Below are 57,671 nucleotides of genomic sequence, written 5' to 3'. Positions count from 1 at the left end.
CGCAGGCCCGCGCCCTCATCGACCCGATCCTCAGGAACGCGGTGGCGACGCTGCCACCGCCGCTCGACGTCATGACCGGCTATCACTTCGGCTGGTTCGACTCCCAGGGCCGCGTGGCATCGAATCCGCCCGGTAAGGCGCTGCGCCCGGCCCTGACGGTGGCCGCCGCGCACGCCTGCGGCGGCGCACCCGCCGATGTCGCGCATGCCGCGTCCGCGGTCGAACTGCTGCACAACTTCTCGCTGGTGCACGACGATATCGTCGACGCCGATCCCATCCGGCACGGCCGGCCCACGGTGTGGACGGTCTGGGGTGCGCCCAATGCGATTCTGGTCGGCGACACCCTGCACGCGCTCGCGGCCAAGGTATTGGTCGCCGGGGCCCCGGCGGGTGCCATCACCGAATCCGCGCTCCGCCTGGCCGATGCCATCATCGAACTGTGCCGGGGCCAGCATCTGGACTGCGCCTTCGAGACCCGCAGCGAAGTGACCGTGGGCGACTACCTCTCGATGTCGATGGGCAAGACGGGCGCGCTGATGGGCTGCGCGTGTGCCCTGGGCGCGCTCACCGCGGGCGCGGATGCGGCGACCGTGCAGGCCATGGATGCCTTCGGGCGGGCCGTCGGGATCGGGTTCCAGCTGGTGGACGATGTCATCGGCATCTGGGGCGATCCGGCACTGACCGGTAAGCCGGCGGGCAGCGATCTCGCGCGCCGCAAGTGGACCTTTCCGGTTGTGCGCGTGCTGAGTTCGGGTTCCGTGGAGGCCGGGCACCTGGCCCGGCTGTACCGGGCGCGGGAACCGATGTCGCCAGCCGATGTCGCGGCGGCCACCCGGCTGCTGGATGCCGCCGGCGGCGCCGAGCCCACACTGCACTATGCGGCGCAACGGGTGGCGGCGGCCTTCGAATCGCTCCCGGCCTACTCCGGGTCCGCGGAACTGCAAGCGCTGGCACACCGTGTCGCTCACCGGGACCGGTAGTCATGACGACAGCCAACTCTGAAGCGACCGCGGCACAACGGATTACCGCAATGGACGACTCCCGGGGAATGCGCCTGCGCGGCACCGGTCACGCGCATGCGAAGGTGATCCTGATCGGCGAGCACACCGTCGTGCACGGCACCCCGGCCATCGCGGTTCCGGTGCCCCGCTTGCAGATCGACGCCATCGCCTATCTCGGCGGCACCAACACGACCACGGCCCCGATCATCTCGGACACGACACGGTCCGGCACCGATCAGGCCGTCCAGGAATTGTTGCGGCGGTGGGGAATCACGGACGCCACCGTGGATCTGCGCCTGCACATCGGCATTCCGCCCGCCCGCGGCCTGGGTGGCAGCGCCGCCTGCACGGCCGCGGCCGTGCGGGCCGTGGCCCAGCTCTGCGGCCGGGACCTCGATGCGGCGGAACTCTACGACTCGGTGCAGTTCGGCGAGCGGATCGCGCACGGGCGCGCCAGCGGGATCGACACCGCCGCGGTCATCGCCACGGACCCGATCCGATTCGAGCGGGGTGAGAGCCGCCCGGCCGCCTGTGGGGTGCGCGCCGGACTGATCATCGCCGACTCCGGCATCCGGGGCGAGACGCGACCGGCGGTGGCCGCCGTCGCGGCCCGGCTCGCCGCCGATCCACGCCGGGGCAGTGAGATATTGACGCACGCAAGGGAATTGGTCGAGGAGTCGGCCGAGTTCCTGAGTGCGGGCCGGATCGCCGAACTCGGTCGCGCCCTGAGCGAATTCCATCGCGTGCTCGGCGGACTGGGCGTGAGCCTGCCCCGGCTGGATCATCTCGCCGAGGCCGCGCTGCGGGCCGGCGCCCACGGCGCCAAGCTCACCGGCGGCGGTCTGGGCGGTTGCGTGATCGCGCTGGCCGACCCGGATACCGAGAGCCAGCAGCGAATTCGCGCCGCGCTGACCGAGGCGGGCGCCATCCGCACCTGGGTCACGACGCTCGGCGGTGCGTCGTGAGCATCCTCTACACCGGCCGCGAATCCGGCGCCGGTCACGAATCACGCACCGCTGCCGTGGAATCGGCCCCGGATCACGCGACCGCCATCGCGCATCCCAATATCGCGCTGGTCAAGTACTGGGGCAAGCGCGACGAGTCCCTCATTCTGCCGGTGACGGACAGCCTTTCGATGACGGTGGACATCTTCCCCACCGTCACCACTGTCTCGATCGACCCGCACGCGCGCACCGATACCGTCACCTTCGGCGAAGAGCCTGCCCCCGAACACATTCGGGCCAGGATCGCCCGCTTCCTCGACCTGATCCGCGAACTCGCCGGCACCTCCGGTCATGCCGTGGTGCACACCCGCAACTCGGTGCCGACCGGGGCCGGATTGGCCTCCTCCGCAAGCGGTTTCGCCGCCCTGGCGCTGGCCGCGGCGACGGTCTACGGGCTGCGCCCGGATCGCGCGACCCTGTCGCGGCTGGCCCGGCGCGGCTCGGGGTCGGCGTGCCGCTCGGTGCACGGCGGGTTCGTGCTGTGGCATGCCGGGGCCGGGTGGGGCGCGGACGGTGATCGTTCCTCCTACGCCGAGGAGCTGTACACCTCGGAATTCGATCCCGCCATGGTGATCACGGTCGTCGACGACCGGGCCAAGCGGATCTCGAGCCGAGATGCCATGCACCGCACGCTGAGCACCTCACCGCTGTATCTGGTCTGGGCCAGTACCTGCGCCGCCGACATAGCCGGCATCCGGGCCGCCTTGGGGTGCGCGGACCTGGACGCGATCGGCCGGATCGCCGAGCACAACGCACTGGGCATGCATGCCACCATGCTGGCCGCGCGCCCGCCGATCCGGTACCTCTCGCCCAAGTCGGTTGCCGTGCTCGATCGCATTCTGCACCTGCGTGAGCAGGGCCTGTGCGTCTACGCGACCGTCGACGCCGGCCCGAATGTGGTGGCGCTGTGCCATGAATCCGATGCGGTGGCCGTGGCCGCCGCGCTGGGCGCGGCGGGCGAGCACATCCGCACCTTCATCGCGCGGCCCGGGCCGGGGGCCGCGCTGGTCTCGGGCGGTGGCGCATGATCGTGTGCCGTGCCCCCGGGAAACTGTTCATCGCCGGGGAATACGCCGTGCTGGAGCCCGGGCACTGCGCGGTGCTGGTGGCCGTCGACCGCTTCGTCACGGTCTCGCTGTCCGAGCACGGCGAATTCGATACGGTGCTGCTCGAATCCGATCTGGACGGCGGAGTCGAGCTGGCGTGCAGGCGATCCGGGCAGTCGCTCATCCCGATCGGGGCGCGCGCCCCGATCGCCGCCTTCGCGTTCGTGCTCGCGGCCATCGACGCCATCGAGGAGTTGCTCGGCGAACGGGAACTGTCCCCCAGGTCCTTCCGCCTCGTCGTGCACAGCGAACTGGCCGAGCCGGACGGCCGCAAGTACGGGCTCGGCTCGAGCGCCGCGGTCACCGTGGCGACCGTCGCCGCGCTCGACCGGTTCTACCGCCTGAACCTGACCCGCGAGGATCGCTACCGGGTGGCGCTGCTGGCCACGCTGGCCGTGCATCCCGAGGCCTCGGGCGCCGACGTGGCCGCCGCCACCTGGACCGGCTGGCTGGCCTACAGCTCACCGGACCGCTGGCTGATCAACTCGCAGCGCGCCGCCTACGGCATGCTCTCCGCACTGCATGCCCCCTGGCCGGGCCTGGCGATCCGGCATCTGCCCGAACCGGTCAGCGTGCGATTGCTGGTCGGCTGGACCGGCCGGCCCGCCGTCACCCATCGCCTGGCCGGCCGGCTGGATCCGGAGAGCGGCGGGGAGCCCTACGAGCGTTTCCTCGCCAGCACCGCGACCACGGTCCGGCTGCTCATCGAGGATCTCATCGCCGACAATCCGTTCCTCATCAAACGCGATATCCGCTGGGCCCGAACCGGGCTCATCACCTTCGACGATGCCATGGGGATCGGCATCATGACGCCCCGGCTGCACGCGCTGTGCTGGGCGGCCGAGGCCGCCCGGGCAGCGGGGAAACCCTCGGGAGCCGGTGGCGGGGACTGCGGCATCGCGATCGCGGACGCCCTCGATCAGGACCAGATCGAGGAGGTGGAAAAGCGCTGGGACGTGGCCCGGATACAACCCCTGCGGCTGAGCGTGTATTCGGAAGGACGGGTATGGCAATGACAACAGGCGAACACGCCGCGACGACAGGCGAACACGCCGCGATCCCACTGGAATGGGTAGGCCCCCTGCGTATCTCGGGCGCGTTCGAGGAGGATGTCGAAGTCCCGCTGGCCACCTACGAATCGCCGCTGTGGCCCTCGGTCCGGCGCGGCGCACGCCTGAGCACGGCGCTCGACCGCGGCATCGTCGCCACCGTGATCGACGACCGCATGACCCGCTCCATCCTGCTGGAGGCCGACGACGCCGCCGCGGCGCTCACCGCGACACGCGAGCTGGAACGTCAACTACCGCAACTGCAGACGATCGTGGCCGGCACCAGCCGCTACGCGCAGCTGATCGGACTGCATCATCAGATCACCGGCAACCTGCTGTTCCTGCGCTTCGAGTTCACCACCGGTGACGCCTCCGGCCACAATATGGCGACCCTGGCCGCCGACCGGCTCATCACCCACATCCTGGACACCATTCCCGGGCTGCGCTACGAATCGATCTCCGGGAACTATTGCGTCGACAAGAAGGCCGCCGCGGTCAACGGCATCCTCGGCCGCGGCAAGAATGTCGTCACCGAGATCCTCATTCCGGGCGCGCTGGTGCGCGACCGCCTGCACACCACGCCGGCGCGGATGGCGCAGCTCAATGTCCGCAAGAACCTGATCGGCACCATCCTGGCCGGCGGCATCCGTTCCGCCAACGCGCATTACGCGAATATGCTGCTCGGCTTCTACCTGGCCACCGGTCAGGACGCCGCCAATATCGTGGAGGGCTCGCAGGGCATCACCCATGCCGAGGAGCGCGGCGCGGATCTCTACTTCTCCTGCACGCTGCCGAATCTCATTGTCGGCACCCACGGCAACGGCAAGGCCCTGCCCGCCGTCGAGTCGGCCCTGCGCCGGCTCGGCTGCCTTGCCCCGCGCCCGCCCGGCGACAATGCCCGCCGGCTGGCCGTGCTCGCCGCCGCAACAGTCCTGTGCGGTGAGTTGTCCCTGCTGGCAGCCCAGACCAATCCGGGCGAGCTGATGCGCGCCCATACCAGGCTCGAACGTCCCGACACACGAAATTTGGTGAGCAACCCATGAATCCGATCGCCGTCGGAATCCACGACCTCTCGCTGGCCGCCACCCACTACTTCCTCGACCTCGCCGTCTTAGCCGAACGCAGCGGCGTGGACGTGGACAAGTACTACCTCGGGCTGGGGCAAGAACTCATGAGCGTGCCCGCCGCCGACGAGGACATCGTCACCATGGCCGCCGCGGCGGCCCAGCCGATCCTGGAACGGCACGGCACCGAGGGCCTGCGCACGGTGCTGTTCGCCACGGAAAGCGGTGTGGACCAATCCAAGGCGGCGGGCCTGTTCCTGCATCCGCTGCTCGGCCTGCCGCACGACTGCCGCGTCGTCGAGTTGAAGCAGGCCTGCTACGGCGGCACCGCCGCCCTGCAGTTCGCGGCCGCCCTGGTGGCCCGCGACCCGCAGCAGCGAGTACTGGTGATCGCCTCCGATATCGCGAAATACCAGCCCGATTCGCCCGGCGAACCGACCCAGGGTGCGGCCGCGGTGGCCATGCTGGTGACCGCCGATCCGGCCATTCTGGCGCTGGATGCCGTCTCCGGCATCTATTCCGAGGACATCATGGACTTCTGGCGGCCCAATCACCGCACCACCGCGCTGGTCGACGGCAAGCTGTCCATCGAGGCCTACCTGCGGGCCAGTCTCGGGGCCTGGGAGGACTATCGGCGCCGCGGCGGCCTGGCCCTCACCGAGTTCGCCGCGTTCTGCTATCACCAGCCGTTCACCAAGATGGCCTACAAGGCTCACCGTAATCTGTTGCAGGCCAACGGCTTCAACCCGAGCTCCGCCGATCTCGACGCGGCGCTGCTGGCCACCACCACCTACAACCGCCTGCTCGGCAACAGCTACACCGCCTCGGTGTACGTCGCGCTGGCGGCCCTGCTCGACAGCACTACCGATCTCACCGCCCGGCCCATCGCGTTCCTGAGCTACGGCTCGGGCAATGTGGCCGAGTTCTTCAGCGGGCGAGTCGTTTCCGGCTATCGCGACCAGCTGCGCACCGTCGCCAATGCCGAGATGCTCGCCCACCGCAAACCGATCACCTTCGACCGCTACCGCGAACTGCCCGATGCCCTGCGCGCGGCCGTCGGAAACCTCGTCTCCCCCAGGGAATCCGAAGGGGCCTTCCGCATCGCGGCCATCCGGGACGACAAGCGTATCTACGAGGTCGTCCTGCACTAGTCGCGTCACGACGTCACCGTCCGGCCGTCGACGAGTTCGGTCCGGGCGGTGACGACGACGTTCGCGATCCCCTCGGCCGTGAACCCGGCCTCGTCCAGCAGTTCGCTGCGGCCGCACTGCGACAGGAACCGATGCGGAAGTCCCATGCCGCGCACCGGAATCGGCGCACCGGCCGCGGTCAGCGCCCGCGCCAGCGCACAGGCGACGGCGCCCGCGACGGTGTTCTCCTCCACCACCACGACCAGCCGGTAGCGCAGGCACACCCCGATCAGCACATCGGTGATCGGCAGCACCCAACGCGGGTCGACGACCGTCACATGGACGCCGACCTCGGCCAATTGCCGTGCCGCGGAGACGCATTCGGCCGCCACCGGACCCACACCCATCAGCAGCACATCGCGTCGTGCGGATCGGTAGAGCACCTCGAGCGGTCCCCATTTCTCGACCGCCGGGATATCCGGTCCCACCGCGTCCCGGGGAAATCGCAGTGCGGTCGGCCCGGTGTCGCAGCCGATCGCCTCGCCCACCAGTTCGCGTAGTGTGGTCCCGTCGCGCGGGGCGGCGACCCGGATTCCGGGTACGGCCGCGAGCAGGGTGAGGTCCCAAAGACCGTGATGGCTGGCCCCGTCCGGGCCGGTGATGCCCGCGCCGCCCAGCACCAGGGTCACCGGGAGCCGGTGCAGGGCGACATCGAAGAGCAGTTGATCGAAGGCGCGATTGAGGAACGTCGAGTAGATCGCCACCACCGGGTGCAGGCCCGCCGTGGCCGCGCCCGCCGCACTGGCCAGGGCATGCTGTTCGGCGGCTCCGACGTCGTAGCAGCGATGCGGGAAGCGCGCGGCGAACGCGGTCAGCCCGGTCGGGCCCGGCGCACCCGCCGTAATGGCGACGACATCGGCGCGCCGGTGCGCGATCGACACCAGTTCCTCACCGAAAACCTCACTCCACACCGGCCTTTCGGGGTCGACCACCCCACCGGTGCCCGAGCCGATGGTGTGCATCCGCTCGGCATCCGCGTCGGCCGGTGGATAGCCCTGCCCCTTGACGGTGGTCACGTGCACGACCACCGGCCGGCGCAACGCTCGCGCCTGCCGCAGCACGTTCTCCAGGGCCGGGATGTCGTGACCGTCCACCGGTCCCAGATAGCTCAGGCCGAGCTGTTCGAACACGGTCGTGCGATCGAATACGCTGGGCCCCAGGGCATTCGCCGGTTCCCCGGCGCGCAGACGGCTCAGGTGCCGTGCGATCGCGCCCGCCGTGGGCGCACAGCTGAACCCGTTGTCGTTCAGCACGACGATCACCGGCCGCTGCGGCGCGGCGCCGATATTGTTCAACGCCTCGTAGGCCATCCCGCCGGTGAGCGCACCGTCACCCACGACCGCCACCACCGCGCGATCGGTGACACCCTGCAACGCACGGGCTTTCGCGATCCCGTCCGCATACCCGAGCGCGGTGGAGGCGTGACTGTTCTCGATCACATCGTGCTCGGACTCCCCGCGATCGGGATAGCCCGACAGCCCGCCCTCCTTGCGCAATCCGTAGGCGAAGGCCAGCCGCCGCCCGGTGAGGATCTTGTGCACGTACGCTTGATGACCGCCGTCGAACAGCAGGGTGTCCCGGGGCGAATCGAAGACGCGGTGCAACGCGATGGACAGCTCGACCACGCCGAGATTGGAACCGAGGTGACCGCCGCTCGACAGCACCGTGTCGAGCAACAGCCGTCGAATCTGCGCGGCAAGGAGCGGTAGCTGCTCGGGCGGTAGTCGCCGCAGGTCGTCCGGGGAGGCGATATCCGTCAATGGCTTGCCCACGCCGTCAACGATATTCCCGCGAACCCCCGGCACACCCACCTTCCGTTGGAGCCAACCGTATTGGTCAGGCCCGCCAGGCCGGGCGCAGCGTGCTGTCGTGGTTCACCAGGCGCCCGCCGGTCTGGGTCGCGTTCACCGCATCGGGGTCGTGCCGCACGTAGACGTTGTAGTAACCGAAGGCGACCAGTCCGAACCATGCCACGAGCAGGTTGGCGACCCCGGAGTGAAAGATCGCAAAGGCAAAGAAGGTAACCACGACCGCCGCGACGACCGCGCAATCGAGCAACTTCCCGTTCACCGAATTCTCCTCATCCTCGATACTGCGAGCGGTTGTTTCCAGATGGAAGAGTAGTGCTGATCTCGCGCGAAAAACGAAGGAAAACCGTTAATTCGGGTCGGCCGGAAGTTTGCTAGTGGCCGATCACGATGAAGCGCACGTAATGCAGGGATGACAGCGCCCGGCGCCGGCGGCGCGCGGCGGCCATGGTGGCGTCGACGGCCGCGAGTTCGGCGGGCGCGTTCTGGATCTTGGCCATGCGCCGCGCCAGCTCGTCGCGCTGCTTCGCCACCGCCGCGGCCGCCGTCGCGGCTTCCTCGGAGAGGCCGCGCTGGCTGATTTCCAGCCGCTGCCTGGCATTTTCGCTGCGAGTGCGGGCATCCGAACCGATCACCCGGCGCTGCTCCTCGAGCTGGCGGCGATCGGCGGCGAACCGGTCGGTTATCGCGGGCGCCAGGGCCGGCGACTGAATCGTGCACCGCGCCCGCATCATTGCGGCCAGCCGGTCCCGCCACTCCATCAGCGCATTCGCCGTGGCCTCCCCGATGCCCCTGATATGCACCGAGCGCCCGTTCGGCAGGAAGAACGTCGTGGTCACCGCGGTATCGCCGCCCACACCGTGGCGCAGCCGAATCCTGGTGAAGTCGGCCGCCGTCCGGATCCCGTGCTCGGCCAGTTCCGCCGCGATCCCCCGCCCGATGCCCGCGATCGCCGCACCGGACAGGCTGAACGTGGCGAGTTCGCGCTGCACGAATTCACGCTGCTCCTCCAAGAGGGCGGCCGCGAGCGCATCCTGCAGCGCCTGGCCCAGTGCGTCGATGCGGCGATCCAGACCGGCCGAGGCCATGACCCGATGCCGCTCGATCTCGGCCCGTTCCTTGTCGTACTGACGCCGCAACTGATCTCGCAGACCGTTGAGATGCGCCAGCTGCTGCTGCTCCGAGGCATCGAGCAGCGCGCGGTCACGCTGCACGGCCCCCGCCGCGTCGGCGGTGTCCACGATCCCGCGGCGGTGCACTTCCAGATCCCGCACGTAGTGCCGGAGCGCGACCAGCTCCACCCGCGACCGCCGGGCGGCCGACATCGCCAGGGCCGCCGCGAGGATCGGACCGGCGGCGATCGCGACCGGAGCGCCGAAGTTCAGGCACGCCACCGGGATCAGCAGCGTGAGCAGCAACAGCAGCAGGACCAGAACATCGGCGGTCCGGCGCCCGGAGAATCCCGGCTTCCCGTCGAGTGCGGCCGGCACCTCGATGCGCGGCAGCAGCGCGACCGGGGCCACGTGTCCCGCCATCCACCGCGGCAGGCCGTTGCCGCCCGCTCCCCCGTCCGGCGGCGCGGGCAACGGCGTCTCGGCCATGGCTGTGGCCAAGGCGGGCAAGGTCATCAGCGGCCGCCCGACCAGTAGCCGGACCTCCTCGGCCAGTCGCCGGATCCGCCCGTCGGAATGCGAGAGCAGGGCCGGAAAGCGCTGCGAGATCGACGGATCCTCGAAGTCGGCCTCCCGCAGCAGCAGATATTCCCCCTGCGGTTCGTGCAGTCGCTCCCACAGGTCCGGATCGATGGCGACGGCCTTCAGCGCGAGATAGATGACCCACGAGGAGAATCGGTCCAGCGTCGCATCGAAGTCGAAATCCCCGCGCTGCGGCGACTGATAGTTCCGGTGCCCGCGTTCGGTGCCGCCCAGCCCGGCCAGCGCGGGGACGAACATGCCGTCGTAGTCCAGCAGCCGCAGCGTATCGTCGTCGGCCACCAGCAGATTGCCGTGCTGCAGATCGCCGTGCGCGATGCCGTACACCGCGAGATCGGAGATCAGCTCGGCGAACCGTTCCGCCACCCGGTCGACCGCGCGGCTGTCCCGGTGGTGCACATCGAGCCAGGCCGCCAGCGTGGTGCCCTGCGCCCATTCCATTTTCAGGACCGGATAGCGGCTCGCCCCGACGAGCACGGCATCCGGCAGGTATTCGAATCCGATCTTCCAGGGCTGCGACAACTCCGCCGCGGACAGGGCGGCCAGCTTCTCGCTGATGGCGCGATATCTGGCCTGCTGGTCGGGCACATGGCGGGTGCGCGGAGATGACGGCCGCCTGGTCGGCGCGCGGGAAAGGCCGGCTACCCGTGAGGGTTTCGAAGAGGGTGCAGCCGAGCGAATAGATATCCGCCCGGTGATCGGCCGGTGTATCGCCGAACCGTTCCGGCGCGGCATAGGCGACGGTCGCGCTCGTCCCGGTGAGCGTCAAGGTGTCGTCGAAGGCGCGCGCGATCCCGAAATCCGTGAGCACGGCATGACCGGCCTCGCGATCGGTCAGGTCCACCAGGATGTTCGCCGGTTTCACATCGCGATGCAGCACACCGCGGCGATGCGCGTAATCCAGCGCATGCCCCGCATCGGCGATCAATTGCACCGCGTCCGGCGCGCGCAATCGCCCGCCCGCCTCGGCCATCTGCCCGGCGATATCGCCCCCGTTGATGTATCTCATGCTGATCCAGGGGATTTCGTCGTCGGGTGCGCTGCGATCGTAGATCGGCACGATATCGGGATGTTCCAGCCGCGCCGCCACCGCGGCCTCCCGATCGAATCGAGCCCGCCCCCGCGAATCCAGCAGCGCGGCGCCACCGACGGGCATGCCGAACACCTTCAACGCCACATGCCGATCGAGCCGCGTATGCCGGGCGAGATAGACAACCCCCATACCCCCGGCCCCGAGAACCCGCTCGATCCTGTAACCAGCGAATTCCGCTCCCGGATCCAGCCGCATCAACGCCGCGCCTCGTAACTTCCTGTCTCACCGGCAATCCCTATTGCCTTGCCGCATAGGAGCTTACAGCCGATCGCCCTGGCCCGAGCGGTGGCCGCACCGGCAGGGCGGCATATTGCACTATCGGACTCAAATAAGCAACCGATACAAAACACTAACGGGTAGTGTTACGTTGATTTCATGAAGAGAGTGAGCTTTGCCCAGTTCGGCGGCCCCGACGTGCTGCAACTCGTAGACGCCGAGGAACCCCACGCGGGCCCTGGCCAGGTGCGGATCGCCGTGCGAGCAGCGGGCGTGAACCCCGTCGACTGGCGCATCCGCGAGGGCCAAATCCTGCACGCCCATCCGATCGCTCTGCCCTCCGGAATCGGCCTGGACGCCGCCGGTGTGGTCGATGAGGCCGGTGACGGCGTCGAAGGAATCACGGTCGGCGACAAGGTGTTCGGCGAAGGCTCGAACACCTATGCCGAGTTCGCCGTGCTGTCGGCCTGGGCCCGCATGCCCGAGGGGCTGAGCTTCGAAGAAGCAGCCGGCTACCCCTCGGTGGTGGAAACCGCACTGCGCATCATCGACCAGGTCGGGGTACGGCCCGGCCAGACCCTGCTGGTCAGCGGCGCATCCGGAGGAGTCGGATCCGCGGTGCTGCAGATCGCCCGCGACCGCGGTATCGCCGTGATCGGCACGGCCGGCGCCGGGAATCAGGACTACCTGCGCGGGCTCGGCGCCGTCGCCACGACCTACGGCGAGGGCTGGGCCGAGCGGGTGCGGCAGCTCGGGACGGTCGACGCGGCGCTCGATCTGGCCGGCTCGGGCGTGCTCCGCGAGCTCGTCGAACTGACCGGTGATCCGCAAAAGGTCGTCACCATAGCCGATCTCGGCGCACCGGAGTTCGGTGTCCGCTTCTCCGGCGTGGCCGGCAGCGTCCAGGACGCCCTGGCGGCGGCCGCCGACCTCATCGCACGCGGCCGCCTCCACATCCCGGTCGAGAAGTCCTACCCCCTCGCCGATGCCGCCGCGGCACACATCGACAGCCACGCCGGGCACACGCGTGGCCGCCGGGTCATCGTCGTGTGAGGCAAGATAGCTCGGCATGAAGGTGATCCTCTTCGGAGCGACCGGCATGATCGGGCAGGGCGTACTCAATGAGTCCCTGCGGGACGAGCGCGTCGAGAAGGTTCTCGCGATCGGGCGCAGCTCGCTGGGGATCGACAATCCCAAACTGCGCGAAGTGATTCAGCCCGACCCGAGCGACCTGTCCGCGATCGCGGGCGAGCTCGCCGACTTCGATGCCTGTTTCTTCTGCCTCGGCGTCTCCTCGGTCGGCATGAAGGAAGAGGACTACCGGCGGATCACCTATGACCTGACGCTGAAGGTCGGACGCACGCTCGCGGCGGCGAATCCGGAGATGACCTTCATCTATGTCTCGGGGCAGGGCACCGACAGCAGCGAGAAGGGCCGTTCGATGTGGGCGCGCGTCAAGGGGAAGACGGAGAACGACCTGCTGGCTCTCCCGTTCCGGGCGTACATGTTCCGGCCCGGCTTCGTGCAGCCGATGGACGGGGTCGTCTCGAAGACCGCGCTGTATCGCGTCGCGTATGCGGCGACGGGGCCGTTGATGCCGTTGTTCAAACGCTTGGCGCCGAACGCGGTCAACGACAATCGAGAGATCGGCCGCGCGATGATCGCCGTCGCGGCCGAGGGGTCGGACACTCGGGTACTCGGGCCTCGGGAGATCAACGCACGAGCCGAGTCCTGAGGGTCAGGCCTCGTCCCTGGCCGGGGTCGCGTCGGCGGCCACCGCGAGCAGGTCTGCGGCACTGGCCGAGAGCGCGTCGGCGAAACCGGCGAAATCGGTGTGCTCCTCGGCCATCCAGCGTTCGGTGGTCAATCGCAGGACGGCCAAGCCGATATCGGTGGCCAGTCGCGCGGTCTCGGAATTGAAGCCGCGGTTCAGCAGGGCGGTGCTGAGGGTCTCGGAGATCGAGACGAGTTTGATCAGTTCGCGTTCGCGCAGTGGGGGATTGGCGCCGATGACCGCTGCCCGGCGGAGCAGGAATTCGCGCGGGCGGAAAACCTGTGGGGCGGTGGCGAATGCGGCCAGCAGGGTCGGCAGGGCGGGGGTGCCCGGCGGCACCGCGTCTATGCCGGCGAGGAATCGGTCCTCGAGTTCCTGGGCGCCACCGAAGAGCACTTCGCGCTTGTCGGGATACCAGCGGTAGAACGACCGTTCGGTGAGGTTGGCGCGCTGTGCGATCTGCGCGACCGTGGTGCGGTCGTAGCCCTGCTCTTCGAACAGGGTCAGGGCCGCTTCCTCGAGCCGGCCACGGGCGTTGCCCTCCCATCGTGCCATGCGGCAACTATAGCGACAGCAGATGCTGTCGTCACTCTGGTAGCGTGAGTGACGACAGGTTCTGTTGTCACTTTTGGAGGAGATTCGATGCGCACTCTTCGCTTCCACAGCTACGGAAAAGCAGCCGACGTGCTGCGACTCGAGGATGCGGAGTCCCCGCGTCCCGGAGCGGGCCAGATCCGGATCGCCGTCGCGGCGTGCGGGGTGAACCCGGCGGACTGGGCGCTGTGCGAGGGACTGTTCCCCGGTGAGCTGCCGCGCGGGATCGGGCTGGAGGTGTCCGGCACGGTCGACGCGGTCGGCGAGGGGGTGACCGGTGTCGAGATCGGCGACGCGGTATTCGGCCCGGCGCCCTTCACCGGCCCGACCGCCGGAGCGTCCGAGCAGGCCGTGCTCGAGCTGTGGTTCCCGCGGCCGTCCGGGCTCGACGCGGTCGCCGCCGCCGCGCTGCCCATGGCCGTCGGCGCGGCGTATCCGGCATTGGATGTACTCGGTGTCGGCGCGGGCACCACCGTGCTCGTCAATGGCGCGGGCACCACCACCGGCTACGCCGCGGCACAGATCGCACTGCAGCGTGGCGCACGCGTAATCGCCACGGCGGGAGCGACTTACGCGGATGCTCTGCGTACCGCCGGCGCAGCGGTCACCAGTTATGGCGACGGCGTGGCCGGGCGGGTGACCGCACTGGCGGGAGGGCCGGTCGACGCCGTGCTGAACGCCGCGCCACCCAGTGGCGTGCTGCCGGAGCTGGTGCGCACGGTCGAGCAGCCGGGAAATGTGCTGACGTTCAACGACTTCGAGGTGGCCGCGGACCTGGGTGTGCGCACCGTCTTCGGCGCCGGCGCCGGACCGCGTTACGACGTGCTCGGCGAATTCGCGCAGCTGGCGTCCGAGGGGCGCTTCTCGGTTGCGGTGGCCCGCACCTTCCCGTTGGAGGATTGGCACGCCGCGCTGGAACTGAGCCAGTCGGGCAGGGCCGGTGGCAAGCCGGTACTGCGGATCGGGTAGCGCATCCGGGAATCCGGGGCGGATCATGGTGCTGTGGAATAGATCTCGTCTGCGATGGCGGTTGCGGCCGCGCTGTGGGTGATGATCAGCGTGGTGCGCTCGCGGGTGGCGTCGAGCAGGTCTGCCAGGAGTGCTGCGGCGGTATCCGGGTCGAGCCCCTCGGTAGGCTCGTCGAGGAGCAGGACGGGTGGGTCGGCGAGCAGGGCGCGGGCCAGCAGCAGGCGGCGGCGTTGACCGCCCGACATGCCTGTGCCGCCGTCGCCGACCACGGTGTCCCAGCCTTCGGGCAGGGATTCGATCCACTCCAGCAGGCGCGCCCGGCGGGCGGCCGTGCGCAGCTCCTCGAAATCGGCGGTGGGCGCTGCGAAGAGGAGATTCTCGCGCAGTGTCGCCGTGAAGACGTGCGCGTCCTGGGTCATTCCGGTCATGATGCGGCGGGCGGAATCTCCGTGCAGCGTACTGAGTTCCGCGCCGCCGACAGTGATGCTGCCCTCGTAGGCGACGAAGCGCATGAGCGCCGCGAACACGGTCGATTTCCCGGAGCCGCTCGGCCCGACCAGGGCGACTCGACGGCCCGGTGCCAATCGGAGGGTCAGCGGGTTGTCGAGGCGGCCGGGTACCCGCAAACCGCGAATATCGACGGTATGGCCCTGTGGCACGGCGGAGTTCACGGGTTCGGCGACCGGTCGCGGGGCATCGAGCACAGCCGACAAGCGGCGAGCCGATGTCCGCACCTCCGCGAATCGCCTAGCGGCCTCGGGGAGTAGCGCGACCGCCTCGAATGTCGTCAGTGTCAGCACCACGAGGACGATGGTGGTGAGGGCGCTTTGCCGCGTGTGCAGGGCGAGCATCGCCACTATGAGGGTGGTGCCGCCCTGTATCGCGGTGACCGCCGCCGTGCTCAGTCCCGCATGCCGCGCTCGGCGGCGCTCCAGCCGCGCGAGTTCGGTGCCGAGCCGGTTCGCCGCCGCCGTGGCCGCACCGGTTGCGTTGTATGCGGCCAAGTCCGCGGCTCCCTGGATCAGATCCACGGTTCGTGCCGCCAGCGCACCCCGGACGTCCTTCTCCGCGCGAGTGCGGCTTGCCGAAACGAAGACCAGCCACGGCACCGCCACACCGGCGAGCAAGAGCCCTGCTACGAGCACGCCGGCTGCCGCCGGTGCCAGTGTGGCCGTGAAAGTCGTTGCCGCGAAGGCCACCCCGGCGGCGACAACGGCCGGCATCAAGCACCGCAGGAGCAGATCCAGCACCGCATCGACGTCGTCCACCACGCGAGTGAGGAGATCGCCGTCGCGGAAGGCCGAAACTCCCTCGGGCGCGAGCGGTTCCAGCGCTCGATACACATCGGCGCGCAACCCGGTGACCGCCGCGAGCGCGCTGTCATGGCCGAGTATCCGTTCGGCATAACGGAACCCGCCGCGACCCAATGCGAGCGCCCGGACCGCGACAATGGCGAGCGCGACCGCGGATATCGGTGGGTGATCGGCGGCGCGGGCTATGAGCCACGCGGCCGTGGCCATCAATGCCACCGACGACAACTCGGCGGACGCGGCTGCCAGCGCCGCGAGCAGTACTCGCTTGCGATACGGCAGCAGTAGCCGAAGCAGCTGTGGCACAGAGATACTCACGCAACGCTCCGCTCGCGTTCGCGCAGCCGGCCCTGTTCGATGGTGACCACTCGGTCGACGTGCTCGAGCAGCGCCGGCCGATGGGCTACGACGAGGGTGGTGCGACCGGCCATCAGTCGCGCGGAGGCCGCGACGACCGCCGCCTCGCTCTCGGGGTCGAGATAGGCGGTCGGCTCGTCCAACAGCAGGATCGGCGCATCCCGCAGGAAGGCCCGGGCGAGGGCGATCCGCTGCCGCTGTCCGGCGGAGAGCCCGGCGCCGCGCTCACCGAGCACGGTGTCGTAGCCATCGGGCAGCGCCCGGATGAACTGCTCCGCCGCCGCGTCCCGCGCGGCTTGCCGTACGTCCGCCATCGGCGCATCGGGGCGGCCGAGCCGAATGTTCTCGGCGATGGATGCCGCGAATAGATAAGGCCGTTGCGGCACCCACGCCACTCCGGCACGCCAAGCGTCCCAGTCGATCTCGGCGAGATCGCGGCCTCCGGCGTGCACTCGGCCCGACTCGGGTTCAGTGAAGCCGAGCAACACCGCCAGCAAGGTCGACTTACCCGCGCCGCTCGGCCCGACCAGACCCACCCGTTCGCCGGGCCGTATTCGTAACCGGACGCCGGCGATTGCGGGTATCTCGCGATCCGGACAGCGCACGGTGACATCGTCGAAGACCAGGTCACCACGATGGGATACGGGATGGTCCGAACGCTCTTGTCCGCGAGGTGATTCGGTCGGCTGGTCCGTGCTGCCGAGAGTGGAGAGGACCTGGTCGGCCACTGTGAGTCCCTCGGCGCTGTCGTGGAAGGCCGTCCCGGCGGCCCGCATCGGCAGGTAGGCCTCGGGCGCGAGAAACAACACCAGCAGCGCTGTGGCCAGCCCGATGTTGCCGTCCAGCAGGCGAAGTCCGACCGGTACCGCGACGAGGGCCACCGACAGCGTGGCCGTCCACTCCAGCACCAGCGAGGACAGGAAGGCCACTCGCAGCGTCCGCATGGTCGCGGACCGGTGTGCCTCGGACATGCGGCGCACGACACCGATCTGGTGCTGTGCGCGGCCGAAGGCCCGCAGTGTGGGGAGACCGGCGAGAACGTCGAGGAAATGGCCACCGAGGCGCGAGAGGGCCGCCCACTGGCGCTCGGTTCGCGCCCGGGTGTGCAGCCCGACCAGCGCGCCGAAGATCGGGATCAGCGGCAATGTCACCACGATGGTCAGCGCCGCGAGCCAGTCGGCGAACGCCAGGCGGGCGATGATGATCGGTGGTATCACCACGGCTGCAACGAGGTTCGGCAGATAGCCGGTGAAATAGGGATCCAGCGCATCGAGGCCGCGGGTGATCGAGGTCGTCAGCTGTCCATGGCCCGCACCGCCCGGCTGCGCCGGTCTCAGCCGTGCAATGTGCCGCAGGAGGCGCTCGCGCAGTTCGGTTTTGACTCCGATAGCGGTTCGGCGCGCCAGGACGGTCTGCCCATAAGCCAGGGCGGCACGGATGGCGACAACCCCCGCCAGCACGAGAAGAATCGACATCGCCGAACCCGAGAGCACCCGCGCCAGCAGATCCGCCTGCGCGATGATCGCCACGGCGGACAGACCCGCCGCCGCACCGGTGACAATCAGGTATCGCCGAATCCCGGGGACCTCCCGGAGCAACTGCCGCTCAATAGGTTTCATGCCGCGATGCCTAGAAGTATCCGAGTGTGCGGTCCTCGACCCGCCCGCGGAACAATCGCCAGCTCCACACCTGATACGCGAGGATGATCGGGACGATCACGGCCGCGAGCGGCAGTAGAACCGTCAGCGTGGCAGAGTCCGCCGCGGCGTGCGTCACCGTGATGCCCTGCCGCACAGCGGAAACGAGCAGATAGGGATGCAGTCCCGCCCCGATCAACGGTACCGGCAGCGCCGCAGCGATCGACGTCGCGGCGAAGGCCAGCGCGTACCGCCCTCGAGTAGCGGCGACCAGCCCGGCCAGCAAGGCCGTGATCAGCACGGACGCCAGGGCCAGTGCGACCCACGGTTCGGTGATCGCAGTGTCCCGAGCCGAAGCCACTGTCACCGCAACGGCCACGACAGCCGCACACAGCAACGGCCGCACCGCACGCTGAATACGCTGAGTCGCAAGGCCTCCGACGCGAATGGACAGGAACGCCGCACCGTGCGCGCCGAGCAGCAGCACCCCGCTCAGGCCCGCCAGCAGCACGAACGGATTCACCACGCTCGACCAGTCGAGAGCGTAGGTGCCGTCCGACCGCACCGGAACACCGTGCAGCAGCACGCCTGCCACCATGCCCCAGCCGGCGGCAGGCACGACCCCTCCGATGACAATCAGCGCATCCCACAATCGTCGAGCCGCCGCACCGGTCATCCGCCCGCGCAACTGCACCGCCGCCTTGCCGACGACGAGCCCCAGCAACACCGTGACGAGCAGCGGATATAGCCCTGACAGCAGTTCTCCTTCGAGAAAGGGGAACGCCCCGAACAACACTCCGGCGAACGCGACCAGCCAGACCTCGTTGCCGAAGAAGAACGGTCCGAGCGCACCGCGCACCGTGCGCCGCTCCCGCTCGCTGCGGGTGACGAACGGGTAGAGCAGCTGCGTGCCGTAGTCATAGCCGCCCAGCACGAAATACCCGCTGAGCAGAAAGCCCAGCAGGGCCAACCACATGATGTGCACCGTAAATCCTTCGGAGAGTCAGAGAGTGGCGAAGTGCTCGGCCGGCCGGTCCGCGGGTTCGGTCGCGCCGAGCTGCATGCCGACCGGACCACGACGCGCGAGCCGGGCGATCAACACCCAATTGGTCACCGCGAGCGCGGCGAAGACGGTGAGAAATGCGATGCACGAGACCCACACGTTCACTGTGCTCACCTTCGAGACGGCTTCACCGATGGTGAGCTGCCCGTACACGAGCCAGGGTTGCCGCCCGACCTCCCGGAAGAGCCATCCTCCGATGGAGGCGATGAACGGCAAGGGAATCGCCGCGACCAGCACCCACGCCGCCGGCCGCCACCGCGCGACCCGATCACCCCAGACCAGCAGCGCCACCACGACGACCGCCGAGACCCCATAGCGAACCCACTCGTCGATGCCGTAGATCAGCGAATCGGCGAACTTGGCCGGAGCCAGTGGATAGACGACCGCGAAGAGCACGGCGATCACCTTGTATCGCGTGATCACACTGCGGAACGCCGGCACCGCCGCGACCAGCACCACGAGCATGGTGAAGGTGCCGACGTACAGCATCACGTCCTGCGCGTGGCCGATCCAGTGCGGCGGAATGTAGTCTCCTGGACCGTGTTCGGCCACCATGGCCTGCTGCAATCGTTCCGCGCGCGGCCCGCCGTTGAGCGCCGCCAGCTTCATCGGCTGCGTCCGGTAGAGCAGCGGATACTGCTTCGAGCCGAAGCGATACACCGGATAGCTCGCCAGGGCCGCCAGCAGCAGCCCGAACCGCAGCGACAGCAGGAAGAACGCCCGCTCCCCGGTCCGCGTCGCGAAGTGGTACGCGCTGACCCCGGCGATGAACACCCCGCCCGTGAACAGCGCGGCCATGCTCACATGCGCGAAGGCCAGCAGCGCACTCGGATTCGTCAGCACCGCACCGAGATCGGTGAGATACGCGACGCCGCCCCGCATTTCGTAGCCGACCGGATGTTGCATGAACCCGTTGGACACCAGAATGAAATAGGCCGAGGCATAAGCGGTCAGCGCGACCAGCCAGATCAGCGTGGCGTGCAGCCATGGCCGCAGCCGCCCCCACCCGAAGATCCACATTCCCAGGAACGTGGATTCGGCGAAGAAGGCCACGAGCGTCTCGAGCGCGATCGGCGCCCCGATCACATTCCCGAACACCCGGCTCAGCCCGTTCCAGTTCAACCCGAACTGGAACTCCATGACCAGCCCGGTGACGATCCCCAAGGCGTAGTTGACGACATAGATCTGCCCCCAGAACCGCGTGGCGCGCTCGAGCACAGCCTTATGCGCGGCATCGCGGCTGCACACCGACCAGGTGTGCAGCGCGGCCACCACCGGTACCAGTCCCAGGGTGAGGATCACGAACAGCCAGTGGATGGCGGTCGTCCCCGCGAACTGCGCCCGGGCGACCTCCAGAATCCCTGTGACCCGCAATTGCATGCCTCAGAGTCTTCGCGACCCGAGATCGTCCGAGCAGCTCCGAGAGGCCGGTGTTCACGCTGGAAACTGTCGCCCTGCGGGTCTTGTCCGACCAGTCACCGATGTGCTAGCGCGCGTAGTTCCCTACAGTTCGTCGGTGCCGATCAAGCCGTCTCGGATGGCGCGCGCCACCAGCGCCGCCTTGGTCGGGGCGGGGCGGCCGACTGCCGCGTATTTGGCGCGGATGCGTTCGAGGTAGGTGTTCACCGTGCCCGCGGTGATGTAGAGCTGCTGGGCGACAAGGGCTTTGGATTCGGTCTGGAACCAGGCCAACAGTACCTCGCGCTCTCGTTGCGAGAGCTTGGGCCGGTCGTCGTCGGCGTCGTCGCTCATGGCGCGGGCCATGGTGGGGCTGAGGTAGGGCCGTACCTCGGCGGCGGCGTGCAGGGCGGCGATGAGGTGTTCGCGGCCTTCGGTTTTCGAGAGGTAGGTGACGGCGCCGAGGTCGAGACAGTCGCGGACCAGGCGCGGTTCGGTGTGCTGGGAGTAGACCACGACGCGGTGGCCGCGTTCGCAGATGGCGCCGAGGGCGGTGAGATCCGGTGCGCGCTGGTCGAATTGGAGATCCAGCACGACGGCGTCGAGTTCGCCGCGGTCGGCCTCGGTGGCGGCGAGGAAGGCGGCCGGATCGGGATGGTCGGCGCTGACCCGGATCTCGGGTTCGGCGGCGGCGCACCAGCCGCGGACGCCGTCCCGGATGAGGGGATGGTCGTCGACAATGGCGATCCGGATCATCATGCCCTTTCCAAGGTGTCGAAGCGGTGATGCAGGCGCGCCCACAGTAGTTCGCCCGCGGTGAGCACCTCGGTGTCGACGGTGGCGCCGGTGATCAGGGCGAGGCGGTCCATCGTCTCGGGCGGGCAGTCGCCGAGGGCGCTCACCGTGCAACCGGCCGCGTCGGCGGTCACCACCACCCGGGCGCGGGACAGGCTGGCGTCCAGCATCATCCGGGTCGCGGCGACCAGGTGGCCGCGCACCTCGTCGGGCAGTTCGCGTTCGGTGGGCGCGGCCTCCACGGTGACCGCGACGCCGCGTCGTTCGGCCTCGTCGATGCCCGCGCGCAGATCGGCGAGCAGCGGGTGGCCCACGCCGTCGGCCTGGGTGAGCAGGCGGCGCAGCCGGGCGTATTCGGTGCGGGCGGCGGTGCGCACGGCCGGATCCTCGGGGGAGAGGGTGCGATCGGCGAGCCCGCGCAACAGCGGCGTGAGCTCGGTCAGCAGTTGCTCGTAGCGCAGGCGGCATTCGAGTTCGATGGTCCGCTCGACCGCGTCGGCGGTACGGTGGCGCAAGCGTTCCCGGTGATGGGCCGCGGCATCGCGCGCCACCCGATCGAGGGTGGCCGCGAACAGCGCGGTGAACACCTGTAGGAAGAAGATGGCGGCCGTGAGATAACCGAGCACCACGAGCGAATCCCCGGAGGGACTGCGCACCAGCACGATCGCGCACACCAGCACCCACCAGGTGCTCAGCGCCGACAGGGAAAGCAAGGGCCGCCAGCGGAATCCGAGCGCCACCACGGTCCAGCCCGCCGCGCCGATGGACCAGTTCGCGCCACCCACCACGGCATCGGCCGGCAGCAGCGCGGTCAAGGCCAGCGAGCCCAGGATCGCCGCCGCCATGAGCGCGAGGGTGGTGCGTTCGCGCCGCCGCGGAATCAGCGCGGCCAGCGCGCATCCGACATTCACCGCGACCAGCAGCGCGTCGACGAGGGTCGAGGGTGTCGCCGCCGACTCGGTCAGCGTGGACTGCAACAGCGTGTCGGCGACCGCCACACCGACCATGCCGTAGCCGAAGCTGTTGCCCAGTCGCTCCACCCCGGCGGTCGCATCCCGCGCTTCCTCCGGCTCGAGCTCGGCGGCCGGTGCGGCCACCACCTCGACGGGCCAGCTCAGCCGCACATCGGTGCCCGCGCCCGGTGTGCTCACCACGTCGGCGTCCCCGCCCGCCGCGCGCATGCGCGCCACGATGGAATTGCGGATGCCGTACCGCTCTTCACCGGGAGCGCCCTCGAATCCGACACCGTCATCGGCGATCACGAGCTCTCCCGGCGCGGCCGTGACCACCACCGCCCGCGCGTGCGCATGCCGGTCGACATTGGTGAGCGCCTCGCGCGCCGCCGCCGTGATCGCCCAGGCCAGCCCGCGCGGCGTGGGTAGTGAGGCCACGCCCTCGAACGTGATGGGCGTGGCGCATTCTCCGGCCAAGCGCCGCAACAACTCCGGCAGGTCCACCCGGGTGCCGTCGCCGGGCATCGGAATCCCGGCCTCCAGCACGGTGAGATCTCGCGCCGCCTGCCGCGCGATCCGCTCGGGATCCGCGGCCGCGCCCTGCCCGACCATGAGCAGTGTCGCCGCGGCCGTGTCGTGCGTGACCGCCCACTGCTCGTGCTCGTAACGCCGCCGCGCCGCGGTCACCTCGGCCGCGATCCGCGAATCCGCGGCCGCGGTGACGGTGGTGTCGTGCACGGCGGCCGCGCGCAGCACCGCCCGGCGCACCCCGACCGCGAGCAACCACTCGACCAGCAGGTAGGCGACCGAGAGATCACCGAGAAACATGACCGGTGTGAGCCCGGGCGTCTGCCGGTCCACCAAGTACAGCAGGCCCAGCATCAGCGCGACCACCGCCGCCGACACCCGCACCCGTTGGGCGATTCCGAATGAAATCACCGTCGCCGCCACGATTTTCACCTCAACGAGGTCCTTCGCGGCGGCCGCCGACGGCACCAGGCTCAGCGTGCACAGCAGATAACCCGACACCACCACCAGATCGGCGACGGTCCACCAGCGCCCGGCCTGCCCGCCCTGCAGCCTGCCCGCCGACCAGACGGCGAGCAGCACGATGGCCGCGACCTCGGGCCGCGGGTCGTCGGGACGGCTCGCCAGGTGTACTGCCGCGAGCAATAACCATCCGGCATGCCGGAATCTGATGGCGAGCCACATCGCCTCCTGCGCGACCGCAGCGCGGGTGGGATCGGCGACGCGCAACACGCCGCCACGGTATCCGAACCACCATGGCACGGCGAGCCGGGTACCGATGTCCGTCGAACATCCGACAGACATCGCGCGCATAGTACGGAATCGTGGTCCATGCAGGTAGGGCGCCATGGGAGGGGACCGGCCGACCTGCGACCGCGGCCGTTGGCAGGCGGGGAGCCAACGGCCGCCACGACTTCTCGTCCGGTTTTCCTCGAGGCCGCCGGCGGTGCATCAGTAGGGCAATGGCCGGTTGGCCGCCGCCCAGGCCTTCTCGGCCTCGCCCCCGATGGGCGGCGGGAACAGTCCCGCGATCATCCAGGTATCGCGTGGCACCTCGGTGACATTGAATTCCAGATGCAGCCCGCGATCGTGGGTGTAGGGCTTCACGAGCGCGTCGAGTTGCTCGGTCATCTTCTTGCGCATGACCGGATCCTCGAGCGTGCGGGCGAGATGGTCGACGGTGATGCGCACCGCGTCGGTGACGGGCTTACCAGCGACATAGAACGAGTCGGCGGGCAGTTCGTGGAACAACACCACGGCATAGAACTCCGGCAGGCCCACGCGGGCGTAGTAGGCGGTGATCGCGCCGGCGAGGTCCTGTTTGTCCTGCGCGGTGTAGGTGTCGGCGGGATGGTAGATGTGCCAGAGCGGCATGGCTGAATCCTTCTGGGGGAGAGGGTGATCGGCGACTATGAGTCAGCGCCGGGCGGTCATGGCGAGGTTTTCGACCGGTCCGGACAGGGCGGACTTCACCTGCCGGGTCAGATCGTCCACGAGCACTTCGTTGTCGCCCTTCTCGAGCCCGTCGGCCACGGCCGTGGCGACCTGAGCCGGGCTGATCTTCGGCATGGTCATCTCGGTGGTCATGTCGGTGTCGGCGAAGCCGAGATGCACCCCGACGACCTGGGTGCCCTGCGCGGCCAGTTCGAGACGCAGCGAGTTGGTCAGCGACCAGAACGCGGCCTTGGAGGCGCCGTAGGCGGCGGCCCCGCTCAGCCACGACAGCACCGAATGGATATCCACCAGCGCGCCACCGCCATTGGCGGCGAGGATCGGCGCGTATGCCTGCGCGATGCGCAGCGGGCCGAAGACATTGGTCTCGAAGGTCGCGATCACATCGGCCATATCGGCCGTCAGCAGCGGCGCGGACTTCAGCACGCCCGCATTGTTGATCACGATGTTCACATCCCGGGTCCGATCCACCAGCGCGGCAATGGATTCCGGATCGGTGACCTCGAGTTCCAGCGGCACGATGCGGGGGTCGGCGCTGGGTTCGGGACGGCGTGCGGTCACGTAGACCTTGGCCGCGCCGCGCGCGAGGAGTTCCTCGGCGAATGCCCGCCCGAGGCCGCGTTGCCCGCCGGTCACCACTGCGATCGAGCCTTCGATTGTGGTCATGGCTACCTCTCTGTTCGATGCTGACTATATAGAACTATAGCCACATGGCCGGGTCGCTGTCACCCGCCTCGCGCGTGGCGGGAAAAGTGACCCTTGCCACACGCTGGTACGTCGGCGTACCGTCGTCCTGGTACACGGGAGTACCACGCTGAGAGGTGGCGCATGACCACTGCGAAACTGCCTGCGGGGCCGGCGTCGCCGGGTTTCCTGCACGGGATACAGATCCTGACCGGAAGGACTCGCGCGTGGCGGCGCTGGCACGACCGCTACGGATCGGCCTACACCGTGCGCATGCCGCGCTTCGGGCCGACGGTCGTGCTCTCGGATCCCGCCGAGGTGAAGGCGCTGTTCACCGCGCCCACCGACCTGGTCGACAATATCGACGCCAACCTGGGCCAGTTCCTCGGTCCGGGCTCGCTGTTCTCACTGCGCGGCGAGGAACACCGCAAGCAGCGCAAACTGCTCACCCCGCCCTTCCACGGCCGGCGGCTGGCGGTCTACGAACAGCTCATCGAGGAAGAAGCCCTGCGCGACATGGCTTCCTGGCCGCTCGGCCGCGAGTTCGCGACCATGGATTCGATGATGCGCATCACGCTGAACGTCATCCTGCGCGCGGTCTTCGGAGCCGAGGGCGCGGAGTTCGACCGATTGCGCACGCTGCTACCGAAACTGGTGCTGGTCGGGTCCGCGCTCGCGGCCCTGCCGATCCCGCAGGGCTTCCTCGGGAAGTACGGGCCCTGGGCCAAATTCGCCGACTACCGCCACCAGTACGACGAGATCGTGGCCACGCTGATCGAGCGCGCCGCCACCGATCCCGCACTGTCCGAACGCGACGACGTGCTCGCCATGCTGCTGCAGGCCCGCTACGACGACGGCACCGCCATGACCCGCGGCGAGATCGCCGACGAACTGCTCACCCTGCTCACCGCCGGGCACGAGACCACCGCCACCACCCTGGCCTGGACTGTCGAGCGGCTGCGCCGGCATCCGGATCTGCTGCGGCGCTTGGTCGCCGAGGCCGACGTGGGCGGATCCGAACTGCGCGAGGCGACCCTCGTGGAGGTGCAGCGGGTACGCCCGGTCATCGACGCCACCGCCCGCAAGGTGCGAGCGGACTCCTTCCAGCTCGGCCGGTGGACGCTGCCGAAGGGCCAGCACGTGCTGGTCAGCATCCGGCTCATGCACGACAACGAGGAACTCTTCCCGAACCCGCGCGCCTTCGATCCGGAGCGCTTCCTCGGGGTGCGGCCGGGCACCTGGACCTGGATTCCGTTCGGCGGCGGCGCCCGTCGCTGTATCGGGGCCTCGTTCGCGACCATGGAGATGAATATCGTGCTGCGCACGCTGCTGCGGGAATTCACGCTCACGCCCACCGACGCACCCGATGAACGCGCCCACTTCCGCGGTGTCGCACTGGTTCCCGCCAAGAAGGGCCGCGCCACGGTGTACCGGCGGATCGCACCGCCCATTCCGGACGCACAGGTCGCGGAGACGCCGGCGCGCGCGGCGGAGGTCACCGCATGAGCGAGCAGATCGCCGATGTGGGCCGTGGGGTTTCGCTGACCTACGAACGGCTGGGCGGAAACGACGGCACGCCACTGGTATTGGTGCCCGGTCTCGGGCAGCAGCTGGTGGCGTGGCCGGATGGCTTGTGCGAGTTGTTCGCCGAGCGCGGGTACCAGGTGATCCGGCTCGACAATCGCGATGTCGGCGGCTCGACCCACGCGGGCTTCCGGCCGCCCGCCCCGCAGCAGATGCTGTTCAAACGCTGGGATCCGGCACAGTACGACCTGCACGATATGGCCGCGGACACTGTCGGATTGCTCGATGCGCTCGGCCTGGGGGCGGTGCATCTCGTCGGCATGTCCATGGGCGGGATGATCTCGCAGACGGTCGCGGCCCGTTACCCACAACGGGTCGCCTCGCTCACCTCGATCATGTCCACCACGGGTGCGGCGCGGCTGGGCCGGCCCGCTCTGTCTACGTGGCGGCGCATGTTCGGCCGTCCGGCGCGCACCCGCGCGGAGCACGTCGAGGCCTCGGTGCGCATGTACCGCCACATCTCTTCTGCCGGTTACCCTTTCGACGAGGCCGCGGTGCGCGCGACGGCCGGATTGTCCTGGGATCGCGATCCGCGACCGGCCCCCGGCGTCGGGCGGCAGCTGGCCGGAATCCTGAAATCCGGCGACCGGACAAAGGAATTGGCCGCGGTCACCGCGCCCACCCTGGTCGTGCACGGTGATCGGGACATGATGGTGCACCCGACCGGTGGCGCGGCCACCGCCCGCGCCATCGCCGGCGCACGCCTGCACACCGTGCCGGGAATGGGGCACGATCTGCCGGCCGGTGCGTGGCCCGCCCTGGTCGACCTCATCGACGGCCACATTGGCTCGACCACCGGCCAGAGCCACACCACGACCCAGAGTTCCACCGCGACAACGAATTCCAGCGCAGCACCGAGGAGCGCAGATGCCCCGAACCTCTAGGCCCCTGTCCGGCCGGCCCGCCATGATCACGGGGGCCGCCTCCGGAATCGGCCGCGGCCTCGCGCAACTGCTGTCCCGACGCGGGTCACCGGTGGCCATCGCCGATATCGACGAGGCAGGGCTGAAGCAGACCGCGGATTCGCTCAGCGGTCCGGTGCTCACCCGGGTGCTCGATGTGCGCGATGCGGCCGATCAGCTCGCCTTCGCCGGTGAGGTGAAGGACTGGCTGACCGCACCGCTGGCCGCGGTGTTCAACAATGCCGGTGTGGCGGTGTCCTCGTCGGTGCTCGACGCGGTACCCGAAGACGACGAATGGCTGTGGCAGATCAACTTCCACGGCGTGATCAATGGGACCCGCGCCTTCCTGCCCCTGCTGGTCGAACAGGATCAGGGCGTCATCGTGAACACCTCCAGCGTGTTCGGCCTGGTCGGCATGCCGAACCAGAGTGCCTACTGCGCGGCCAAATTCGCGGTGCGCGGATTCACCGACGCACTGCGGCAGGAACTGCGCGGCACCGGGGTCTCGGCGGTGAACGTGCATCCCGGCGGCATCACCACCAATATCGCGCGCAATGCCCGCGTGCGGAAGGATCCCGAGGGCCGCGGGCGCACCCGGGAGCAGATGGCCGCCGAGTTCGAGGCCATCACCATGACCTCGCCGGCGAAGGCGGCCGAAATCATCTGCCGCGGAGTGGAAACCGGTAAGGCGCGCATCCTGGTCGGCCCGGACGCGTACGTGTTCGATGCCCTCGCCCGGATCGCGCCGACCCATTACTTCGACGTGCTGTCCCTGGTGGAGCGCACGGCGCGCGCCCGCGCCCGATCGGGGGCGAAGTCATGACAACGGATTTCGGCGGCAACGCAGCACATTTCGACGTGCTCATCGTGGGTGCGGGCCTGTCCGGCATCGGCGCGGCCCGGACCTTGCAGCAGGCCTTCCCGCATCGCACCTTCGCGATTCTGGAGGCACGCGACGATATCGGCGGCACCTGGGATCTGTTCCGGTATCCGGGCGTGCGATCGGACTCCGATATGCACACCCTCGGCTACCGATTCCGGCCGTGGACCGACGCCAAGTCGATCGCCGACGGACCCTCGATCCTGCAGTACGTCCGCGATACGGCGGCCGAGACGGGCATTCAGGAGCGAATCAGGTTCGGGCACAAGGTCATCGGCGCGGCCTGGTCGAGCGACGAGGGCCGCTGGACCGTGGAAGTCGAGCACGAGGGCGCGAGATCGACACTGACCTGCCAGTTCCTCTACCTGTGCAGCGGCTACTACCGCTACGACCAGGGCTACACCCCGGATTTCGCCGGGATCGAGGACTTCGCCGGGCAGGTCGTGCACCCGCAGTTCTGGCCGGAGGATCTCGACTACACCGGTAAACGCGTCGTGGTGATCGGCAGCGGCGCGACCGCGGTCACGCTGGTGCCCGCACTGGCCGGATCGGGTGCCGCCGCGGTCACCATGTTGCAGCGGTCGCCGACCTACGTGCTCACCGCGCCCATGGAGGATCCGATCGCGAACTGGCTGCGTACGCGGCTGGGTTCGCGCCGGGCGTATGCCATCACGCGCTGGAAGAACGTGGCCATCAGCACGCTCATCTATCAGCTGAGCCAGCGGCGGCCGGAAATGATGCGGGAGTTCATCCGCAAGCAGACCGTGAAGCAGCTGCCGGAGGGCTATGACGTGGATATCCACTTCAAGCCCGCCTACGGGCCTTGGGATCAGCGCCTGTGCCTGGTGCCGGATTCGGATCTGTTCCGCGCCATCAGCAATGGCAGCGCGACCGTGGTGACCGATCGCATCGACCGTTTCACCGCCGGCGGGATCACGCTGGAGTCCGGGACAGAACTGCCGGCCGACATCGTGGTGACGGCGACCGGCTTGCAGTTGCTGGCGCTGGGCGGCATCGAGCTGTCGGTGGACGGTCGTGAGATCTCGCTGCCGGAAACCATGGCCTACAAGGGCATGATGCTCGGCGGCATCCCGAATCTGGCCTTCACCATCGGCTACACCAATGCGTCCTGGACGCTGAAGGCCGACCTGGTCAGCGAATTCGTGTGCCGGTTGCTGCGCTACCTGGACGACCACGGCTACGACCATTTCACGCCGCGGCCCGACCCGTCGGTCTCGGGCAAGCCGCTGCTGGACTTCCAGGCCGGCTATGTCCTGCGCGCCCTGGACCGGTTCCCCAAGGCCGGATCGCGGGCGCCGTGGCGGTTGGGCATGAATTACGCCCAGGACGTGCTCACCCTGCGATTCGGCCGGATCGAGGACGGCACCATGCGGTTCGGGAAACCGGCCAGGCAACTAACCTTGACGCCGTGACACGTGCCGAGCCAGCCACCCCGATTCCGGCGGCGGAGACGCCGCCGGAATCCGGTTTCCGCCGTCGCCTGCTCGACGGCATGGCCGAGGCCGTGCGCGAGCACGGCTATCAGGACGCGACGGTAGCGGACGTGGTGCGCTACGCCCGCACCTCCCGCCGCACCTTCTACGAGCATTTCACCAGCAAGCAGGACTGCTTCATCGCCGTGCTCACCGAACGGAACATCCGGACCATCCAGGGGATCTACGACGCCGTGGATCGGAATGCGCCGTGGCGCAGCCAGATTCGGCAGGCCGTCGAGGCGTGGGTGAGGGCCGCGGACTGTGATCTGGCGGTGAGCCTGGCCTGGATCCGGGATTCGCCGGCCATGGGGGAGAGCGCGCGCCGGTTGCATATCGAGGAGGCCGGCGCCTTCATCGACCTCATCCAGAACCTCACCGCCTCACCGGAATTCCAGGCCGCCGAACTACATCCGCCGACCCGGCAGATGGCCACAATCCTGTACGGCGGGTTCCGGGAACTGATCGCCTCTACCATCGAAGCGGGGCGGGACGTCAAGGGCATCATCGATGTCGCCGTCGATACCGCCATCGCGGTCATCGGGCCGCGACTGCCTTCATAGCGCGATCACCCCGTGGGACGCGAATTCACGAATGATGCTGTGCACCCAGTAATTTCGGCTGTTCGGCGATGACATACTCGCGGATGGCCGTCACGATGGCGGCGACCTCGGGGCGCCGGCGGGTCTCCGGACGGGTGACGAGCCAGTAGGTCAGCCGCACCGCGACCCGTTCCGGGAGCACCCGCACCAGATCCGGGTGCAGATCCGCCATGAAACACGGCAGCAGCCCGATACCGGCCGCCGCGCGTGTGGCCTCCACATGCACGAAAACATTGGTGGAGGTGATGGATTCGCGCATGGCCACCGCGAAACTGGAGGCCAGGTCGAGATCGTCCACCTGCAGCATGGAATCGATGAAGTAGACCAGCGGATGCGCGGCCAGCTCCGCGATGGTGGCGGGGCTGCCGTTGCGCGCCAGGTACTCGCGTGACGCGTACAGCCCGAGGGTGTAGTCGCCCAGCGCTATCGCCTCGGCGCGGCGCACCTGCGGTTTGCCCACCACCACTTCGATATCCACGCTGGAGCGCTGGATCGAGGCGCGCCGGGTGGCGGTGATGATCTCCACGGTGACCTTGGGATGGTCGCGCTGTACGCGGGCAATGGCGGGGGTAGCGAGATAGGCGCTGAAGCCGTCGGTGGCCGACATGCGCACCACGCCCTCCAGCAGTCGCGAGCCATCGGCCGCGGAAGTGATTGTGCGGACCGCGTTCTCGACGGCCTCGGCGGCGGTGAAGGCCTCCCGGCCGAGGTCGGTGAGTTCCCAGCCGCCCGCGACGCGGGTGAGCACCCGCCCGCCGAGCGCGTGTTCCAGGGTGGCGATGCGCCGGGAGATGGTGGTGTGGTTGATGCCCAGCTCATCGGCGGCGGCGATGTAGCGGCCGGTCCGGCCAACCGCCAGCAGTACGAGCAGGTCGTCCGGATTGGGCCGGGGAGTGGCGGGGGTCACGCTCATCTGTGCATATTTGCAGATACCCGCTGCGAATCTGGGCATTGCGGACAATCTTTCGTGCACGAATACTCCTGACCATTCATTTATGTGGGCCACATCACAAATGAGGGGATGTGGCCCGAAGCGTGAGGAGTGCGCGATGAGCGTTCGCGATCCCGAACCGGCCCCGCCGCTGGCCGGACTGCGGCGGGTGGTGGCCGCCTCGATGGCCGGCACCGTGGTCGAGTGGTACGAATTCTTCCTCTACGGCACCGCGGCCACCCTGGTGTTCAACAAGGTCTTCTTCGCCAAGGGCACCAGCGATCTGGACGCCATCCTGGCCGCGTTCATCACCTACGCGGTCGGCTTCGCGGCGCGGCCGCTGGGCGGAATCGTGTTCGGGCACTTCGGAGATCGCTACGGCCGCAAGAAGCTGCTGCAGCTGAGCCTGATCCTGGTCGGCATCTCGACCTTCCTGATGGGCTGCCTGCCCACTTTCGGGCAGGTCGGGTACTGGGCTCCGGTCCTGCTCGTGGTGATGCGCTTCATCCAGGGCTTCGCCGTCGGCGGCGAATGGGGTGGCGCGGTACTGCTTGTGGCGGAACACAGTCCGATCCGCAGCCGGGCGTTCTGGGCGTCCTGGCCACAGGCCGCGGTGCCGGTGGGCAATCTGCTCGCCACCGTCGTCCTGCTGGTGCTGACCTCGACGCTGCCGGACGCGGCCTTCCTGTCCTGGGGCTGGCGGGTGTCCTTCTGGTTGTCCGCGGTGGTGGTGCTGATCGGCTACTACGTGCGGACCAAGATCACCGACGCGCCGATCTTCCTGGCCGCGCAACAGCAGGCCGAGCGGGAGAAGGTGGCGTCCTTCAGCGCGCTGGAGGTGCTGAAGCGGTATCCGCGTGGCGTTTTCACCGCCATGGGCCTGCGCTTCGGCGAGAACATCATGTACTACCTGGTGGTCACGTTCAGCATCACCTACCTGAAAGTGCATGTGGGAGCGAACACCACCGAGATCCTGTGGTGGCTGCTCGCGGCGCACGCCGTGCATTTCCTGGTGATTCCGCAGGTGGGACGGCTCAGTGACCGGTTCGGGCGGCGGCCCATCTACCTGATCGGCGCGATCGCCACGGCCACCTGGGGCTTCTTCGCCTTCCCCATGATGGATTCCGGGCACTACGGGATCATTCTGGCCGCCATCATCATCGGGCTGGTGTTCCACGCGTTCATGTATGCCGCGCAGCCGGCCATCATGGCCGAGATGTTCCCGACCCGCATGCGGTATTCCGGTGTGTCCCTGGGCTATCAGGTGACCTCGCTGGTGGCCGGTTCGCTGGCGCCCATCATCGCGGTGCGGCTGCTGGAGACCTACAAGTCCTCGGTGCCCATCGCCTGGTACCTGGCGATCGCGGCCGTCATTACCGCGATCTCGGTAGTGCTGGCCCGCGAGACCAAGGGCACCGATCTGGCGGCCGTGGACGCGGCCGATGCGGAAAGTACTCTGGCCAGGGAGAGCGCCGCGGGCGCGAAGAGCTCCGGCGCGCATCCCGATATCGATCCGAAGGCGGTGACAGCGTGACCTTTCCAGCGAGCGCGTCCGGCGATCTGGCCGGGCGCACCGCCCTGGTGACCGGCGGGGCGAGCGGAATCGGCGCGGCCTGCGCGCGGGAACTGGCCGCGCGCGGCGCCCGGGTGACGGTGGCCGATATCGACGGCGCCGCCGCCAAGCAGGTGGCCACCGAAATCGACGGTCGCGCCTGGGAAGTCGATCTGCTCGCCGTGGGTGAGCTGGAGGAACTCCGCCTGGAGACCGACATCCTGATCAACAACGCCGGTGTGCAGAATGTCAGCCCCCTCGTGGATTTCTCGCCCGCACAGTTCCGGAAACTCCTCGCCCTCATGGTGGAAGCCCCGTTCCTGCTGATCCGCGCTGCCCTCCCGCACATGTACGAACAGGGCCACGGCCGGATCATCAACATCTCCTCCGTCCACGGCCTCCGGGCTTCCGCCTTCAAATCCGCCTACGTCACCGCCAAACACGCACTCGAAGGCCTGTCCAAAGTGACCGCCCTGGAAGGCGGCCCCTACGGTGTAACCAGCAACTGCGTCAACCCCGCCTACGTCCGAACACCCCTGGTGGACAAGCAGATCGCCGACCAGGCCCGCACCCACGGCATCCCCGAAACGGAAGTGGTGGAACAGATCATGCTCACCGAGAGCGCCATCAAACGCCTCGTCGAACCCGAGGAAGTGGCCTCACTCGTCGGCTGGCTGGCCTCCGACATGGCAGGCATGGTCACCGGCGCCTCCTACACCATGGACGGCGGCTGGACCGCCCGCTGACCTAGCCGGTTGGGAGGTTGTCGGTTTCGCTATCTGCACCGCTGAGGGTGATGCGCATGTAGGTGTTGCCGAACGGGTCGACCTTGTCGAGGGTGACCGTCACGGGGTCGAGTTTGTAATTGCCTGCCGAGCAACTCGGTTGGCAGCTGTTGAGATGGACTGTCCCGGTGCCGACGGCCGAGTCCTGGTCCCATTTGGTCCAGCTCAGGCCGTCGATCCAGATATCGGCGTTGGTGCCGCAGTGCAGTGCCGAGATCGTCACGGGCCGGATCTCAGGTGTGCCCTCGCACTTCGCGACGACCGTCGGGGTGGTGACCACCTGCGCAGGGAGTGCGGTGGTCGTTGTCGTGGCCGAGGTGCTGGGTGGGGGCGTACTCGACGGACGCGTATCGGGCGCGCTGGATGTGGCAGGTGTCGCGGAAAGGGCTGTCGTGGCGTGGTTTCCGGACTCGCGCACGAGCAAGAAGGTGGTCAGCGACACCACGCCGGCGAGACCGGCTGCGGCTGCGGCGATTCCCCAGCGTCGCAACGGGTGCGGACGTTCTTGCCGAGGAGGGGCTGGCGGCAACTGGGCCCACGTTGGGCGTGGCGGCATTGGAACCGGCGGGCGGACAAAAGCTCCCGGTTGGGTTGTGGTGAGCGCCCGTAGTGCGTCCTCGGCCATGGCGGCGCAGTTCGGGTAGCGGTCCTGTGGGCGCTTGGCGAGGGATTTGGCGATGACGGCGTCGAGTCCGGCGGGCAGGGTGGGGCGTAGCGTGCTCGGGCGGGGTGGCGGTGCGGTCAGGTGGGCGGCCATGATGGCGGCTTGGTCGCGGGCAGGGAAAGGGGTTCTGCCGGTGAGCATTTGGAAGAGGGTGCAGCCGAGGGAGTAGATGTCCGAGCGGTGGTCGGCGATATCGCCGGAGAATCGTTCCGGGGCGGTGTAGGCGAAGCTCGCGAGGAAACCCGAGGCGGTGATGGTGGCGTCGGAGGTGCGGGCGATGCCGAAATCGGCGACCAGTGCGCGCTCGTGAGCGCCATCGGATTCGAGCAGGAGGTTCGCGGGTTTCACGTCCCGGTGCACGATGCCGTGGGCGTGTGCGTGCTGGAGTCCGGCGGCGGCGTCGGTGAGCAATCGCACTGCCCGGGTGGGGTCGAGTGGGCCCTCGCGGTCGAGCAGGCTCGAAACGTCGCCGCCGGCAATGTATTTCATCGAGACCCAGAGCGTGTCGCCTTCGGCGCCGCGGTCGTAGACGGGGACGATGTTCGGGTGGTCCAGTGCGGTGATGAGTTCGATTTCGCGTTCGAAGCGGCTGCGGACGCCTGCGTCGCCGGCCTTCGATTCGGTTAATACCTTCAAGGCCACGGATCGATTCAGGCGTGGATGTCGGGCCAGATAGACCACACCCATCCCGCCCGCGCCGAGTTTCCGTTCGATCGTATGGCCCGCGAAATTCGCCCCCGCCCCCAACTGCACCCGCCCATGGTAGAGCCGGGGCGCCCGATTGGTGAGATAACAAAGCGGTAACAGTACCGAGTGGTCACTCGGTAAACTGGGTAGGGCGATGGCACACTCGAGCCAGCCGTACAAGGCCGTACGAAGAAGGGATCGTCGATGAGTCAGGCCCCGATCACGCCCATCACGCTGCACGGTGGCGCGGGAAAACTCGCCGCCTGGGAGGTCCTGCCACCCGCGGGCGTGGACACCCTCGGTACCGTCGTGCTGGTGCCGGGCTTCACCGGTTCCAAGGAAGACTTCGAGGCGCTGTTGCCCTTGCTGGCCGCCGCGGGGTACCGGGCCGTGGCCTACGACCAGCGCGGACAGTGGCAGTCCGAAGGGCCCGACGATATCTCCGGGTACACCATGCCGGACTTCGTCGGCGATCTGCATCTGGTCGTCGACCAGGTGTCGCCCGCGGCGCCGATTCATCTGATCGGGCATTCCTTCGGCGGGTACGTCTCCCGCGTCGCGGTGATCGAGCGACCCGCGCGTTTCCGTAGCTTCACCCTGCTGGCCTCGGGGCCGTCCTCGGTCGAGGACATCAACTTCCCGCCGCCGGCCATGGTCGCGCAGGTGGTGGAAGCCGGTGGGCAGGAGGCGATCTGGCAGCAGATGGCCACCGCGCTGGCCGGTGCCGGACTGCCGGCGGAGAAGCTGGAGTTCCTGCACAACCGCATCGTGCAGACCAAGAAAGCCAATATCCTCGGCATCCTGAAGACGATGGAAGTGCCTCCGGTCAAGGACCCCGCCGCCTTACGTGATGCGGGGGTGCCGATTCTCGTCGCCTACGGCGATACCGGCGACCTGTGGCCGCCGTCGGTACATGAGGCCTTCGCCGCGCAGCTGAACGCCCGCACGGCCGTATTCCACGGTGTCGGGCATCTGCCGAACGAGGAAGTGCCCGAACAGGTTTCCGCCGATCTGGTCGACTTCTGGAAGGAACAGGCATGAGCAATACCATCGACGAACTGCTCGCCGGGCTGGACCTGCCGGCGAAGATCGAACTCATCTCCGGCGCGAACTTCTTCCGCTTCGCCGGCGACCCGAGCATCGGCCTGGCCGAGATGCCGGTCTCGGACGGCCCGTCCGGCGTGCGCGGCGAACAGTGGGACGAACGCGACCCATCGGTGAGCCTGCCCTCCGGTACGGCCCTGGCCGCCACCTGGGATCGCGAGCTGCTCACCGAGATCGGCGCGCTCATCGCCGCCGAAGCGCGGCGCAAGGACGTGTACGCGGTGCTCGGCCCCACCATCAACCTGCACCGATCCCCGCTCGGCGGACGGCATTTCGAATGCTTCTCCGAGGATCCCCTGCTCACCGCCGAGATCGCCGCCGCCTACGTGCGGTCGGTGCAGGCGCACGGGGTCAGCGCGTGCCCGAAGCACTACGTGGCCAACGACTCCGAGACCGAACGCTTCACCGCCGACGTCATCGCCTCCGAACGCACCCTGCGCGAGCTGTACCTGTACCCGTTCGAGCGCTCGGTGCAGGCGGGCGCCTGGATGATCATGGCCGCCTACAACTCGGTCAACGGCGTCACCATGACCGAGAACGACCTGCTCGACGAACCGCTCAAGGGCGAGTGGGGTTTCGACGGCGTCGTCGTCTCCGACTGGACCGCGGTGCGCTCCACGCTCGGCGCGGCCAAGGGCAACGACCTGGCCATGCCCGGCCCGTGGGAGGCATGGGGCAAGCCGCTCGAAGAAGCGGTGCGCGCGGGCCAGGTGCCCGAATCCGCCATCGACGAGAAGGTCCGGCGCATCCTGCGCTTCGCCGAGCGGGTCGGCGCCCTGAACGGAACCCCGCGGCAGGCACCGGCTTTCACCGATGCCGCCGCCCAGCAGCTGGTGCGCACGGCCGCCGCCAAGGCCATGGTGCTGGCATCCAATGACGGCACGCTGCCGTTGAACAAGCCCGCCGGCGTCGCCCTGCTCGGATCCGCCGCTGCCGAACCGCGTTTCATGGGCGGCGGCAGTGCCACGGTGATCCCCTCGCACACCACCTCGCCGCTGGAAGGACTCTCGCAGGCGCTGCCGGTGGTCTACACACCCGGCGTGCACCTCAGCGAGAACATGCTGCCGGTCCCGCTGGACCTGATCACCGATCCCGAAACCGGCACCCCCGGCCTCGATCTGCGCTACCTCGACGGTGACACCCTGCTCGATCAGGAGCATCGCACCGCGGGCGCGCTCATGCTCTTCGGGAATGCGAATGCGCTGCGGGCCAAGACCATCGAACTGCGGGGCCGGCTGCGCGCCGACGTCGCGGGGGAGTGGCGGATCGGCTTCGCGGGCGTGGGCACGCTGAGCCTGACACTCGACGGCGAGCAGGTGCTCGAGGAGAACGTGGTGCCCGCGGGCGCCGATCCGGTGGAGATGCTGCTGAATCCGCCGCAGCGCTCCGTCACCCGCACCCTGGCCGCAGGTCAGGAAGTGGACATGCTGGTGCGCATGGTGCCGGGTGGCGGATTCCCCGCCATGGGCATCACCTGCGCCGTCGGCCGCCCGCGGCGTTCGGCGGACGAGGAGTTCGCCGCCGCGGTCGAATTGGCGCGCACCTCCGAGGTGGCCGTGGTCGTGGTCGGCACCACCGAGCAGATCGAATCCGAGGGCTTCGACCGCACCACGCTGCGCCTGCCCGGCCGCCAGGACGAACTGGTCGCCGCCGTGGCCGCGGTGAACCCGCGCACCGTCGTGGTGGTGAATTCCGGTTCGCCGGTGGAGATGCCGTGGCGCGACGACGTCGCCGCGGTGCTGCTGACCTGGTTCCCCGGACAGGAGTTCGGCGCGGCGCTGGCCGATGTGCTCACCGGCGCCGCCGAACCCGGCGGCCGGCTGCCCACCACCTGGCCCAGGACCATCGACGAGGTGCCGGTGCTGAACACCAAGCCCGCCGCCGACAATGCGCTGCCCTACGAGGAGGGCATTCACATCGGTTACCGGGCGTGGCTGAAATCCGGTGTGGCTCCGGCGTATCCGTTCGGGCACGGCCTCGGCTACACCAGCTGGGAGCTCGCCGACCTGAAGGTGTCGGGCCGCACCGCCACGGTGTCCGTCCGCAATACCGGCGCCCGCCCCGGCCGTCAGGTGGTGCAGGCGTACCTGTCCCGCTCGGTCAGCACGGTCGATCGGCCGGTGCGCTGGCTCTCCGGTTTCGCCGCGGTCGAGGCCGCGCCCGGTGAAACCGTCACCGCCACCATCGAACTGCCGCAGCGCTCCTTCGAACACTGGACCGACCAGGGCTGGACCGTCGAACCCGGCGCCTTCACCCTGCACATCGGTACCTCGGTCACCGATCTGCCGCTGACCGCCGACATCGGCTGATCGGTTCTCCGGCAACGGATTCCGCCCGGCAACGCCTACCCGCCGGGCGGAATCCGTGCTGCACAGGGCCGCGAGCCACACCCCTCCGGGCTCGCGGCCCTGCGCTTCTCTCTTCGCACACCTTGGACTACCTGTGGCTCATAGGCTGTGGTCCCCATCCGTACCGTCCGTCGACATCGAATAGCCCCTGACCACGTTGCGCGAAATTATTTGTGCGACTACCAAACTGACTCAGGTGGCTGGTACATGGCTGATTCGCCGTCGACTCCACATGACGCGTTCTTCAGACATGTCCTGGCTCGGGCCGCCGATGCGGCAAGTGAATTGCGATCGGTCTTGCCTCCTGCCCTGATTGCCCGCGTGGACTGGGACGACCTGAGACTGCAACCCTGCAATTTCGTATCCCAGACTCTGCGATCGCGCTTCAGCGATGTACTCTTCGCAACCCGCCTGGACGGGCATGACGCGTTCGTTTATGTGCTGATCGAACATCAGAGCAAACCTGATCCGATGATGCCGCTGAGGATGTTGGAGTATCTGGTGGCCATCTGGAACCGATACCTGGACCAGCATCCCAACACCCGCACTCTTCCGGCGGTAATCCCGCTCGTCGTGCATGCCAGTCCACACGGCCGCCGTTGGAAGTACCCGACGGAATTCGGCGAACTCATCGACATAGATTCGGCCACCCGCACTGCCATGGCCGACTTCCTGCCTCGGTTTCGCTTTCTGCTGGACGACCTGACTGTTGTCGATTTGACTGCACTCCGTCAGCGAAAGCTGACACCCGCAGCGAGGATTATGCTGGTGCTGCTGAAATGCGCGCCTGGCAACCCACATCTCGGCGGGGTTTTGATGCTGTTGCTGGAGGACCTTCGCGTGATGCTGGCCGCACCAGGTGGCACCGCTGACCTGGAGTCTGTCGTGACGTACATTCTTACTGTCAGCGAAACGAGCGCCGTCGACCTGGGGCCTGTCATCGATCGGCTCGGTCCCTCAGCACAGGAGGCTACCGTGACTGCCGCAGAACAACTCCGCGCCGAAGGCCGCGCCCAGGTGCTGATCGAACAGTTGTCGCTGAAGTTCGGTTCGGTACCTGACCAGATTGTCGAGAAGGTTCATCAGGGCGATCCGGCAGAGTTGCGGATGTGGACGGCTCGGATCCTTACGGCGAGTAGCTCGCAGGAAGTGTTCGAGCCGTAGCCACTGGGCGATGGTCATTTTCGCTTATCGGGTGGCGGTGGCGTGGCCGATGATGACATTGCCGAACGAGTTGCGGGCGTAGACATGCACGATGTTGTCCTCGCTGTGCGAGTCGGCCGCTGCCAGCTGGTTGTAGACCGCGCCATTGGGGGTGTTGCTCTCCAACCGCGCGATGCTGCCGGGGTGGATGCCGACCTCCAGTTCGCCGACCGAGGTCTGCAGCTGCAGAACGCCGCGGACGGCCTCACCGATACGGATATTGCCCTTGGCGGTCTTGGCGGTCACCGAACCCTGCGGCTGCTCGACGACGATGTCGCCGGCGGAGACCTTCAGCTCGCAATCGCCCAGGGGACCGGCGCCCACGACGCGTCCCATGCCGGCGGTGGCGTGCAGCCGGGAACCGGTAGGCACTTCGATGGTCACCTCGATCGTGGGGTTGCCGCCGAAGGGGGCGTGGGTACGCCAGGACTTGGGGGTCCGCACGGTCAGGGTGTTGTCGCCGAAATCGACCTGGGTGTGTTCGGCGGCGCGGACATCGGCGGTCTTGGCGGCATCGCCCGGGCGGATGTGCACGATGGTGTCGGTGCGGTCGGAGGCGATGACGGTGACGTCGGCCGACAGCACGTCGACGGTCAGGGCGATCGGGTTCGGGGTAGCGAATGCGGTCATGACGCTCAGTCCTTTAGTGTGTGAAACGGATTCTCTGTGTGTGAACCTGTTCTGCTGTTCACGTGATTACTGTCGCCGCCCACGCTGATATGGACCTGACGCCGTCCTGACACACCCGCTGACGAATCGGAGAGTGACATGCGCGTACGGATTGTGCTGCCGATCTTGGCCGCAGTGGTGGTGGCGGCCTGCGGCAGCTCCGGTGATACGTCGCCGTCGAAGGTGGAGACGCCCGGGACGCTGATCTCGAAGCGGGCCTTGGCGAATCTCGATCCGAGCCTGACCGCGGCCGCCGCGTCGGCCACCTACATTCGCTACGAGTCGACCTCACCGGCCGGGAAACCGATCGAGGTGTCGGGCGCGGTGTTCCTGCCGAAGGGGGACGCCCCCGCCGGGGGCTGGCCGGTGATCGCCCTGGCGCACGGCACCGCCGGTGTCGTCAGTGCTTGCGCGCCTACGAATTCGCCGACCTTGTTCGGGTCCGCTCCCACGGTGGAGCAGTTGCTGGCGGGCCATCGGGCCGTGGTGATGACCAACTATCAAGGGCTCGACGGGCCGGGTGACGCGCCCTATCTGGATTCGCCGTCATCGGGATACGACGTGCTGAACTCGGTGCGCGCGGCGCGAGCGAGCGGGATGCCGCTGGGGTCCGACACGGTGCTCGTCGGTGTCTCCCAAGGCGGCCGGGCCGCGGAATCGGCCGCAGAGACCGCGAAAGCGTATGCGCCCGAGCTGAATATCCGCGGCGTGCTCCTGCTGTCCCCGGCGCTGGAACTCCAATTCGTCGAACCGGTACAAACCGGCACGCTCAATGCGCCGGATCAGTACCTGGTCCTGCCCTATCTCGTCGAGGCGGTGCGCTACGGCGATCCCGGCTACCGCTACGACCAGGTGCTGCACGGCGATCTACTCGCCGCCGCACCGCGTCTGGAGTCCCAGTGCACCGGGCAGATGACACCCGCCGATCTCGAACTCGGCAAGGCCGCCACCCCGAACGAGGTGCGTTTCGCCGATGACGCGGCCGCGAAGCCGTTCTCCGACTTCCAATCCCGCACCAACCTGCCGAAGGTGGCGACCACGCTGCCCACCTACATCGTCCGCGGGGACGCCGACCTGCTGGTGAGCACCGCATGGTCGAATACGGCGATCGCCAAGATGTGCGAGCTCGGCACCCAGGTCCACGATCTGGTGGTCCCCGGCGGGCACGAGGCCCCGGGCGCTGTGGCGGACCAGTGGATGACCTGGATCGGCTACTTGTTCGCCGGCGCCCCTTTCACATCGACGTGCCCGAAGTGATATCGGGGACACCCGGTTCGGTACTGAGCGTGATGGTGGTCCAGCCGCCCACGTGAATACGGTCGCCATCCTGCAGTGGGACAGGCGTTTTGGCGGGTATCGGCGTCGGGCTGTCGTTGATGCAGGTGCCATTGGTCGAGCCGAGGTCGGTGATGGTGGCCTTGGCGCCGTCCAGGTGCAGGATGGCGTGGGAGCGGGAGACTGCCAGATCCGCGGGCGCGATGGAGAGGTCGATCTCGGGGTCGACGCCCTGGGACAGACTCCGTTTGCCGATCAGGATATTGGGCGCGCGCAGCGGAATTCGGCGTTCGGGGTAGAAGGCCGGGAACTCGACGCGACCGATATCAGGGCCCTGCTGGGCGAGCATGCGGCCGTATTGGGAGCGGTCGGCGCGGATGGTGGCGACCCAGATCGCCGTGGGCTGCGCCGCCGTCTCGCGGGGCGGCGCGGGCTGATCCGCCTGGGTCTCCGGCATGGCCGCGGTCGGCGCGGTGGCCCAGCGCGGTGGCGGGGGCAGCGCGGAGTCGTGGCCGCAGCCCTCGCAGAAGCGATCCTCGACCGGGGCGCCACACATCGGGCAGACAATGAGTTGCGTTGCAGCGGAACCATTTCCGTCGGTAATGGGCTCCCCGCACGTATCGCAGTAGTCCGCGGCGCGGGACAGGTGGCCTTCAGGACAGGTCGGCATTACGAGTCGCCTTTCCCTCGGTCTTCGGGGCGCACGCGCGCCGTCTTGCTGGAGCGCACATTGAGCGCGATCTCGTCGGAGGGATCCACGTGCGCGCGCAGCCGGACGGTACCGGCCTCGTCTACGTCGACGACGCCGCGCAGCAGTTTGGCGGTGTTGTCATTGCCGGATTCCTGCGCGAGATGCATTGCGCGCTGGAGCTTCTGGGTGGCGGTGGCATTGTCGCCGGCCTTGCGCGCGGCCAGCCCCTCCTGCACGACCTGGGCGAGCTCGGCCTGCCCGGTGTAGTGCGCGACGCCGCGGCTGATCGGCGCGGACAGATCGGTATCGGTGGTCCACTCCGCCTTCACCAGTCCTTGCGCCAGCGGATCGGCGTCGGTGAACACGCTGATCCGCGCGGCGAGTTTCTTGCCGCCGGGTGCGAGCGGATCGATATCGATCTTGATGTGGTAGTCGCGTTCGTCGACACCCCAGGCGCCGAGCGGATATTCGCCGATCTGCGGCGCGGTCTCCACGCGCCGGGTGGTCAGATTCTCGATGGCCGGCGCGACCTGCTTGAGGAACACGATCCGGGCCCCGACGGGCGTCCACACCCGCAGCTTGAGCTCCGGAATGGTCTTCTCCATCGAGGATTCCATCATTGCCGCGAAATCCTTGGCCAGCAGATCGGCCGTCTTCACGATGTCCACGGTGCCATGCAGGGCCGAGGCGATGGCCCGGAGTTCCTCGGGCTCCCAGTCGCTTCCGACGCCGCGGCAGTCGCAGGTGAACAGGCCCTCGGAGGCGCGGATCTCCTCGGCCAGCCGCGCGGCGGTCTCGTGCTCGTTCTTGCCGTCGGTGAGCAGGATGGCGTGCACCATGGCGTCGGGATGCTTCTGCGCGATCATCCGCGACACACCGAGCCAGGTGCCGATGGCGGTGCCGCCGTCGGGCTTCAGCTTGTCCAGGGCCCGGCGCGCCGCCGCGCGCGACTCGCGGTTCGCCACCGCCGAGGGGCCCTGCGTCGGGTACACCACGGTCGCGGTGTCGGTGCCCTTCACAATGGCGAAATGGGTGCCGTCGGGCATGACGTCGAGGGCGGCCAGGGTGGCGGTGCGGGCATTGGGGAACTTCTCCCGGCCGCCCATGGATCCGGAGCAGTCGATGATGAGGATCTCCACCCGCTGCTGCGGTGGCGCGGCCACCGCGAGCGCGTCGGAGGTCTGCACGGTCACGACCGCGTCCATGGTGCGGGTGCCCTCGGCCAGAAACTCGTTCTGGTCGACGTCGACCGAAACACCGTTTTCTGCAGGGGAATTCACGTTTCGTCTCCTGTGTGTTCGGAGCTGAGTACGGGTACGAGGGCGGCGGTGATGTTGTCCCGCCCACCCGCCTGCAGCGCATGCTCGACCAGCGCCCGCCCGGCGGGCTGCACCGGCAGCGCGGTGGCGATGCGGGCCAGGGCGGCCGCCTCCGGCAGGTAGTTCCACAGGCCGTCGGTGCACAGCAGCAGGACGCCCGGTTCCCGGGTCGCCAAGGTGCGCAGGCAGTTCGGGGACCATTTGTGTTCGCTGTCCGCGCCCAGCCAGCGGGTCAGCACATGGGCGTGCGGGCCGTCCATGGCGGTCTCCGGATCCAGCACGCCATTGTCGACCATATCCTGTGCCAGGGAATCGTCGACGGTGAGCCGGTGCGAGGCGCCCGGCTCGGTCTGCAGCCAATATGCCCGGCTGTCACCGACATTCGCGATGGTGATGCGGGTGCCGTCCGGGCCGGGCTGCACGATGGCCGACACATAGGTGCACGAGGGCGCGCGGCCGTCGGGGGAGCCGACCGCGATCACCGCGTCCGCCGCCGCGTTCAGACCGGCCATCACCGAGTCCTCGGCGGAACGCTGCTCGGCCAGGGCTTCCAGGCAGGCGTCGATGCCCGCGCGCACCGCCGCGCCCGAGGCGGCCTGCGGGTCCTCGGAGGTGGAGACGCCGTCGCAGACCGCGATGACCACCGTCGCGGTGGAATCCGGTGTGTCACAGGGGACCACGGCGGCGGCGACCGCGTCCTCGTTGCGGGCGTGCGCCACGCCGCGATCGGTGATCACGAAGACCGGGCCCAGCCCGGCTTCGAAGCGATCCAGTTCCGGTGGCTGCTGCCCGCAGGAGGCGCAGTAGCCGTCGGTGTCGAATTCGCTCTCGCCGCAGCCCGAGCAGACCGTCGTCGTCTCGGCCTCGGCCACCGCCGACAGCGCGCCGGAGACATCGGCGACCGGCACGGTGGTCGCCTCGGGCGTGGACGGATGGAATTCGCTGGGCGGCAGGGCGACCGTCATGCGCCAGAGCTCGTGCCCGCACGCCTCACAGAAGCGGTCGCTCTGCGCGGCCAGCGCGCCGCAGGCCTGGCAGCGGGGGATCACAGCGTGGTCCTGGGGCGGACATCGTTCGCCTGCTCCACGAGCGCGATCCGCTCCCAGAAGTCGTCCGTCTCGTGCGCGAGTTCGCGATAGCAGCGTTCCAAACCGGTTCTGATCCCTCGCTGGTCGAGTGTGACGCCCAGGAGCGGGGCGCGGTCGGCGGGTATACGGCCCAGGCGCAGCCACACCAGCGCCGCCTCGAACACCCGCATGCGGGCTTGCGCGGCACGGCGTCTGGAGTCGAGGCGCAGGCGCTCCACCCGCGTTCCGGACTCGCGGAGCAGCGTTTCGGTGAGATCACCCGGGACCGGCACGGAAAGCAGCGTATCGATGGCCGCGATGCCCGCCGCGGTGTGGACGACCGAAGCCGGATCCACCTGATCCAGCACGGTGATCGCGTCGGCGCGCCGATCGTCCTGGCGGCGCAGGCGGGCCAGTCCGAAAGCGGCGCTGGTGAACGCGCGATCGGTACGCCACACCATGTCGTAATAGCGTGCCGCGTCCTGGCGGGCGCCGTCCGGGGCCTCCGCGTCGGCGGCCGTGTAGTCCGCGGTGACGGCGAGGGCCAGCTTGGGGGCGGGTTCGCCGGGGAGGGCGGTGTAGAGGGCGTCGAACTCGGATTGTGCGGCCGCCCAGTCTCGTTGCAGCAAGGCGGCCTGGCCGCGGTACCAGGTGAGCCGCCAGTCGTCGGCGAGCGGGGTCTGTTCGGCCTCGCGCAGGCGGGTGAGTGCGTCGGCGGCCTGGCCGAATTCGAGGGCGGCGCGAATCAGGCGCAGGGGGATCTCGGCCGATTCGGCCTCACCGGTGACCACCGACCGCTGCCCGGCCGCGAGTTCTCGCTCGAGGTCCTCCGGCGTGACCGCGCTGGTGGAGGCCAGCAGTGCGGCGCCGGTATCGGTCGGGTCCACCAGCGGGAACGGCAGGGCGCCGATGATTTCCAGTGGATCGGGCAGGGTTTCGTCGATGCCGAAGACCGCGCGCGGCGGGCCGAACCGGGTGGACAGGCCCGGCCGGGGGCGGCCGTCCTCGGTGGCGAGCACCTCGCGCAGGACGCCGGTGAGCTGATCGATCATCTCGGCCACCGAGCCGAAGCGGCGGTTCGGATCGGCGTCGGTGGCGCGCAACAGGAATCGGTACAGCGAATCGTGGCGTTGCAGCAGCGGCTCGGTGGCCGGTTCGGGCATAGGCCCGAAATGCCCGTTCACACTGGGCATTTTCATGATCAGCACCGCCAGCGTGCGGCCCACGGTGTACACCTCGGAGGCGATGGTGGGCCCGGTCGCGCCGACCTCGGGGGCCTGATAGCCGGGCGTCCCGTAGAGCGCGCTGTCGCGATCCTCCAGGCTGATGACCGCGCCCAGGTCGATGAGTTTGACCTGCTCCTCGATCTGCATCACGTTGTCGGGCTTGAAATCACAGTAGGCCAGATTGCGATCGTGCAGATATTGCAGCGCGGGCAGCATCTCCAGGATGTAGGCGATGGCCTGCGCGGGCGGCAGATACTGCCCCTCGACATCGCGGTGCTGCCGCAGCAGCTGTTTCAGCGACGTGCCACCGACGTACGCCATGACGATGTAGCCGACCGGCGCCCCGTCCGGGCCCACATCCTCGACGAAGTTGAAGATCTGCACGATATTCGGATGGTCGACCTGCGCCAGGAAGCGCTTCTCGGCCACCGCCGCCCGCATGGCATCCGCGTCACCGGTATTGAGCAGGCCCTTGAGCACCACCGGCCGATCGTTGACACGATGATCCAGCGCCAGATAGATCCAGCCCAGCCCGCCGTGCGCCACCGGCCCGAGCACCTCGTACTGCCCGCCGACCAGATCCCCGCGAACCAGCTTGGGCGTGAACGAGAATCGCGTCCCGCAGTGCGCGCAGAACCCGTCCGCGCGCCCGGTCTGCCCGGCGCGGCTGCGCCCGACCGGCCGCTCGCACTTTCCGCAATACCGCTGCTGCTCCGGCACTTCCGGATTCGCCATGACCGCCGCGGACGGGTCGATGGGCGTCACCCGCGGGACGTTCACCATGCCCGCGCCCAGCCGGCCGCGCGTCGCCCCGGAGCTCGACCGACCGGTCCGCACGGAGCGCACCGACCGCCCGGACACGGCCCCGGACCCCGACGACGGCCGGCTCGTTGTGCCGCCACTGATTTCGGTCGTCGCCCGGGCGGAGGAAGTCGCGGGCGCGGTACCGCACACCGCGCAATACCCGTCCTCGATGGTCCCGCCGCATCCGGGCTCCGCGCAGACCGAAGGTGTATTGCCGGGCCCCGCAGCCGAAGTCGCCGCGCCGCCTGTCGCTGCGCCGCCTGTCGGCGGCGCGCCGTGGGCCGGGGTCGCCGCACTGCCGGATGACGTGGGTGTGGCAACGGCCGGGGCGGGCGCGGTCCCGCAGACGGTGCAGTAGCCGTCTTCGATGGTTCCGGTGCAGCCGGGTTCGGTGCAGGTCATGTTCGCCTCCCCGTTTTCTGCGCGATGAGCTGGCGATAATCGGTAATGGCACGGGTGACGGCGGCGAGGTCGCACGGACGGCGGGTGAGGAGTCCGGCGGCTATGCGGCCGGAGGCCTGGATATCGCGGTCCTCGCCGAGACCGAGGCGGGCGGCCTTGGCACGGTAGCCGGTGAGGCGGCCGCTCAGTTCCGCGCGGCGATCGAGCAGGCCCTGGGCGAGGCGTTCGTTGCGGCCGGCGGCATCGAGGGCCTCGGTGAGGCGGCGGCGTAGTTCCCACAGGGCATCGGGGGCGGGCGGGTTGGCTTCCAGCGCGGTCAATTCGGCGCTGAAGACCGTGCTGTCGTCGGTGTGGCGCGGCAGGGGCGCGGCGAGGATGGTGCGTTCCACCTCGGCGCGCGCGTGCTCAGCACGGTCACTGGTCTTGCGCAGCGCCTCGACGAGGGTGCGCATGCGCGCGACGGCGCCCGGCCAATCCGCCGCCATGGCGGTCAGTTCCGCGCGCACCGCGGCGGCATCGCGCATACGTGCGGACAGATCGCCGATGCGATGGTCGAGATCCGCGGGCGTGAGCGAGAGCGGATCGATGACGGCCAGCCGGGACAGCTCGGCGATATCGCCTGCCAGACTGCGCAGTTCGGGCACACCGACGCCGACCCGGTCCAGTTCGGTCTGCAGCGGCGCGAGATCGGACATCACCCGCGAGTTCACCGCGTCCACCGCATCGAGCACGGCCACCACCTGAGGGAAGGTCACCCGCATACGATCCAGCAGTTCGGCGATGCCGATGCGGCTCACCTCCTCGCGCGGGCCCAGCAGCGACCGCTGCGCCATCGGAATCGTATTGCGCGACACCTCGAGTGGATTCCCCCGCAGCAGCCTGGTCAACTCTTCCCGATCCAGCGCATCGTGCCGCCGCCGGGCGCGCGCCGTCTGCACTTGCTCCAGAATCGTGCCCAGCCGCCCGTAGTCCTCCCACATCGCGTGCAGTCCGGCCTCGGCCACCGTCCACCGCTCGGCGGTGATCCCGCTCGGCGGGACGCGCCGCAGCATCACGAGCCCGGGGTGCTTGTCCAGTTCGACCAAGGTGGCTCCGGCGGTGGCGGTTTCACGTTCCCGCTCGGCGAGCTCGCGATCGATTTCGGCAATGCTGAGAATGTGCCCGGTGTGCTCGCTCATGTCCGCTCACTCGCGATAACGCGGGGCGGGAGGCGCGGGCGCCGGTCCGAGCACGCTGAGCCGGGAGTTGTAGATGCGCTGCCAGGTGCCGTCCGTGCGGATCCGATCGAGCACCCCGTTCACGAACTGCACCATGTCGGTCGCCTGCTTCTGCACGCCGACGCCGTAGTAATCGGGCGCCATCGGGCCGCCGACCACCTGAAGATTCGGATCCTGCGCCGCCAGCCCGTAGAGGGTCGGCAGATCGGTGCTGACCGCGTCGATCTGCCCCTGTTGCATTGCCGACAGACAGTCGAGCCAGTTCGCCATGCCGATCACCTTGGGTCGCTGGGGGAGTGCGAACACCGCATCCAGTGTGGTCGCTCCCAGCAGCCCGCAGACCGTTTTTCCGGCCAGGTCGGCCGCGGAGTTTATGCCGGACCCCTTGGTCGCGAGAATGCGCTGATCGGTGGTGAAGTAGACGGTGGAGAACTCGATGTCCTGGCGCCGGGCGCAAGTGGGGGTGAACGCGTCCACCACGATGTCGACCTCGTTGTTCTTCAACGCGTCGATGCGGTGCGCGGACTGGATGGGATGCAGTTCGATCTTGTCCGGACTGCCGAAGATATCGCGCGCGATCTCCCGCGCGATATCGATGTCGAAGCCCTCGATCTGCCCGGTCGCCGGATTGCGGTAGGCGAAGAGGAATTCGTTCTGATCGACGCCCACGCGCAGGTTCCCGCGCGCGGCGATGGCGGCCATGGTCGAACCCGCCGGCATGTCGTTCGGCTGCGGCTGCGTCCCGGGCCGGATGCTGGCGGTGGGATCACAGGAGGTGTCGGAGCGCTGCGGGGCCACCGAGGCGAGCGTCTGCGCGCCCGGCGGCAGCGCGGTCTCCGGCGGCAGATGCAGCGCGGCCGAATCGGGCGCGTGGGCTGAGCACGAGGCCGCCAGCACGGCCGCCATGGCCACCAGCAGCATGCGGAACCGGGTTCTCACAGGAACTCCTTCAACCGCGGCCAGAGACCCGCGCCGACCGCGCCGCCCGCCGCGAACAGCAGCACGAGCGTGCCCCACGGACTGAGCAGCAGGGCATTGCCCGCATCGTTCACGCCGTCGCGCACCTGCTGCCGGGTGTGCTGCAGGTCCTGCTGGAGTGCGGTGTCCAGGGCGGTGAAGAGCGTCGCCGAGGATGCGGGATCACCGCCGATGGCCTGTGTCACCGCACCGCGGTAGTCATTGCTCAGATAGGCGGCGACTTCGATGTGGTGTCCGTCCTGCCATTTCGAGAATGCCTTCGCCGCATCGGAATCCGTGCCGGTGGCGGACTGTAGCTGCGCCCGCAACTGACTGCTGGTCGCGTTGAACCGGTCCTCGCTGGCGTTGATGTCGCCGCGGGTGATGAGCTGCAGGGTCTCCTCGGTACGCGCCTGCTGCGCGAGAATCCGTACCCGCGAGAGGGTTTCGAAGCGCGCCGTCGCGCCGCCCGAGCCGTCGTCGACAGCGGCGGTGGCCGCGAGGGTGGTCGCGCCGATCCAGAGCAGGGCCAGCACCGCCGCGCCGGCGGCGGCCAGCACGCCGGGATTGATCCACCGGTTGGTGCGCCGCAGCAGCAGCCAGGAGCCGTACCCGCAGGCGGCCAGCAGCAGCACCAGCGCCACTACGCTCCACAGCGGCACCGCGGAGATGGTCTCCTGATCGTCGTGCAGCTGCCCGAAGCGCGTGTTCTCCAGTGCCTCCGCGTTTTTCAGCAGCGACCCCTGCATGAGGGTCGACGCCTGGCGCAGGTAGGCGGAACCCACCGGCAGGTTCTGGCGGTTGTTGGCGCGGGCGGCCTCGACCAGTCCGGTGTAGGTGGGTAGTTCCGCGGAGATCTGGGCGAGCACCAGCCGGGTGCCGCTGTCGGTCGCGCCCGCGGTCGCCTCCGCGAGGGCGCCCGCGGCGTCGGCGAGCGCCTGCTCGTAACGCCCGTGTACCACAGGGGATTCGACGCCGCCGGACAGGAAGGCGGTGGACGCGGCCGCGTCGGCGGAGGACAGCGCGACATAGAGGCGCTGGGCCGCGTCGGCGAGCGGTTCGGTGTGCGCCAGGACGGTGTCGCGGCGAGAGATCTTGGTGTTCAACTGGTTCACGCACAGCAGACCGGAGACGAGCGCCAGGATCACCAGCACGGCCCCCACCGCGGTGATGACGCCCGGCGCGGTGCGCGCGAAACGCCTCGCCCATACCGCCGCGTTGCGGATGGTCGCCGGTAGACGACTCCTCACTCCGTTCCCCCGATCGAACCGTGTAGCTCCCCGTACGAAGATCGTACGGGAGCGCGGGCCGATGTGTCGATCGTGTTTCCAACCGGTCGGAATTGTCTGGCGAATCTGACATTTCGAATGTTCACACACCTGTGACCGGACCGTGAAATCCAGATTTAACCACAGGTAATCACCGGGAAACCTACTGGCTCAACACTTGGTTCACCGTATGTGACGCTAGACACCATATGTCACAACAAATTTAGTGCTGGAAGCGGGTCTGGTGCCTGCCGGCTTCCACGGTGAGGTAGCGCTGAAACATGTCACCGTATCCCGATTGGCTGAACCCTGGCGACAATGCCTGGCAGTTGGTAGCCGCAACACTTGTCGGTCTCATGAGCATTCCGGGTATCGCCGTACTGTACGGCGGTATCGTGCAACGGAAATGGGCCGTCAACACCATGCTCATGGCATTCACCGGATTTTCGCTGGTCCTGGTGGTGTGGGTGCTCTGTGGATTCAAGATGGGGTTCGGCGAACCCATCCATCTGGGACCAGGAATTCTGCGGGCCGCAATCGGCAAACCGCACACCATCCTGGGCTCCAATAATCAAGAGCAGGCATTGATCCCGTTGCTCGACGGAGCCATGCCGAAATTCCGGTTCTCGGAGACGACACTGGCATACTTCCAGTTCGTCTTCGCGGCCATCACGCCATTGTTGTTCCTGGGCAGTGTCATCGGCCGCATCAGTTTCAAGGTGTGGTTGATCTTCGTCCCGCTGTGGTCGATCCTGGCATATTCCGTGAACGCATTTTTGCTGTGGGGTGGCGGCTGGTGGTCGCAGATGGGAGCCCTGGACTACTCCGGTGGTTACGTCATCCACTTGGCGGCGGGCACTACCGGATTCGTGGCGGCGGCCATCATCGGCCCACGCCTCGCCCGGGACCGGGAACGCGCGGTCCCGAACAACCTGCCCATGGCGGCGGTCGGCGCCGGCATCCTGTGGCTGGGCTGGAACGGTTTCAACGGTGGCGACCCGTACTTCTCGGGTTCGGACGCCTCGCTGGCCGTCATCAATACCAACCTCTGCACCGCGGTCGCCCTGCTGACCTGGGTCATCTGGGACATGCTGGCCGGCCCGGCCAAGCGGCCCAACTTCCTGGGCGCGGTCAACGGCATGATCGTCGGCCTGGTCGCCATCACGCCGGCGGCGGGCTTCGTGAACAGCTTCGGCGCGTTGGTGATCGGCGCCATCGCCTCCAGCCTGGTGTGGCTGTCCTGGAACAAGCTGGGCCGCACCCGGCTGTTCAAGAAGGTCGACGACACCCTGGGCGTGGTGCACACGCACGGTGTGGCCGGTCTGCTCGGCGGTCTGCTGGTCGGCGTGTTCGCGGATCCGAATATCAAGGTCTACATGGGCACCGGCGGAAATCCGGACGTCACCTACGGCGGCTGGTTCTACGGACACAATCCGAAGCTTTTGCTGTGGCAGCTCGGCGCAGCGGCTACCGTGATCGTGTGGGACGCTCTCGTAACCTTCGTGATCCTGAAGGTTCTGAGCCTGTTCATGAAACTCCGGATACCGGACGAGGCACTCGAGGTCGGCGACATCGCGGTGCACGAGGAAGAAGCGTATCCGGACGACGCACTGGTGGCCTCGGCGCGATCGTCGCTCGTGACAGCCTCGGCAGCACGGCAATTGGAGCCGGAGACGTTGCAACCGGAGATGCCGGTCAAGGAATCCTGATGTCGGCGCCGCTGCAATTGGGCGGCACGATCGGCTACTACAGCATGGACCCGGGCGGCGGCGCGGACGCGAAACTCATCACTCTCGTGGTGCCGCCCGGTCTGTTCGACGAGATCAAGCGCGCGCTCGGCACCTTCGGGGTACGGCGCATGGTGGTTTCACAGGTCTACCGCGTGGACGACCGTGACAATCGCGTCGAGAGCTACCGCGGGCGGCGCTACGAGAGTGACGTATCGTCCGGCCTGCGAATCGAATTACTCGCCCGCACCGAGGATGTCGACGATCTGGTCCGCCTGATCGAACGCATCGGCGCGAACCATCGCGCACCCAATATCCAGATCTGGATGATCGACGCCAGGAGGCTGTAGCCACTCCGGGCGCATCCTCGGAAACTCGATTGCCGCCGCGTGGCACCCTTCGGGTGGTCTTGGACCGGAGGGGGTTCCACGCGGCGGAACTCTGTGCAGACAATCGGGGAGTTCGAGTTTGGCAGTTCGTTTGGCATGGGGCGTGCTCGCGGAGCGTGACCTGGGGGCCTGGTTCCTGGACACCGGCGAACCGGTGGACCCGCGCGATCACGACGCGCCCGAAGGGGCGGCGGTGGCGCTGGGACCGAAGAACGCCGCGCCCGAACAGGTTGCGGCCGCGCGGGAATCGCTGCGGCAGCTCGTCGAAGACGGCGGCCTGGTGGCCGCGGGCGCCGGCGTCGACCTCGGTGCGGGATTCGTCTCCGCACGCCTCGCCGGGGCCGGCGGGGATCGGCGCGACGCCGTACTGGCCGCACTGCGGGCGCTCGGCACGACGGGCGCGAGCCGACTGGGTGAGCGAACCGCCACCCTGGTAGCCCTCTTCGGCGTCACGGCGACGAAGCCCGTCGGCGCGGCCGCCGAACGTGCGATCGCCGAAGAACGCTGGCCCGCAGTCACTCTGGCCTCCGCGGCGGCCGACATCCTCGGACCCGAGCAACTCGAGCACATCCTGGCCTCGCCCGCACCTGACGGCGTAGACCCCATCCCCTCCGGCGCCCCGTCCGCCCTGGCCACCAACCTCCGCCGAGTACTCGAACCTCAGACGGATCGGGTGCCGGTGGAGGCGGATCACTGTGTGCCGCGGTTGGATTCGATTCCGCTGGCGGTGGCGGGCACCGCGCAGTTGATGGCGTTGGGGGCTACGCCGCCGGTGCGGTGCCGCGATTGGGGGAGGTTGTGTGCGGGGTTGTTGTCGAGTGGGTCGGTGATGCGGGCGTTGGTCGAGGAGTTCGAGGTGCCCGAGGTGGTGCTTGCGCACGAGGGGGAGGTGTTGCCGGAGATCGGTTTGCGGGTGGAGGTCGCTCGGAATGCGGGGCGGCTGGCCGAGTGGTCGGCTTATATGGGGAATTGCATTGCGGGGCCGTGGTACCAGGAAGAAGCGGTGCGCGGGCGCAGTGTGCTGCTGGCGTTGCGGGACGAGCGGGACACGATTCTGGTCAATGTCGAACTGCGCGCCGCGGGGCGCGGATGGTTCGTCAACGAGATCGGCGGGCGATTCAACGGGGAGCTCGATCCCGCGCTGCGGAAGTCGGTGCTGCGCTGGGTGTCGACTGTGCGCGCATTAGATGAAGACGACGCGGAAGTGCCCGATATCGATGTCCCGGTGCGGGTTCGGCGATCGGCTCTGGATCCGGTGCGCGAGATCAGGCCGGCGTTGTGCGCGTCGGTGCGCGGCACTCTGAAGGTAGCCGCGCCCGCACGACGGACGGTGGCGATCGTCGGCGTGGATGCGGATGGGGATCCGAAAACACTGACGGCCCTGCGTCGTTCGAGCTCCGACCGGCTGGCTCGGTTGTGTGTGGAGGCGCTGGAGAGCGGTCGTGTCACACTCGCGGAGTTGTGGTCGGCCACCGGCGCTCGTCCGCTGGCGGCTGCCGTTGCCGCGCAACCGGAGCGGACCTTGACCCGCTATCCGCGGCTGCACACGCTCGCCGCCGACGCTCCCATACCGTCGAAGCGGTTGCGCGACTTGGTGAAAGAACCCGATCTGGCGACCGCTCGATCCATGGATGTGGTCGCGACGCGGATGCGTGCGGTGCTCGGGGGATTGGCGCTGACCGGCGATCCGGCCTTCACGCGCGCGGTGATCCGGGAGCCGAGCATCGAGATGTTGTGCGCGCTGGTTCCGGTCGTCACCTGCCGGCCGGACAATCCGTTCCCGACCCTCGCGATCGCGGAGCCGCGCGCGGTGATCATGCCGGGCTTCCCGGCGTCGGACCTGTCCGATCCGGACGGCCCGTGGCAGCGGGCCTGGCCCGTCGCGGCCGAATTCGGTGCGGAGACCGAGAGATTCTGGGATCAGGTGGCGGAGACCGGTGTGCTGGTCCCCGCCACCTGGCTGGCGGCCGGCGGCTGGCAGGGCCTGTGGTCGAAGGCCGCCGCCCACGCGAAGCAGAGCTGACAGCTCAGGCGCGGGTGCTCAGCTCGTCCAGCACCTGCTTGGTGGTGGCGGTCAGGCCGAGGCGGGGGAAGATCTTGCCGACCGAGTGGTCGTGGGCGTCGGCATCGCGGTCGGCCATGGCGTCGGTCGCCAGCACCACGTGGTAGCCGTGCTCGTGCGCGGCGCGCGCGGTGGACTCCACGCCGATGCTGGTGGCGATGCCGGTCAGCACGATGCCGGTCACGCCGCGGCGGCGCAGCTGCAGATCCAGGTCGGTGCCGTGGAAGGCGCCCCACTGCCGCTTGGTGACCACGATGTCGGAGGGCTGCACCTCGAGCTCGTCGATGAGCTCGTCCCAGCCCTGCGGCGGGGTGCCGCGCATCGGCTGCTCGGTGCGCCCGGGCGGGACATCGGAGCCGTCGGCCGCGAACGTGACGCGGACCAGCACCACCGGCAGGCCCTGGGCGCGGAAGGCGCGGGCCAACTCGACATTGCGCGCCACCACGTCCTCGGTGCTGTGCGGGGCGACGGGCATGGCCGCCACGCCGCGCTGCAGGTCGATGACGACCAGGGCGGTGCGGGGATCGAGGAGATTCGAAGTCACGAAATGAATCCTGTTCTGCGAGTTGGAGATATCGAAAGGTTCGAGGTCAGGGTTCGACCAGCCGGTCCAGTAGCGGAATCGCGGCGATCAGCGAATCCTGTTCGGCGGCCGAGAGTTTCGTCGAGATCGCGGTGGCCAGCCAGCTTTCCTTGGCGCCCTGCGCGACCTTCAGCATGTGCTCGGCCTCGGGGCTGAGCGACATCAGCACCTGCCGATGATCGGTCGGATGCGGCGCCCGCACCACCAGCCCGCGTTCTTCGAGGGCCGCGAGGGTGACTCGCATGGACTGCGGCCGCACCTTCTCGGCGCGGGCGAGGTCGGCCACCGACAGTGCGCCATCGGTGGCCAGCCGGCTCATGACGACGGCCTGCGAGGGCGTGACATCCATCTCGCCACGCGCCGCCCGCAGTTGCCGCAGCAGTCTGCTGACCACCACTCGCAGCTCACCGGCCACATCGGCCAGTTCCGCCGCGGATCGTCCCTCGCCCTGTCCGCTCACGACCCCATCCTGCATTAAGTCAGCAAAACTTGCAAGTTAACCTGTCGATCCCGATTGGTTAGGGTGGGGGAATGTTGCGGGTGCTGGCGGTACAGAACTATCGATCACTGCAGCGTGTGGTGCTGCCGCTGGGCCGGCTGACCATCGTGACCGGGGCGAACGGCAGCGGCAAGTCGAGCCTGTACCGGGTGCTGCGACTACTGCGGGACTTCTCGCGCAACGGCGCCGTGGCGGCGCTGGCCAAGGAGGGCGGCCTGGATTCGACCCTGTGGGCGGGGGAGGGCCGCACACCCAAGGGCGAGCGCCTCGCGCTGCGCGTGGGCTTCGCGGGCGACGATTTCGGCTACGCGGCCGATCTGGGCATCCCGCCGCCGGCCGGTCCGAATACGCTGTTCGGCCGCGATCCGGAGATCAAGGCCGAAGCCGTCTGGGCCGGACCGGTCCTGCGGGCCTCCACCGCGCTGGCGGACCGGCGCGGGGCCGTCGTCCGATTGCGCGGCGAGAGCAATGGCTGGGGAATGGTCCCGCATCCGATGAAACCGTTCGACAGCATGCTCTCGGAAATATCGGATCCGCAGCGCGCACCCGATCTCCTGGTATTGCGTGACCGTATTCGCGGCTGGCGTTTCTACGATCATCTGCGCACCGATTCCGATGCCCCCGCCCGCGCACCCCAGATCGGTACCCGGACAATGGCACTGGCCCATGACGGCGCGGATGTCGCGGCGGCCTTGCAGACCATTCTGGAAATCGGTGATACCGAAGCGTTGAACGAAGCGGTAGACCAAGCTTTTCCGGGCAGCCATATCGAAATCGTCAATCGCGACGGCCGATTCGAGCTGTTACTGCATCAGCCGGGACTGCTGCGCCCGCTGGGCACCGCGGAATTATCCGACGGCACACTGCGGTATCTGCTGCTGACCGCCGCGCTGCTGTCGCCGCGCCCGCCGGAACTGCTGGTCCTCAACGAGCCCGAGACCAGTCTGCACCCGGAATTGCTCAGCCCGCTGGGCCGGCTCATCGCCGGGGTCTCGGAACGGACACAGGTTGTGGTGGTCACCCACGCCGAGGAACTGGTCGGTGTGATGGAGGAGTACGCCACCGACCCCTACCTGATCGAGCTGGTCAAGGAGCTGGGCGCCACCGGCGTCGCGGGCCTGCGCCCGCTCGAGGAACCCGCCTGGTATTGGCCCGACCGTTAGTGCGGTGCGCCGGAAAAACATATTGTGTGAATCGTGAGTGTGGAATCTGTCGACGAGTCCGGCCCGCTGCCCCGTGGGCGGCACGGGCTGACTCGCGAACAGGTGGTGACATCGCAGTATCGACGCCTGTGCACCGCCGTGCTGGAAGCGGTAGGGGAACAGGGGTATGCGGCCACCACGGTGTCCGATATCGTGACGCGCGCGCAAGTGGCGCGGCGCACGTTTTATGCCGTCTTCGGCACCAAGGACGAATGTTTCGCCGCCGCCTATGATCTCGCCGTCGGCGCGGCGCTGGATCAGCTGAAGGAGACCGTCACCGGGCTGCAGGGGGTGAGTTTCGCCGAGCGCGTGCGCATTTCCTTCGAAATATATTTGGGCGTGCTCTCCACCCAGCCCGGAGCCGCCCGCGCCCTGTATGTCGAAACCCTCGCGGCGGGGCCCGGATTGGTGGCCCACCGCGCCCGCGTGCACGAACGCTTCGCCGACTACATCATGGCCGTCGCCCACGTCGGTGTCCGGGACGGTGAACTGCCCGGCGAACCCGACCGGCAGCTGGTCGATATGCTGCTCGGCGGCATCGACGATCGCGTCCGCAACTGCCTGCACCAACGGGGTGCGGCGGACCTGCCGCAACTGGTCCCGCTGTTCACGCGCACCGCCATCGCCATCACCCGGATCCCCGCCGCCTGACGGCTGTACGAAAGCACAACACGCCACACCGGTGCGTCGGTAACCACTGTCACCTGACACACCGCCGGTGACACGGGCCACACTATCGCCCTACGGTCGCAATCGAATTCGACGACGACTGTCGATTCACGCGAAGCAGTAGGAGAGTTCATGAGGCCGACCATCCGGGCA

Annotated in this window: 50 protein-coding genes and 1 pseudogene (2 of these 51 cut by a window edge); 26 read left to right on the top strand and 25 right to left on the bottom strand. The window is 68.5% G+C overall.

The features are described 5' to 3' along the window. The 6 genes in view from ACH438_RS32690 to ACH438_RS32665 are tightly spaced (at most 56 nt apart) and all read left to right on the top strand, a layout consistent with a single transcriptional unit that may run on beyond the window. Positions 1–980, top strand: the 3' portion of a protein-coding gene (locus tag ACH438_RS32690) for a polyprenyl synthetase family protein (protein WP_397012294.1). 58 nt of this gene lie to the left of the window's left edge; only the last 980 of its 1,038 coding nucleotides appear in the window; the start codon falls outside the window, past its left edge; the stop codon is at positions 978–980. A gap of 50 nt (positions 981–1,030) precedes the next feature. Beyond that, positions 1,031–1,966 (top strand): mevalonate kinase, encoded by a 936-nt coding sequence (gene mvk / locus ACH438_RS32685; protein WP_397012292.1) that lies wholly within the window; start codon positions 1,031–1,033, stop codon positions 1,964–1,966. A gap of 56 nt (positions 1,967–2,022) precedes the next feature. After that, on the top strand, positions 2,023–3,033 hold the full coding sequence (gene mvaD / locus ACH438_RS32680; RefSeq protein WP_397012696.1) for a diphosphomevalonate decarboxylase: 1,011 nt from the start codon (positions 2,023–2,025) through the stop codon (positions 3,031–3,033). Next, positions 3,030–4,127 carry a phosphomevalonate kinase gene (locus ACH438_RS32675; RefSeq protein WP_397012290.1) on the top strand — a complete coding sequence of 366 codons (1,098 nt, stop codon included), beginning with the start codon at positions 3,030–3,032 and terminating at the stop codon, positions 4,125–4,127. Before mvaD ends, ACH438_RS32675 begins: the two co-directional genes overlap by 4 nt. Next, positions 4,118–5,203, top strand: a complete 1,086-nt coding sequence (locus ACH438_RS32670; RefSeq protein WP_397012288.1) for a hydroxymethylglutaryl-CoA reductase — start codon at positions 4,118–4,120, stop codon at positions 5,201–5,203. The genes ACH438_RS32675 and ACH438_RS32670 overlap by 10 nt, the downstream gene beginning before the upstream one ends. Then, positions 5,200–6,375: a hydroxymethylglutaryl-CoA synthase gene (locus ACH438_RS32665; RefSeq protein ID WP_397012286.1), complete on the top strand. Its 1,176-nt coding sequence runs from the start codon at positions 5,200–5,202 to the stop codon at positions 6,373–6,375. The genes ACH438_RS32670 and ACH438_RS32665 overlap by 4 nt, the downstream gene beginning before the upstream one ends. A 5-nt stretch (positions 6,376–6,380) precedes the next feature. Here ACH438_RS32665 and ACH438_RS32660 read toward each other — a convergent pair whose 3' ends face one another. From ACH438_RS32660 to ACH438_RS32645, 4 genes and pseudogenes are all read right to left on the bottom strand, one after another. Continuing rightward, the gene (locus ACH438_RS32660; RefSeq protein ID WP_397012284.1) at positions 6,381–8,186 is read right to left on the bottom strand and encodes a 1-deoxy-D-xylulose-5-phosphate synthase; all 1,806 of its coding nucleotides are present in this window, start codon (positions 8,184–8,186) and stop codon (positions 6,381–6,383) included. 64 nt (positions 8,187–8,250) lie between these two features. Further along, the gene (locus ACH438_RS32655) at positions 8,251–8,484 is read right to left on the bottom strand and encodes a hypothetical protein (RefSeq protein ID WP_397012282.1); all 234 of its coding nucleotides are present in this window, start codon (positions 8,482–8,484) and stop codon (positions 8,251–8,253) included. A 112-nt stretch (positions 8,485–8,596) separates the two neighbouring features. After that, positions 8,597–10,522 (bottom strand): AarF/UbiB family protein, encoded by a 1,926-nt coding sequence (locus tag ACH438_RS32650; RefSeq protein WP_397012280.1) that lies wholly within the window; start codon positions 10,520–10,522, stop codon positions 8,597–8,599. 73 nt (positions 10,523–10,595) lie between these two features. Then, positions 10,596–11,156: pseudogene (locus tag ACH438_RS32645) on the bottom strand (serine/threonine-protein kinase); the annotation flags it as partial. Positions 11,157–11,402: 246 nt separating this feature from the next. On the opposite strand from ACH438_RS32645, the gene ACH438_RS32640 reads away from it, so the two are divergent. Both ACH438_RS32640 and ACH438_RS32635 read left to right on the top strand, forming a co-directional pair. Then, the gene (locus tag ACH438_RS32640) at positions 11,403–12,296 is read left to right on the top strand and encodes an NADP-dependent oxidoreductase (protein WP_397012278.1); all 894 of its coding nucleotides are present in this window, start codon (positions 11,403–11,405) and stop codon (positions 12,294–12,296) included. Between the two features lie 16 nt (positions 12,297–12,312). Further along, positions 12,313–12,978, top strand: coding sequence for an epimerase (locus tag ACH438_RS32635; protein ID WP_397012276.1), 666 nt, complete (start codon positions 12,313–12,315; stop codon positions 12,976–12,978). A 3-nt stretch (positions 12,979–12,981) separates the two neighbouring features. Here the strand turns inward: ACH438_RS32635 and ACH438_RS32630 are convergent, their stop codons facing one another. Then, positions 12,982–13,572: a TetR/AcrR family transcriptional regulator gene (locus tag ACH438_RS32630; RefSeq protein ID WP_397012274.1), complete on the bottom strand. Its 591-nt coding sequence runs from the start codon at positions 13,570–13,572 to the stop codon at positions 12,982–12,984. A gap of 87 nt (positions 13,573–13,659) precedes the next feature. Here ACH438_RS32630 and ACH438_RS32625 point away from each other — a divergent pair, with 87 nt between their 5' ends. Beyond that, complete coding sequence (locus ACH438_RS32625) at positions 13,660–14,580, top strand: NADP-dependent oxidoreductase (RefSeq protein ID WP_397012272.1); 921 nt, start codon at positions 13,660–13,662, stop codon at positions 14,578–14,580. A 23-nt stretch (positions 14,581–14,603) separates the two neighbouring features. Here ACH438_RS32625 and cydC read toward each other — a convergent pair whose 3' ends face one another. From cydC to ACH438_RS32585, 8 genes are all read right to left on the bottom strand, one after another. Beyond that, on the bottom strand, positions 14,604–16,208 hold the full coding sequence (gene cydC / locus ACH438_RS32620; RefSeq protein WP_397012270.1) for a thiol reductant ABC exporter subunit CydC: 1,605 nt from the start codon (positions 16,206–16,208) through the stop codon (positions 14,604–14,606). Continuing rightward, on the bottom strand, positions 16,205–17,866 hold the full coding sequence (cydD, locus tag ACH438_RS32615) for a thiol reductant ABC exporter subunit CydD (protein WP_397012268.1): 1,662 nt from the start codon (positions 17,864–17,866) through the stop codon (positions 16,205–16,207). Before cydD ends, cydC begins: the two co-directional genes overlap by 4 nt. A gap of 10 nt (positions 17,867–17,876) precedes the next feature. Then, complete coding sequence (gene cydB, locus ACH438_RS32610) at positions 17,877–18,860, bottom strand: cytochrome d ubiquinol oxidase subunit II (RefSeq protein WP_397012266.1); 984 nt, start codon at positions 18,858–18,860, stop codon at positions 17,877–17,879. 27 nt (positions 18,861–18,887) lie between these two features. Continuing rightward, positions 18,888–20,327: a cytochrome ubiquinol oxidase subunit I gene (locus tag ACH438_RS32605; protein ID WP_397012264.1), complete on the bottom strand. Its 1,440-nt coding sequence runs from the start codon at positions 20,325–20,327 to the stop codon at positions 18,888–18,890. 123 nt (positions 20,328–20,450) lie between these two features. After that, positions 20,451–21,104 (bottom strand): response regulator, encoded by a 654-nt coding sequence (locus ACH438_RS32600; protein ID WP_397012262.1) that lies wholly within the window; start codon positions 21,102–21,104, stop codon positions 20,451–20,453. Beyond that, positions 21,101–23,425, bottom strand: coding sequence for a sensor histidine kinase (locus ACH438_RS32595; protein WP_397012260.1), 2,325 nt, complete (start codon positions 23,423–23,425; stop codon positions 21,101–21,103). Before ACH438_RS32595 ends, ACH438_RS32600 begins: the two co-directional genes overlap by 4 nt. 147 nt (positions 23,426–23,572) lie before the next feature. Beyond that, on the bottom strand, positions 23,573–23,995 hold the full coding sequence (locus tag ACH438_RS32590) for a tautomerase family protein (protein WP_397012258.1): 423 nt from the start codon (positions 23,993–23,995) through the stop codon (positions 23,573–23,575). Between the two features lie 42 nt (positions 23,996–24,037). Beyond that, positions 24,038–24,739 (bottom strand): SDR family oxidoreductase, encoded by a 702-nt coding sequence (locus tag ACH438_RS32585; RefSeq protein WP_397012257.1) that lies wholly within the window; start codon positions 24,737–24,739, stop codon positions 24,038–24,040. Positions 24,740–24,901: 162 nt separating this feature from the next. On the opposite strand from ACH438_RS32585, the gene ACH438_RS32580 reads away from it, so the two are divergent. From ACH438_RS32580 to ACH438_RS32560, 5 genes are read left to right on the top strand one after another with little or no spacing between them, the layout of a single operon-like run. Continuing rightward, positions 24,902–26,263 (top strand): cytochrome P450, encoded by a 1,362-nt coding sequence (locus ACH438_RS32580; protein ID WP_397012255.1) that lies wholly within the window; start codon positions 24,902–24,904, stop codon positions 26,261–26,263. Continuing rightward, positions 26,260–27,225 carry an alpha/beta fold hydrolase gene (locus tag ACH438_RS32575; protein ID WP_397012253.1) on the top strand — a complete coding sequence of 322 codons (966 nt, stop codon included), beginning with the start codon at positions 26,260–26,262 and terminating at the stop codon, positions 27,223–27,225. Before ACH438_RS32580 ends, ACH438_RS32575 begins: the two co-directional genes overlap by 4 nt. Continuing rightward, on the top strand, positions 27,209–28,066 hold the full coding sequence (locus tag ACH438_RS32570) for an SDR family NAD(P)-dependent oxidoreductase (protein ID WP_397012251.1): 858 nt from the start codon (positions 27,209–27,211) through the stop codon (positions 28,064–28,066). Before ACH438_RS32575 ends, ACH438_RS32570 begins: the two co-directional genes overlap by 17 nt. Then, on the top strand, positions 28,063–29,556 hold the full coding sequence (locus ACH438_RS32565) for a flavin-containing monooxygenase (RefSeq protein ID WP_397012249.1): 1,494 nt from the start codon (positions 28,063–28,065) through the stop codon (positions 29,554–29,556). Before ACH438_RS32570 ends, ACH438_RS32565 begins: the two co-directional genes overlap by 4 nt. Continuing rightward, positions 29,553–30,179 (top strand): TetR/AcrR family transcriptional regulator, encoded by a 627-nt coding sequence (locus ACH438_RS32560; RefSeq protein WP_397012247.1) that lies wholly within the window; start codon positions 29,553–29,555, stop codon positions 30,177–30,179. The genes ACH438_RS32565 and ACH438_RS32560 overlap by 4 nt, the downstream gene beginning before the upstream one ends. Positions 30,180–30,204: 25 nt before the next feature. Here the strand turns inward: ACH438_RS32560 and ACH438_RS32555 are convergent, their stop codons facing one another. Then, positions 30,205–31,131: a LysR family transcriptional regulator gene (locus tag ACH438_RS32555; RefSeq protein WP_397012245.1), complete on the bottom strand. Its 927-nt coding sequence runs from the start codon at positions 31,129–31,131 to the stop codon at positions 30,205–30,207. A 136-nt stretch (positions 31,132–31,267) separates the two neighbouring features. On the opposite strand from ACH438_RS32555, the gene ACH438_RS32550 reads away from it, so the two are divergent. Both ACH438_RS32550 and ACH438_RS32545 read left to right on the top strand, forming a co-directional pair. Then, entirely contained in the window at positions 31,268–32,683 is a 1,416-nt protein-coding gene (locus ACH438_RS32550) for an MFS transporter (RefSeq protein WP_397012243.1), read from the top strand. Then, on the top strand, positions 32,680–33,447 hold the full coding sequence (locus ACH438_RS32545) for a 3-hydroxybutyrate dehydrogenase (RefSeq protein ID WP_397012241.1): 768 nt from the start codon (positions 32,680–32,682) through the stop codon (positions 33,445–33,447). The genes ACH438_RS32550 and ACH438_RS32545 overlap by 4 nt, the downstream gene beginning before the upstream one ends. Position 33,448: 1 nt before the next feature. Here ACH438_RS32545 and ACH438_RS32540 read toward each other — a convergent pair whose 3' ends face one another. Next, positions 33,449–34,903 (bottom strand): serine/threonine-protein kinase, encoded by a 1,455-nt coding sequence (locus tag ACH438_RS32540; RefSeq protein WP_397012239.1) that lies wholly within the window; start codon positions 34,901–34,903, stop codon positions 33,449–33,451. 138 nt (positions 34,904–35,041) lie between these two features. Between ACH438_RS32540 and ACH438_RS32535 the strand changes: the two genes are divergently transcribed. The 3 genes from ACH438_RS32535 (at position 35,042) to ACH438_RS32525 (ending at position 39,453) form a co-directional block, all read left to right on the top strand. Continuing rightward, positions 35,042–35,878 carry an alpha/beta fold hydrolase gene (locus ACH438_RS32535; protein ID WP_397012237.1) on the top strand — a complete coding sequence of 279 codons (837 nt, stop codon included), beginning with the start codon at positions 35,042–35,044 and terminating at the stop codon, positions 35,876–35,878. Continuing rightward, a complete protein-coding gene (locus tag ACH438_RS32530; RefSeq protein ID WP_397012234.1) occupies positions 35,875–38,250 on the top strand; it encodes a beta-glucosidase in 2,376 nt (791 codons plus the stop codon). The genes ACH438_RS32535 and ACH438_RS32530 overlap by 4 nt, the downstream gene beginning before the upstream one ends. Positions 38,251–38,496: 246 nt before the next feature. After that, on the top strand, positions 38,497–39,453 hold the full coding sequence (locus ACH438_RS32525; protein WP_397012232.1) for an Rpn family recombination-promoting nuclease/putative transposase: 957 nt from the start codon (positions 38,497–38,499) through the stop codon (positions 39,451–39,453). 24 nt (positions 39,454–39,477) lie between these two features. Here the strand turns inward: ACH438_RS32525 and ACH438_RS32520 are convergent, their stop codons facing one another. After that, positions 39,478–40,122, bottom strand: a complete 645-nt coding sequence (locus ACH438_RS32520) for a DUF4097 family beta strand repeat-containing protein (RefSeq protein WP_397012230.1) — start codon at positions 40,120–40,122, stop codon at positions 39,478–39,480. Positions 40,123–40,260: 138 nt separating this feature from the next. On the opposite strand from ACH438_RS32520, the gene ACH438_RS32515 reads away from it, so the two are divergent. Beyond that, on the top strand, positions 40,261–41,418 hold the full coding sequence (locus ACH438_RS32515) for a lipase family protein (RefSeq protein ID WP_397012228.1): 1,158 nt from the start codon (positions 40,261–40,263) through the stop codon (positions 41,416–41,418). Here ACH438_RS32515 and ACH438_RS32510 read toward each other — a convergent pair. The 7 genes from ACH438_RS32510 to ACH438_RS32480 all read right to left on the bottom strand — a co-directional run bounded on the left by ACH438_RS32510 (position 41,396) and on the right by ACH438_RS32480 (position 50,369). Further along, positions 41,396–41,992 (bottom strand): FHA domain-containing protein, encoded by a 597-nt coding sequence (locus ACH438_RS32510; protein ID WP_397012226.1) that lies wholly within the window; start codon positions 41,990–41,992, stop codon positions 41,396–41,398. The two genes, ACH438_RS32515 and ACH438_RS32510, sit on opposite strands and share 23 nt — an antisense overlap. Before the next feature lie 113 nt (positions 41,993–42,105). Beyond that, positions 42,106–43,407, bottom strand: coding sequence for a VWA domain-containing protein (locus ACH438_RS32505; RefSeq protein ID WP_397012224.1), 1,302 nt, complete (start codon positions 43,405–43,407; stop codon positions 42,106–42,108). Continuing rightward, the gene (locus ACH438_RS32500) at positions 43,404–44,495 is read right to left on the bottom strand and encodes a PP2C family protein-serine/threonine phosphatase (protein WP_397012222.1); all 1,092 of its coding nucleotides are present in this window, start codon (positions 44,493–44,495) and stop codon (positions 43,404–43,406) included. Before ACH438_RS32500 ends, ACH438_RS32505 begins: the two co-directional genes overlap by 4 nt. Next, the gene (locus ACH438_RS32495) at positions 44,492–46,945 is read right to left on the bottom strand and encodes a tetratricopeptide repeat protein (protein WP_397012220.1); all 2,454 of its coding nucleotides are present in this window, start codon (positions 46,943–46,945) and stop codon (positions 44,492–44,494) included. Before ACH438_RS32495 ends, ACH438_RS32500 begins: the two co-directional genes overlap by 4 nt. Then, positions 46,942–48,123 carry a hypothetical protein gene (locus ACH438_RS32490; RefSeq protein ID WP_397012218.1) on the bottom strand — a complete coding sequence of 394 codons (1,182 nt, stop codon included), beginning with the start codon at positions 48,121–48,123 and terminating at the stop codon, positions 46,942–46,944. The genes ACH438_RS32495 and ACH438_RS32490 overlap by 4 nt, the downstream gene beginning before the upstream one ends. 6 nt (positions 48,124–48,129) lie before the next feature. Next, on the bottom strand, positions 48,130–49,101 hold the full coding sequence (locus tag ACH438_RS32485; protein WP_397012216.1) for a glutamate ABC transporter substrate-binding protein: 972 nt from the start codon (positions 49,099–49,101) through the stop codon (positions 48,130–48,132). Beyond that, positions 49,098–50,369, bottom strand: a complete 1,272-nt coding sequence (locus tag ACH438_RS32480; RefSeq protein ID WP_397012214.1) for a hypothetical protein — start codon at positions 50,367–50,369, stop codon at positions 49,098–49,100. The genes ACH438_RS32485 and ACH438_RS32480 overlap by 4 nt, the downstream gene beginning before the upstream one ends. A gap of 299 nt (positions 50,370–50,668) precedes the next feature. On the opposite strand from ACH438_RS32480, the gene ACH438_RS32475 reads away from it, so the two are divergent. The 3 genes from ACH438_RS32475 to ACH438_RS32465 all read left to right on the top strand — a co-directional run bounded on the left by ACH438_RS32475 (position 50,669) and on the right by ACH438_RS32465 (position 54,526). Next, positions 50,669–52,096, top strand: a complete 1,428-nt coding sequence (locus tag ACH438_RS32475; protein WP_397012212.1) for an ammonium transporter — start codon at positions 50,669–50,671, stop codon at positions 52,094–52,096. Next, positions 52,096–52,464 carry a P-II family nitrogen regulator gene (locus ACH438_RS32470; protein ID WP_397012210.1) on the top strand — a complete coding sequence of 123 codons (369 nt, stop codon included), beginning with the start codon at positions 52,096–52,098 and terminating at the stop codon, positions 52,462–52,464. Before ACH438_RS32475 ends, ACH438_RS32470 begins: the two co-directional genes overlap by 1 nt. 118 nt (positions 52,465–52,582) lie before the next feature. Further along, positions 52,583–54,526, top strand: a complete 1,944-nt coding sequence (locus tag ACH438_RS32465; RefSeq protein WP_397012208.1) for a hypothetical protein — start codon at positions 52,583–52,585, stop codon at positions 54,524–54,526. Positions 54,527–54,530: 4 nt separating this feature from the next. On the opposite strand, the gene ACH438_RS32460 is transcribed toward ACH438_RS32465, so the two are convergent. Together ACH438_RS32460 and ACH438_RS32455 are read right to left on the bottom strand one after the other, a co-directional pair. Next, complete coding sequence (locus tag ACH438_RS32460) at positions 54,531–55,109, bottom strand: hydrolase (protein WP_397012206.1); 579 nt, start codon at positions 55,107–55,109, stop codon at positions 54,531–54,533. Between the two features lie 46 nt (positions 55,110–55,155). Then, positions 55,156–55,608: a MarR family winged helix-turn-helix transcriptional regulator gene (locus tag ACH438_RS32455; RefSeq protein WP_397012204.1), complete on the bottom strand. Its 453-nt coding sequence runs from the start codon at positions 55,606–55,608 to the stop codon at positions 55,156–55,158. Between the two features lie 71 nt (positions 55,609–55,679). On the opposite strand from ACH438_RS32455, the gene ACH438_RS32450 reads away from it, so the two are divergent. From ACH438_RS32450 to ACH438_RS32440, 3 genes are all read left to right on the top strand, one after another. After that, on the top strand, positions 55,680–56,810 hold the full coding sequence (locus tag ACH438_RS32450; RefSeq protein ID WP_397012202.1) for an AAA family ATPase: 1,131 nt from the start codon (positions 55,680–55,682) through the stop codon (positions 56,808–56,810). Positions 56,811–56,843: 33 nt separating this feature from the next. Next, positions 56,844–57,500: a TetR/AcrR family transcriptional regulator gene (locus ACH438_RS32445; RefSeq protein ID WP_397012200.1), complete on the top strand. Its 657-nt coding sequence runs from the start codon at positions 56,844–56,846 to the stop codon at positions 57,498–57,500. Between the two features lie 150 nt (positions 57,501–57,650). After that, positions 57,651–57,671 carry the 5' end (the start) of an esterase/lipase family protein gene (locus tag ACH438_RS32440; protein WP_397012198.1) on the top strand. Its footprint extends 1,032 nt past the window's final position, so 21 of the gene's 1,053 nt are visible here — the first part of the coding sequence; its start codon is at positions 57,651–57,653; its stop codon lies off the right edge, out of view.

The organism is Nocardia sp. NPDC020380 (assembly GCF_044386975.1).
GTDB lineage: Bacteria > Actinomycetota > Actinomycetes > Mycobacteriales > Mycobacteriaceae > Nocardia.
The sequence above is the reverse complement of the archived record's forward strand: the minus strand, read 5'-3'. Positions and strand labels throughout refer to the sequence as shown.

Coding starts and splice junctions, on each gene's coding strand:
- mvk (WP_397012292.1), top strand. CDS start 1,031: ATGGACGACTCCCGGGGAATGCGCCTGCGCGGCACCGGTCACGCGCAT.
- ACH438_RS32675 (WP_397012290.1), top strand. CDS start 3,030: ATGATCGTGTGCCGTGCCCCCGGGAAACTGTTCATCGCCGGGGAATAC.
- ACH438_RS32670 (WP_397012288.1), top strand. CDS start 4,118: ATGGCAATGACAACAGGCGAACACGCCGCGACGACAGGCGAACACGCC.
- ACH438_RS32665 (WP_397012286.1), top strand. CDS start 5,200: ATGAATCCGATCGCCGTCGGAATCCACGACCTCTCGCTGGCCGCCACC.
- ACH438_RS32640 (WP_397012278.1), top strand. CDS start 11,403: ATGAAGAGAGTGAGCTTTGCCCAGTTCGGCGGCCCCGACGTGCTGCAA.
- ACH438_RS32635 (WP_397012276.1), top strand. CDS start 12,313: ATGAAGGTGATCCTCTTCGGAGCGACCGGCATGATCGGGCAGGGCGTA.
- ACH438_RS32630 (WP_397012274.1), bottom strand. CDS start 13,572: ATGGCACGATGGGAGGGCAACGCCCGTGGCCGGCTCGAGGAAGCGGCC.
- ACH438_RS32625 (WP_397012272.1), top strand. CDS start 13,660: ATGCGCACTCTTCGCTTCCACAGCTACGGAAAAGCAGCCGACGTGCTG.
- cydD (WP_397012268.1), bottom strand. CDS start 17,866: ATGAAACCTATTGAGCGGCAGTTGCTCCGGGAGGTCCCCGGGATTCGG.
- cydB (WP_397012266.1), bottom strand. CDS start 18,860: ATGTGGTTGGCCCTGCTGGGCTTTCTGCTCAGCGGGTATTTCGTGCTG.
- ACH438_RS32605 (WP_397012264.1), bottom strand. CDS start 20,327: ATGCAATTGCGGGTCACAGGGATTCTGGAGGTCGCCCGGGCGCAGTTC.
- ACH438_RS32600 (WP_397012262.1), bottom strand. CDS start 21,104: ATGATGATCCGGATCGCCATTGTCGACGACCATCCCCTCATCCGGGAC.
- ACH438_RS32595 (WP_397012260.1), bottom strand. CDS start 23,425: ATGTCTGTCGGATGTTCGACGGACATCGGTACCCGGCTCGCCGTGCCA.
- ACH438_RS32590 (WP_397012258.1), bottom strand. CDS start 23,995: ATGCCGCTCTGGCACATCTACCATCCCGCCGACACCTACACCGCGCAG.
- ACH438_RS32585 (WP_397012257.1), bottom strand. CDS start 24,739: ATGACCACAATCGAAGGCTCGATCGCAGTGGTGACCGGCGGGCAACGC.
- ACH438_RS32580 (WP_397012255.1), top strand. CDS start 24,902: ATGACCACTGCGAAACTGCCTGCGGGGCCGGCGTCGCCGGGTTTCCTG.
- ACH438_RS32575 (WP_397012253.1), top strand. CDS start 26,260: ATGAGCGAGCAGATCGCCGATGTGGGCCGTGGGGTTTCGCTGACCTAC.
- ACH438_RS32570 (WP_397012251.1), top strand. CDS start 27,209: ATGCCCCGAACCTCTAGGCCCCTGTCCGGCCGGCCCGCCATGATCACG.
- ACH438_RS32565 (WP_397012249.1), top strand. CDS start 28,063: ATGACAACGGATTTCGGCGGCAACGCAGCACATTTCGACGTGCTCATC.
- ACH438_RS32555 (WP_397012245.1), bottom strand. CDS start 31,131: ATGAGCGTGACCCCCGCCACTCCCCGGCCCAATCCGGACGACCTGCTC.
- ACH438_RS32550 (WP_397012243.1), top strand. CDS start 31,268: ATGAGCGTTCGCGATCCCGAACCGGCCCCGCCGCTGGCCGGACTGCGG.
- ACH438_RS32535 (WP_397012237.1), top strand. CDS start 35,042: ATGAGTCAGGCCCCGATCACGCCCATCACGCTGCACGGTGGCGCGGGA.
- ACH438_RS32530 (WP_397012234.1), top strand. CDS start 35,875: ATGAGCAATACCATCGACGAACTGCTCGCCGGGCTGGACCTGCCGGCG.
- ACH438_RS32525 (WP_397012232.1), top strand. CDS start 38,497: ATGGCTGATTCGCCGTCGACTCCACATGACGCGTTCTTCAGACATGTC.
- ACH438_RS32520 (WP_397012230.1), bottom strand. CDS start 40,122: ATGACCGCATTCGCTACCCCGAACCCGATCGCCCTGACCGTCGACGTG.
- ACH438_RS32515 (WP_397012228.1), top strand. CDS start 40,261: ATGCGCGTACGGATTGTGCTGCCGATCTTGGCCGCAGTGGTGGTGGCG.
- ACH438_RS32510 (WP_397012226.1), bottom strand. CDS start 41,992: ATGTGTGGCGCCCCGGTCGAGGATCGCTTCTGCGAGGGCTGCGGCCAC.
- ACH438_RS32495 (WP_397012220.1), bottom strand. CDS start 46,945: ATGACCTGCACCGAACCCGGCTGCACCGGAACCATCGAAGACGGCTAC.
- ACH438_RS32490 (WP_397012218.1), bottom strand. CDS start 48,123: ATGAGCGAGCACACCGGGCACATTCTCAGCATTGCCGAAATCGATCGC.
- ACH438_RS32475 (WP_397012212.1), top strand. CDS start 50,669: ATGTCACCGTATCCCGATTGGCTGAACCCTGGCGACAATGCCTGGCAG.
- ACH438_RS32470 (WP_397012210.1), top strand. CDS start 52,096: ATGTCGGCGCCGCTGCAATTGGGCGGCACGATCGGCTACTACAGCATG.
- ACH438_RS32450 (WP_397012202.1), top strand. CDS start 55,680: ATGTTGCGGGTGCTGGCGGTACAGAACTATCGATCACTGCAGCGTGTG.